47 protein-coding genes (2 of these 47 running past the window's edge) are annotated in these 57,671 nt (G+C 54.5%); 29 read left to right on the top strand and 18 right to left on the bottom strand.

Annotated elements, in window-relative coordinates:
* From cmk to EPE01S_RS06900, 10 genes are all read left to right on the top strand, one after another.
* Positions 1–3: the final stretch of a (d)CMP kinase gene (gene cmk / locus EPE01S_RS06945; RefSeq protein ID WP_062743873.1), read on the top strand. The gene continues 681 nt to the left of window position 1, outside the view; 3 of the gene's 684 nt are visible here — the last part of the coding sequence; its start codon lies beyond the left edge, outside the window; it ends in the stop codon at positions 1–3.
* 153 nt (positions 4–156) lie between these two features.
* Positions 157–1,833, top strand: a complete 1,677-nt coding sequence (gene rpsA / locus EPE01S_RS06940; protein ID WP_062743872.1) for a 30S ribosomal protein S1 — start codon at positions 157–159, stop codon at positions 1,831–1,833.
* A gap of 80 nt (positions 1,834–1,913) precedes the next feature.
* Complete coding sequence (gene ihfB / locus EPE01S_RS06935; protein WP_062743871.1) at positions 1,914–2,201, top strand: integration host factor subunit beta; 288 nt, start codon at positions 1,914–1,916, stop codon at positions 2,199–2,201.
* A 216-nt stretch (positions 2,202–2,417) separates the two neighbouring features.
* A complete protein-coding gene (locus EPE01S_RS06930; RefSeq protein ID WP_062743870.1) occupies positions 2,418–4,682 on the top strand; it encodes a ComEC family protein in 2,265 nt (754 codons plus the stop codon).
* A 35-nt stretch (positions 4,683–4,717) separates the two neighbouring features.
* A complete protein-coding gene (msbA, locus tag EPE01S_RS06925; protein WP_062743869.1) occupies positions 4,718–6,466 on the top strand; it encodes a lipid A ABC transporter ATP-binding protein/permease MsbA in 1,749 nt (582 codons plus the stop codon).
* A complete protein-coding gene (lpxK, locus tag EPE01S_RS06920) occupies positions 6,463–7,443 on the top strand; it encodes a tetraacyldisaccharide 4'-kinase (RefSeq protein ID WP_062743868.1) in 981 nt (326 codons plus the stop codon). Before msbA ends, lpxK begins: the two co-directional genes overlap by 4 nt.
* Before the next feature lie 61 nt (positions 7,444–7,504).
* Positions 7,505–8,713, top strand: a complete 1,209-nt coding sequence (locus EPE01S_RS06915) for a winged helix-turn-helix domain-containing protein (protein WP_062743867.1) — start codon at positions 7,505–7,507, stop codon at positions 8,711–8,713.
* Between the two features lie 96 nt (positions 8,714–8,809).
* The gene (locus tag EPE01S_RS06910) at positions 8,810–8,992 is read left to right on the top strand and encodes a Trm112 family protein (protein WP_062743866.1); all 183 of its coding nucleotides are present in this window, start codon (positions 8,810–8,812) and stop codon (positions 8,990–8,992) included.
* Positions 8,989–9,735, top strand: a complete 747-nt coding sequence (gene kdsB, locus EPE01S_RS06905; protein WP_062743865.1) for a 3-deoxy-manno-octulosonate cytidylyltransferase — start codon at positions 8,989–8,991, stop codon at positions 9,733–9,735. Before EPE01S_RS06910 ends, kdsB begins: the two co-directional genes overlap by 4 nt.
* Positions 9,736–9,853: 118 nt before the next feature.
* Entirely contained in the window at positions 9,854–10,747 is an 894-nt protein-coding gene (locus EPE01S_RS06900; RefSeq protein WP_062743864.1) for a YcbJ family phosphotransferase, read from the top strand.
* On the opposite strand, the gene elyC is transcribed toward EPE01S_RS06900, so the two are convergent.
* Positions 10,724–11,512: an envelope biogenesis factor ElyC gene (gene elyC, locus EPE01S_RS06895; protein WP_062743863.1), complete on the bottom strand. Its 789-nt coding sequence runs from the start codon at positions 11,510–11,512 to the stop codon at positions 10,724–10,726. The genes EPE01S_RS06900 and elyC overlap by 24 nt on opposite strands.
* A gap of 235 nt (positions 11,513–11,747) precedes the next feature.
* On the opposite strand from elyC, the gene cmoM reads away from it, so the two are divergent.
* From cmoM to EPE01S_RS06860, 7 genes are all read left to right on the top strand, one after another.
* The gene (cmoM, locus tag EPE01S_RS06890; protein WP_062743862.1) at positions 11,748–12,536 is read left to right on the top strand and encodes a tRNA uridine 5-oxyacetic acid(34) methyltransferase CmoM; all 789 of its coding nucleotides are present in this window, start codon (positions 11,748–11,750) and stop codon (positions 12,534–12,536) included.
* On the top strand, positions 12,529–13,851 hold the full coding sequence (gene mukF, locus EPE01S_RS06885) for a chromosome partition protein MukF (RefSeq protein WP_062743861.1): 1,323 nt from the start codon (positions 12,529–12,531) through the stop codon (positions 13,849–13,851). The genes cmoM and mukF overlap by 8 nt, the downstream gene beginning before the upstream one ends.
* Positions 13,832–14,551 carry a chromosome partition protein MukE gene (gene mukE, locus EPE01S_RS06880; RefSeq protein WP_062743860.1) on the top strand — a complete coding sequence of 240 codons (720 nt, stop codon included), beginning with the start codon at positions 13,832–13,834 and terminating at the stop codon, positions 14,549–14,551. The genes mukF and mukE overlap by 20 nt, the downstream gene beginning before the upstream one ends.
* The gene (gene mukB / locus EPE01S_RS06875; RefSeq protein ID WP_062743859.1) at positions 14,552–19,000 is read left to right on the top strand and encodes a chromosome partition protein MukB; all 4,449 of its coding nucleotides are present in this window, start codon (positions 14,552–14,554) and stop codon (positions 18,998–19,000) included.
* A gap of 172 nt (positions 19,001–19,172) precedes the next feature.
* A complete protein-coding gene (gene ldtD, locus EPE01S_RS06870) occupies positions 19,173–21,023 on the top strand; it encodes a L,D-transpeptidase (protein WP_062743858.1) in 1,851 nt (616 codons plus the stop codon).
* 188 nt (positions 21,024–21,211) lie between these two features.
* On the top strand, positions 21,212–21,760 hold the full coding sequence (gene mepK, locus EPE01S_RS06865; RefSeq protein WP_062743857.1) for a peptidoglycan L,D-endopeptidase MepK: 549 nt from the start codon (positions 21,212–21,214) through the stop codon (positions 21,758–21,760).
* Between the two features lie 41 nt (positions 21,761–21,801).
* Positions 21,802–22,431, top strand: a complete 630-nt coding sequence (locus EPE01S_RS06860) for an MBL fold metallo-hydrolase (protein WP_062743856.1) — start codon at positions 21,802–21,804, stop codon at positions 22,429–22,431.
* A gap of 51 nt (positions 22,432–22,482) precedes the next feature.
* Here the strand turns inward: EPE01S_RS06860 and EPE01S_RS06855 are convergent, their stop codons facing one another.
* The 4 genes from EPE01S_RS06855 to pncB all read right to left on the bottom strand — a co-directional run bounded on the left by EPE01S_RS06855 (position 22,483) and on the right by pncB (position 28,035).
* Positions 22,483–23,673, bottom strand: a complete 1,191-nt coding sequence (locus EPE01S_RS06855) for an amino acid aminotransferase (protein ID WP_062743855.1) — start codon at positions 23,671–23,673, stop codon at positions 22,483–22,485.
* Positions 23,674–23,861: 188 nt separating this feature from the next.
* Complete coding sequence (gene ompC, locus EPE01S_RS06850; RefSeq protein WP_062743854.1) at positions 23,862–24,962, bottom strand: porin OmpC; 1,101 nt, start codon at positions 24,960–24,962, stop codon at positions 23,862–23,864.
* Positions 24,963–25,262: 300 nt separating this feature from the next.
* A complete protein-coding gene (gene asnS / locus EPE01S_RS06845) occupies positions 25,263–26,663 on the bottom strand; it encodes an asparagine--tRNA ligase (RefSeq protein WP_062743853.1) in 1,401 nt (466 codons plus the stop codon).
* 166 nt (positions 26,664–26,829) lie between these two features.
* Positions 26,830–28,035, bottom strand: coding sequence for a nicotinate phosphoribosyltransferase (gene pncB / locus EPE01S_RS06840; protein WP_062743898.1), 1,206 nt, complete (start codon positions 28,033–28,035; stop codon positions 26,830–26,832).
* A gap of 264 nt (positions 28,036–28,299) precedes the next feature.
* On the opposite strand from pncB, the gene pepN reads away from it, so the two are divergent.
* Complete coding sequence (pepN, locus tag EPE01S_RS06835; RefSeq protein ID WP_062743852.1) at positions 28,300–30,915, top strand: aminopeptidase N; 2,616 nt, start codon at positions 28,300–28,302, stop codon at positions 30,913–30,915.
* 71 nt (positions 30,916–30,986) lie between these two features.
* Here the strand turns inward: pepN and ssuB are convergent, their stop codons facing one another.
* From ssuB to ssuE, 5 genes are read right to left on the bottom strand one after another with little or no spacing between them, the layout of a single operon-like run.
* Positions 30,987–31,775: an aliphatic sulfonates ABC transporter ATP-binding protein gene (gene ssuB / locus EPE01S_RS06830; protein WP_062743851.1), complete on the bottom strand. Its 789-nt coding sequence runs from the start codon at positions 31,773–31,775 to the stop codon at positions 30,987–30,989.
* Positions 31,772–32,563: an aliphatic sulfonate ABC transporter permease SsuC gene (gene ssuC, locus EPE01S_RS06825; protein ID WP_062743850.1), complete on the bottom strand. Its 792-nt coding sequence runs from the start codon at positions 32,561–32,563 to the stop codon at positions 31,772–31,774. The genes ssuB and ssuC overlap by 4 nt, the downstream gene beginning before the upstream one ends.
* A 9-nt stretch (positions 32,564–32,572) precedes the next feature.
* A complete protein-coding gene (gene ssuD / locus EPE01S_RS06820; RefSeq protein ID WP_062743849.1) occupies positions 32,573–33,718 on the bottom strand; it encodes an FMNH2-dependent alkanesulfonate monooxygenase in 1,146 nt (381 codons plus the stop codon).
* Between the two features lie 15 nt (positions 33,719–33,733).
* Positions 33,734–34,693 carry a sulfonate ABC transporter substrate-binding protein gene (locus EPE01S_RS06815; protein ID WP_062743848.1) on the bottom strand — a complete coding sequence of 320 codons (960 nt, stop codon included), beginning with the start codon at positions 34,691–34,693 and terminating at the stop codon, positions 33,734–33,736.
* Positions 34,694–34,707: 14 nt separating this feature from the next.
* The gene (gene ssuE / locus EPE01S_RS06810; RefSeq protein WP_062743847.1) at positions 34,708–35,259 is read right to left on the bottom strand and encodes an NADPH-dependent FMN reductase; all 552 of its coding nucleotides are present in this window, start codon (positions 35,257–35,259) and stop codon (positions 34,708–34,710) included.
* Positions 35,260–35,514: 255 nt separating this feature from the next.
* Here ssuE and pyrD point away from each other — a divergent pair, with 255 nt between their 5' ends.
* Both pyrD and EPE01S_RS06800 read left to right on the top strand, forming a co-directional pair.
* Complete coding sequence (gene pyrD / locus EPE01S_RS06805) at positions 35,515–36,525, top strand: quinone-dependent dihydroorotate dehydrogenase (protein ID WP_062743846.1); 1,011 nt, start codon at positions 35,515–35,517, stop codon at positions 36,523–36,525.
* A 183-nt stretch (positions 36,526–36,708) separates the two neighbouring features.
* Positions 36,709–37,254, top strand: coding sequence for a cell division protein ZapC (locus tag EPE01S_RS06800; protein ID WP_062743845.1), 546 nt, complete (start codon positions 36,709–36,711; stop codon positions 37,252–37,254).
* A 16-nt stretch (positions 37,255–37,270) separates the two neighbouring features.
* Here the strand turns inward: EPE01S_RS06800 and EPE01S_RS06795 are convergent, their stop codons facing one another.
* Complete coding sequence (locus EPE01S_RS06795) at positions 37,271–38,380, bottom strand: YcbX family protein (protein WP_062743844.1); 1,110 nt, start codon at positions 38,378–38,380, stop codon at positions 37,271–37,273.
* A 134-nt stretch (positions 38,381–38,514) separates the two neighbouring features.
* On the opposite strand from EPE01S_RS06795, the gene rlmKL reads away from it, so the two are divergent.
* From rlmKL to rmf, 6 genes are all read left to right on the top strand, one after another.
* On the top strand, positions 38,515–40,632 hold the full coding sequence (gene rlmKL, locus EPE01S_RS06790; RefSeq protein WP_062743897.1) for a bifunctional 23S rRNA (guanine(2069)-N(7))-methyltransferase RlmK/23S rRNA (guanine(2445)-N(2))-methyltransferase RlmL: 2,118 nt from the start codon (positions 38,515–38,517) through the stop codon (positions 40,630–40,632).
* Positions 40,633–40,638: 6 nt separating this feature from the next.
* On the top strand, positions 40,639–42,555 hold the full coding sequence (locus EPE01S_RS06785; RefSeq protein WP_062743843.1) for an ABC transporter ATP-binding protein: 1,917 nt from the start codon (positions 40,639–40,641) through the stop codon (positions 42,553–42,555).
* Positions 42,556–42,587: 32 nt separating this feature from the next.
* A complete protein-coding gene (pqiA, locus tag EPE01S_RS06780) occupies positions 42,588–43,853 on the top strand; it encodes a membrane integrity-associated transporter subunit PqiA (protein ID WP_062743842.1) in 1,266 nt (421 codons plus the stop codon).
* On the top strand, positions 43,850–45,493 hold the full coding sequence (gene pqiB / locus EPE01S_RS06775) for an intermembrane transport protein PqiB (RefSeq protein ID WP_062743841.1): 1,644 nt from the start codon (positions 43,850–43,852) through the stop codon (positions 45,491–45,493). Before pqiA ends, pqiB begins: the two co-directional genes overlap by 4 nt.
* Complete coding sequence (gene pqiC / locus EPE01S_RS06770; RefSeq protein WP_062743840.1) at positions 45,490–46,050, top strand: membrane integrity-associated transporter subunit PqiC; 561 nt, start codon at positions 45,490–45,492, stop codon at positions 46,048–46,050. Before pqiB ends, pqiC begins: the two co-directional genes overlap by 4 nt.
* A gap of 277 nt (positions 46,051–46,327) precedes the next feature.
* Positions 46,328–46,495 carry a ribosome modulation factor gene (gene rmf / locus EPE01S_RS22795; RefSeq protein WP_072277417.1) on the top strand — a complete coding sequence of 56 codons (168 nt, stop codon included), beginning with the start codon at positions 46,328–46,330 and terminating at the stop codon, positions 46,493–46,495.
* Positions 46,496–46,677: 182 nt separating this feature from the next.
* On the opposite strand, the gene fabA is transcribed toward rmf, so the two are convergent.
* Both fabA and EPE01S_RS06760 read right to left on the bottom strand, forming a co-directional pair.
* Complete coding sequence (gene fabA / locus EPE01S_RS06765; RefSeq protein WP_062743839.1) at positions 46,678–47,196, bottom strand: bifunctional 3-hydroxydecanoyl-ACP dehydratase/trans-2-decenoyl-ACP isomerase; 519 nt, start codon at positions 47,194–47,196, stop codon at positions 46,678–46,680.
* A gap of 68 nt (positions 47,197–47,264) precedes the next feature.
* On the bottom strand, positions 47,265–49,097 hold the full coding sequence (locus tag EPE01S_RS06760) for an AAA family ATPase (RefSeq protein ID WP_062743896.1): 1,833 nt from the start codon (positions 49,095–49,097) through the stop codon (positions 47,265–47,267).
* A gap of 112 nt (positions 49,098–49,209) precedes the next feature.
* Between EPE01S_RS06760 and matP the strand changes: the two genes are divergently transcribed.
* Complete coding sequence (matP, locus tag EPE01S_RS06755; protein WP_062743838.1) at positions 49,210–49,665, top strand: macrodomain Ter protein MatP; 456 nt, start codon at positions 49,210–49,212, stop codon at positions 49,663–49,665.
* 93 nt (positions 49,666–49,758) lie between these two features.
* On the opposite strand, the gene ompA is transcribed toward matP, so the two are convergent.
* The 3 genes from ompA to EPE01S_RS06740 all read right to left on the bottom strand — a co-directional run bounded on the left by ompA (position 49,759) and on the right by EPE01S_RS06740 (position 52,056).
* A complete protein-coding gene (gene ompA / locus EPE01S_RS06750; RefSeq protein WP_062743837.1) occupies positions 49,759–50,826 on the bottom strand; it encodes a porin OmpA in 1,068 nt (355 codons plus the stop codon).
* Positions 50,827–51,175: 349 nt separating this feature from the next.
* Positions 51,176–51,682: an SOS-induced cell division inhibitor SulA gene (gene sulA / locus EPE01S_RS22790; RefSeq protein ID WP_072277421.1), complete on the bottom strand. Its 507-nt coding sequence runs from the start codon at positions 51,680–51,682 to the stop codon at positions 51,176–51,178.
* A 167-nt stretch (positions 51,683–51,849) separates the two neighbouring features.
* Positions 51,850–52,056, bottom strand: a complete 207-nt coding sequence (locus EPE01S_RS06740) for a hypothetical protein (protein WP_062743835.1) — start codon at positions 52,054–52,056, stop codon at positions 51,850–51,852.
* Positions 52,057–52,720: 664 nt separating this feature from the next.
* Here EPE01S_RS06740 and EPE01S_RS06735 point away from each other — a divergent pair.
* Positions 52,721–53,350, top strand: coding sequence for a TfoX/Sxy family DNA transformation protein (locus EPE01S_RS06735; RefSeq protein WP_062743834.1), 630 nt, complete (start codon positions 52,721–52,723; stop codon positions 53,348–53,350).
* Here EPE01S_RS06735 and yccS read toward each other — a convergent pair.
* Positions 53,347–55,488, bottom strand: coding sequence for a YccS family putative transporter (gene yccS / locus EPE01S_RS06730; protein ID WP_062743833.1), 2,142 nt, complete (start codon positions 55,486–55,488; stop codon positions 53,347–53,349). The genes EPE01S_RS06735 and yccS overlap by 4 nt on opposite strands.
* A 9-nt stretch (positions 55,489–55,497) precedes the next feature.
* Entirely contained in the window at positions 55,498–55,944 is a 447-nt protein-coding gene (locus EPE01S_RS06725) for a YccF domain-containing protein (RefSeq protein ID WP_062743832.1), read from the bottom strand.
* Between the two features lie 136 nt (positions 55,945–56,080).
* On the opposite strand from EPE01S_RS06725, the gene helD reads away from it, so the two are divergent.
* Positions 56,081–57,671, top strand: the 5' portion of a protein-coding gene (gene helD, locus EPE01S_RS06720; protein ID WP_062743831.1) for a DNA helicase IV. 464 nt of this gene lie beyond the right edge of the window; only the first 1,591 of its 2,055 coding nucleotides appear in the window; it begins with the start codon at positions 56,081–56,083; its stop codon lies off the right edge, out of view.

Below are 57,671 nucleotides of genomic sequence, written 5' to 3'. Positions count from 1 at the left end.
TAAAAATAAGCTACGCTTAATGACCTCTGTATGAGCCCTTGCTCACAGAACGATTTATCTAACCCTGTGACATGGATGTCATGGGGCATGTGAAACAACCCCACCCGTCAGGATGTCAGGTGGACGTTAAATTGAAGAATCCTGAAGATTATCAATATGACTGAATCTTTTGCTGAACTATTTGAAGAATCCTTAAAAACAATCGAAACCCGTCCGGGTTCCATCGTTCGTGGCGTTGTTGTCTCTATTGACAAAGACGTCGTTCTGGTTGATGCGGGTCTGAAATCTGAGTCTGCAATTCCTGCAGAGCAGTTCAAGAACGCAGCCGGCGAACTGGAAATTCAGGTTGGCGACGAAGTAGACGTTGCTCTGGATGCAGTAGAAGACGGCTTCGGTGAAACCCTGCTGTCTCGTGAAAAAGCTAAACGTCACGAAGCATGGATCACGCTGGAGAAAGCCTACGAAGAAGCTGAAACTGTTACCGGTGTTATCAACGGTAAAGTGAAAGGCGGCTTCACCGTAGAGCTGAACGGAATTCGTGCATTCCTGCCAGGTTCTCTGGTAGATGTACGTCCAGTGCGCGATACGCTGCACCTGGAAGGTAAAGAGCTTGAGTTCAAAGTCATCAAGCTGGATCAGAAACGTAACAACGTGGTGGTTTCACGTCGTGCGGTAATCGAATCCGAAAACAGCGCAGAGCGCGATCAGCTGCTGGAAAACCTGCAGGAAGGCATGGAAGTTAAAGGTATCGTTAAGAACCTTACTGACTACGGTGCATTCGTTGATCTGGGCGGCGTTGACGGCCTGCTGCACATCACAGATATGGCATGGAAGCGCGTTAAGCATCCAAGCGAAATCGTGAATGTTGGCGATGAAATCACTGTTAAAGTGCTGAAATTCGACCGCGAGCGTACCCGTGTTTCTCTGGGTCTGAAGCAGCTGGGCGAAGATCCATGGGTTGCTATCGCGAAACGTTACCCAGAAGGCACCAAGCTGACTGGTCGTGTAACCAACCTGACCGACTACGGCTGCTTCGTTGAAATCGAAGAAGGCGTTGAAGGCCTGGTACACGTTTCTGAAATGGACTGGACCAACAAAAACATTCACCCATCTAAAGTTGTTAACGTGGGTGATGTTGTTGAAGTTATGGTTCTGGACATCGACGAAGAACGTCGTCGTATCTCCCTGGGTCTGAAGCAGTGCAAAAACAACCCATGGCAGCAGTTCGCAGAAACCCACAACAAGGGCGACCGTGTTGAAGGTAAAATCAAGTCTATCACTGACTTCGGTATCTTCATCGGCCTGGACGGCGGCATCGACGGCCTGGTTCACCTGTCTGACATCTCCTGGAACGCGACCGGAGAAGAAGCAGTTCGTGAATACAAGAAAGGCGACGAAATCGCTGCTGTGGTTCTGCAGGTTGACGCAGAGCGCGAGCGCATCTCCCTGGGCGTTAAGCAGCTGGCAGAAGATCCGTTCAACAACTACATCTCTCTGAACAAGAAAGGTGCCATTGTTAACGGTAAAGTGACTGCAGTTGACGCTAAAGGTGCTACAGTTGAATTGGCAGACGGCGTTGAAGGCTACCTGCGTGCTTCTGAAGCATCGCTGGACCGCGTAGAAGACGCTACTCTGGTTCTGAACGTTGGCGACGATGTTGAAGCTAAGTTCACCGGTGTAGACCGTAAAAACCGCGTTGTGAGCCTGTCTGTTCGTGCGAAAGACCAGGCTGACGAGAAAGAAGCTATCAACACGGTTAATACGACTAAACCGGAAGAAGGCAACTTCTCTAGCGCAATGGCTGAAGCTTTCAAAGCAGCTAAAGGCGAGTAATCGCTCTCAGGGCAGCGTAAGCTGCCCTGTACCGTCGTTACTGTCAGAACTTTTCCTAACAGGGATAAACCGGAGGTTACATGACCAAGTCAGAACTGATTGAAAGACTTGCCGGCCAGCACTCTCATATTCCGGCGAAAGTCGTTGAGGATGCGGTAAAAGAGATGCTCGAACATATGGCAACGACGTTGTCAGACGGCGAGCGTATCGAAATCCGGGGATTTGGCAGCTTCTCTTTGCATTATCGTGCACCTCGTACCGGGCGTAACCCGAAAACGGGCGACAAGGTTGAGTTGGAAGGTAAATACGTTCCACACTTCAAGCCAGGTAAAGAACTGCGCGATCGCGCCAATATTTACGGCGGTTAATACCTCAGGGTATGGCGATGAATCGATAAAGCGACACTCCGGTGTCGTTTTTTTTTGTCTGAAAAAAGTCGTCCTGATGGGGGATGTCACGCAAAATAATGCTGGCAGGTTGCAACGCCAGCAATAGTTTGTGTGGCATTATCCCAATCCTTTCCGCGCCACCTGAACCCTGATCCTGATTGCTGCACACTGGCGGTATCAGAACAGGGAGGTGCGATGTTTTTGACGGTCAACAGGCTGGCATGGAGTGTAATAGCGGCAACGCTGCCGCTCAGCTTTTTGCCCCGGCTGCCAGGCGCTGTATGCAGCGTTCTTGTGCTGTGCTTCGCTCTGTTACTGGCTCTGTCGGGCCGGCGTGTTGCCAGGCATATCGCGCTGATTTTGGTGTTTTTTATCGCCGCCGCCAGCGCCGGGCGTACTATGCTGACGCAGACTGAACAGCTTACACAGGCGAGGGTTAAGACAGATATAAGAGTGGAGGCCGTCCAACCTGACGGCAAAACAATCAGAGCACGCCTGCTGCGTTTTCAGGGCCGGATCCTGTTTCCACCTCTCTACGCCAGTTTAAGGGTTCAGCCGCAGGCGACCGCTTTTTGTGCCGGACAACGCTGGCAGATGCAACTAGCGCTGCGTCCGGTTCACGCGCAACTTAATGAAGGGGGATTTGATCGTCAGCGTTATGCCCTGGCGAACCATACCCCTCTGACCGGAAGGGTGGTGTCAGCCGTGGTCACGGATGCCACCTGTAGCCTGCGTGACAAAGTAACGGGGGCCATGAAAAAAAACACGGCGAATTTAAGCCGGCAGGCGTTAATTTCTGCGCTGGCTTTCGGCGACAGATCGCAGGTCGATCGCGAAACAAATCAGCTGCTGCGCGAAACTGGTACAGCGCACCTGGTGGCAATCTCCGGCATGCATATCGCTCTCGCTGCCAGTTTCGGCTGGCTGCTGGCACGCATGATACAGTTTACTTTCCCGGCCTGGTGTATTGGCTATCGTCTGCCAATGTACAGCGGATTGCTGGTAGCGCTGTTGTATTGCTGGCTTTCTGGAGGAAACCCGCCTGCGCTTCGGGCTATTTTAGCCTTACTGGTCTGGAGCGTGCTTCGCCTGCGTGGAATGAACTGTCAGGGGGGGCAGGTATGGGCGGTGTGTATCGGTATCATTCTCTTTTTTGATCCACTGAGCGTGCTCTCCGACAGTCTGTGGCTTTCAGCACTGGCAGTGGCTGGCCTGTTGCTCTGGTATCATTTTTTTCCTCTTCCTTCCCGTTTTTCGCGGCGTAAACGCTGGCTGCTGCTGCGGCTGTTGCATCTTCAGGCAGGGATGTTGTTACTGCTGATGCCGCTTCAGACGGTGCTGTTTCATGGTATCAGCGTAAGTGCTCTGGTGGCTAACCTGTGGGCTGTACCGCTGATTTCCTGCATTACTGTTCCTCTGATCCTGGTGGCAACGTTAGTGAATCCAGTGCCTGTGATTAACCTGGTATTGTGGGAGTGGGTGGACCGTTCCCTCGCGCTGGTGTTTATCCCTCTCCAGCATCTCCCGCGTGGCTGGTTCCCACTTGACCGGACGATGGCTGCAGTCAGCCTGTTATGCTGGCTGGTGCTGTTAACCCTCCGTTTCGGCTGGTGGCGAACTTCGCCCGTCACTCTGTTGAGCGCTGTTCTGGTGCTGTGCAGCTGGCGCGATGTGGCCTCTCTGCCGCGCTGGCGTGTTGACATGCTGGACGTCGGACACGGGCTGGCCGTCGTGATCTCCCGCCACGGTGAAGCCATGCTGTACGACACCGGAAATCGCTGGCCTGGAGGCGATTTTGCCCGCAGTCAGATCCTGCCCTGGCTTGCCTGGCAGGGGTTAAACGTAACCGGTATTATTCTCAGCCACGGTCATCTTGACCATATCGGCGGTCTTCAAAGTGTACAGGCAGCGTTTCCCGCAGCCACAGTGAGAAGCGCTCTTGCACGTTCCGGCCACTTACCCTGCCGTAAAGGCGTGAACTGGCGCTGGCAGGACCTCCAGTTTCAGGTGCTCTGGCCACCACAGGGAGAAGTGCGGGAAGGAAATAATCAGTCCTGTGTGGTAGCCGTTACCGATGGAAAATGGCGTGTGCTGCTTACCGGTGATATTGAGGCACCGGCAGAGTTAAGGCTGGTCGCTGAACAACGTGCCACCCTGCGGGCTGATTTACTCCAGGTGCCGCATCACGGAAGCAGAACCTCCTCATCACCGCCCTTCCTGCGTGCCGTTTCTGCATCAGCAGCAATCGCCTCTGCAGCGCGTTACAGTGCCTGGCGTTTGCCCGCCAGGCAAATTATTCAACGCTATGCTGAATATAATGTGGAATGGCGTGATACAGCGCTTTCCGGCCAGTTGAGTGCTCATTTTTTTCGTGATAACTGGCAATTAAAAGGGTTAAGAGAACAAATAATGAACCGTTGGTATCATCAGTGGTTTGGCGTAGTCAGGTATTCCAGGTAGAATAAGCGGCTATTTCATTCAACGCTGGTTAAATAATGCATCTGGATAAAGATCTCTCCACCTGGCAGACATTCCGTCGACTCTGGCCCATGATTGTGCCATACAAGGCGGGATTGATTGTGGCAGCCATCGCATTGGTTCTGAATGCGGCAGGCGATACACTCATGCTGTCACTGCTGAAGCCTTTACTCGATGATGGTTTTGGCAAAGCGAATAATGCAGTTCTCCTGTGGATGCCACTGGCGGTTATGGGGCTGATGCTGGTTCGCGGCGTGACCAGCTATGTGTCCAGTTACTGTATCTCATGGGTGTCTGGTAATGTGGTGATGGGTATGCGCCGTCGCCTGTTCAGCCACATGATGGGCATGCCGGTCGCCTTTTTTGACCAGCAATCGACCGGTACGCTGCTGTCGCGCATTACTTATGATTCTGAGCAGGTGGCCTCCTCTTCCTCCGGTGCGCTGGTGACCGTAGTGCGTGAAGGTGCCTCTATTATTGGCCTGTTCATCCTGATGTTTTACTACAGCTGGCAGCTGTCGCTTATCCTGATTGTCCTGGCACCCGTTGTGTCATTCGCCATTCGTACTGTTTCTAAGCGCTTTCGTAATATCAGCAAAAATATGCAGAACACGATGGGGCAGGTGACAACCAGCGCCGAACAGATGCTGAAAGGGCATAAAGAAGTGTTGATCTTTGGTGGGCAGGAGATCGAGAGCAAACGCTTTAACGTGGTCAGTAATCGCATGCGCCAGCAGGGCATGAAACTGGTTTCAGCGTCATCCATCTCCGATCCGATTATTCAGCTCATCGCCTCACTGGCGCTGGCTTTTGTTCTGTACGCCGCCAGCTTCCCTAGCGTGATGGAAACCCTGACCGCAGGGACCATCACCGTGGTCTTCTCCTCGATGATTGCCCTGATGCGTCCGCTGAAGTCACTCACCAATGTCAATGCTCAGTTCCAGCGTGGCATGGCGGCCTGTCAGACGCTGTTCTCCATCCTCGACAGTGAGCAGGAAGAGGATACCGGTAAGCGCACGGTCGAGCGTGCCAAAGGTGATATCGAATTCCGTAACGTGACTTTCACTTACCCTGGACGCGAAATCCCTGCACTGAAGAACATTAATCTGGCCATTCCTGCGGGTAAAACTGTGGCGCTGGTTGGGCGATCGGGGTCGGGTAAATCAACCCTGGCGAGTTTACTGACGCGTTTTTACGACATTCAGCAGGGAAACATCCTGATGGATGGTCACGACCTGCGCGAATATACGCTGGCGTCTCTGCGTAGTCAGGTGGCGCTGGTATCGCAGAATGTGCACCTGTTTAACGATACTATCGCCAACAACATTGCTTATGCCCGCCATGAACAATACAGCCGGGAAGAAGTGGAAAAAGCCGCAACAATGGCTCATGCCATGGACTTTATTAATAAGATGGAAAATGGCCTGGATACCATGATCGGTGAAAATGGTGTGCTGCTCTCTGGGGGGCAGCGTCAGCGTATCGCTATCGCCCGCGCCCTGCTACGTGACAGCCCCATTCTGATCCTGGATGAAGCGACTTCCGCACTGGATACCGAATCTGAGCGTGCCATTCAGTCTGCGCTGGATGAGCTGCAAAAGAACCGCACCTCCCTGGTGATCGCGCACCGTCTTTCCACCATTGAAAAGGCTGATGAGATTGTGGTGGTTGAAGATGGCCAGATCGTTGAGCGCGGCAGTCATGAAATGCTACTGGCCGAGCGTGGCGTCTATGCGCAACTGCATAAGATGCAATTTGGCCAATGATTGAACGCATCTGGAGCGGTCGCTCGGCGCTGTATCTCCTGTTACTGCCTTTCAGTCTGCTCTATGGGCTGGTCAGTAACCTGCTGCGTCTGAGCTACCGTTGCGGCTGGCGCAAGGTGTGGCGTGCACCGGTTCCTGTGGTGATTGTGGGTAATCTCACCGCCGGAGGGAATGGTAAAACACCGGTGGTAATCTGGCTGGTGCAGGCACTGCAGCAGCGTGGATTTCGCGTGGGTGTGGTGTCGCGGGGCTACGGGGGTAAAGCCGAACGCTATCCGCTGGTGCTGGGCCCAGACGTTACCACCCGCGAAGCGGGTGACGAGCCGGTACTGATTTATCAGCGCACCGGCGCGGCAGTCGCCGTGGCGCCGCAACGACGCCAGGCTGTTGAAGCGCTGGTTAACAGCGAAGATATTGATGTCATCATTACTGATGATGGTCTGCAGCATTATGCACTGGATCGTGATATTGAAATTGTCGTCGTGGACGGTGAACGACGTTTTGGCAATGGCTGGTGGCTGCCTGCGGGCCCGATGCGGGAGCGTGCTACCCGTCTGAAAAATGTCAGCGCCGTGATCGCTAATGGTGGCACGGCGCAGCAGGGAGAGCTGGCGATGCGTCTGGCGCCGGGTCTGGCAGTGAACCTGCTTTCCGGTGAGCGACGTGAAGTGGGTGAGCTGAACAATGTTGTTGCCATGGCGGGCATCGGTCATCCGCCGCGGTTTTTCAATACGCTGCGTCAGCAGGGTGTGAGAATCGAGAAAGAGGTGGTTTTTGCTGACCATCAGAATTACACCGCGGACACGCTGAATGCCCTGATATTGCCGGGTCAGACCCTGGTGATGACCGAAAAAGATGCGGTAAAAGTCAGGGCATTTGCCTGTGCTGACTGGTGGTATTTACCGGTTGATGCGGTGCTTCCCTCTGAACAGTCCAGCGTGTTGCTTAACAAAATCAGTGCATTAATTCCCCGATAATTTCTGCCTGCCTGTCTGACAGACGCTACACTTGAGCCATCTGATTTTTAGGGATGGCCATATGACGGCGGAAAAACTTTCTCTTGTTCAGGCCCGTCAGCTACAGCTGGCGGCGCAGGGACTGCTGCGCCCACCTAAACGTAAAGCCTGCTTTGACGACCTGCTGGCTGCCGTGCGACGAATGGCGTTGTTGCAGATCGATACCATCCACGTAGTGGCACGCAGCCCTTACCTGGTGCTGTTCAGCCGGCTGGGTGAGTACCCCCCGATCTGGCTTGATCAGGCCCTGGCGGAAAAAAAACTGTTTGAGTACTGGGCGCACGAAGCCTGCTTTATTCCGGTTGCCGATTACGGGTTGCTGCGTCATCGCATGCTTAACCCGTCTGCGCTGGGCTGGAAGTTCAGTCAGGCATGGCGGGATCAGCATCAGCAGGAGATCGGCGATTTGCTGGCCCATATCAGCGAAAACGGCCCTGTCCGTTCTGCTGACTTTACCGCCCCCCCAGGCCAGAAGCCCGGCTGGTGGGCATGGAAGCCGCATAAGCGGCACCTGGAAAATTTATTTACGGCCGGTGAACTGATGATCAGTGAACGGCGCAATTTCCAGCGCGTTTACGACCTGCGCGAGCGGATATTGCCCGACTGGGATGATCAACAACATGCTCTGAAGGAAGAGGACGCCGTCCAGCGTATGTTGGACAATAGTGCGGCCAGCCTGGGCATTTTCCGCCTCTCCTGGCTGGCAGATTATTACCGTCTGAAACGCGCGCCCGTGGCGGTTGCTCTTGCACGCTGGCGCGAAGAGGGCACGGTCCGTGAAGTGCAGGTCGAAAGCCTGGGCACGCTGTATCTCCATCACTCCCTGTTCGGGCAACTTGCCAGGCCGCAGGCCGCCACGCATACGGCGATCCTGTCGCCCTTTGATCCACTGGTCTGGGATCGCAAGCGCGCACGGGAGCTGTTTGGTTTTGACTATCGCCTGGAGTGTTATACGCCAGAGGCAAAGCGGCAGTACGGCTATTTTGTCCTGCCCCTTTTGCATCGCGGTGCGCTGAAAGGCCGGCTGGATGCGCGCATGTTGCGTAAAGAGAAAACCTTACAGGTCAATGCGATCTGGCTGGAGGCGAACACGCGCGTCAGCCAGCAGATGGTCGGCGACATTAAGCTGGCTCTGACACGTTTTGCCCGCTGGCAGGGCGCAGAAATGATCGAGGTCAATAAACTCCCCGCCGCCATGGCGGCCTGCTGGCCAGCGCGTTGGGAAATATAGCCGCCAGGGCATTTTTTCGCGGTGTGCAGGTAACCGCGCCCGTACAGCTATGATATTCTTAACCCATTGCAAAACTGGGTTCATCGCGGAGGAACCATGGATCATCGTTTACTTGAAATCGTTGCCTGCCCGGTATGTCACGGCAAACTGTATTACAACAAAGATCAGCAGGAGTTAATCTGCAAACCGGATGGGCTGGCTTACCCGGTTCGTGACGGCATTCCCGTCCTGCTGGAGGTGGAAGCCCGTGCCTTAACCCTCGAAGAGAGCCATCCATGAGTTTTGTCGCCATCATTCCGGCGCGTTTTGCTTCTACCCGTTTGCCGGGTAAGCCGCTGGTCGACATTCACGGCAAGCCCATGGTGGTCCATGTCATGGAGCGGGCGCTGGAGTCAGGTGCCGATCGCGTGATTGTGGCGACTGACCATCCTGACGTAGCGCGCGCCGTTGAAGCGGCCGGTGGCGAAGTCTGTATGACTCGTCCTGACCATCAGTCTGGCACCGAGCGTCTGGCGGAGGTGATTGATCATTATCAGTTCCCTGATGACACCGTAATTGTGAATGTCCAGGGCGATGAGCCGATGATCCCCCCGGTGATTATTCGCCAGGTGGCAGATAATCTGGCCCAAAGCAGCGCCGGTATGGCAACGCTGGCCGTGCCGGTGGATTCAGCGGAAGAGGCGTTTAATCCGAATGCTGTGAAGGTGGTGCGCGATGCTAATGGCTATGCACTCTACTTCTCGCGCGCGACCATCCCCTGGGATCGTGAGCGGTTTGCGGCTTCCCGCGACACCATCGGGGACCATTTCCTGCGTCATATTGGTATTTACGGCTATCGTGCCGGATTTATTCGCCGCTATGTTGGCTGGGAAGCCAGCCCGCTGGAACAGATCGAGCTGCTTGAGCAACTACGCGTGCTGTGGTACGGCGAAAAAATCCACGTCGATGTGGCAAAGGCTATTCCCAGCGTAGGTGTTGATACGCCAGAAGACTTACTGCGCGTACGCGAAGCCATGCAGTAACCCACGATGGGGTGCTTTCCTCCGACCCCGTCATTTCTGCTGCAGCCGTGTCCGGCACGAAGCAAAAAATTTCCGCGTTCAGCGCCCTTATAAGACCTTTTGCCTGAAAGGAGGGCAGATGGAACACCTGCGATCTGAACTGGCACTGGTTCTTGGCGAACCGGTCAGTCGGGTGGAATGTATCAGTCAGCAGCCTTTCGCCAGTCTCTATACCCTGTACGATGACCAGGGCTATTCTCTGCCGCTGGTCGCGAAATACTTCAGTATGAAGGGCATTGCTGCTCAGGAAGCGCACAAGCTGTCGATGCTGATGCGTGAAGGCAAAGTGCGTGTTCCTGCCGTGTATGGTCTGGTTATCAGCCAGCAACCTCCGCTGCATGAGGTCTTACTGATTGAACGTACGGGCGGGGTATCCATCGAAGCGCCCACGCGCACGCCTGAGCGCTGGCAACAGCTTCAGGAGCAGATTGTCGAGGGAATGCTTGGCTGGCACCGGATTGACAGCCATGGGCTGGTAGGCACGGTTGACAGCACGCAACAGAATCACTGGCCGGCCTGGTACGCCCAGCGGGTCGAGGTCCTCTGGGCCACGCTCGGCTACCTGCGCCCGGCACAGTTGAGCATGGATGCCCGGCAGCTGCTTTTTCGCAGCCGTCAAAGCCTGTCCAGGCTGTTCAACGGGTTTGACGATCCCTGTGTTTTAGTCCACGGAAACATGGCACCCACCAGCATCATGAAAGAGGCCTGGGCAGATCAACTGCTGGCGGTGATCAATCCCGGCACCGTACTCTGGGCACCGCGTGAATTCGATCTCTATCCCCTTTGCGCAACTGGCGTCGGTGATGACATCCTCAGTTGCTACCTGCAGCGCGCACCCGTCGCAGAGGGGTTTGTCGCACGCCGCTGGCTGTATATTGTCTGGGAAGAGATTGCCAGACTGATCCACACCGCACAGTTTGATGCTCAGCGGTTCAGTCTGGCCAGTCGATCACTGCTGCCCTGGCTCGACTGACTCCTTCGCTGCCGGATGCAGCCACTGCCAGACAAGGCCCAGGCTCTCGTAAACAGCACGTTCGCTATGCCCCAGCCAGAAGGATGACGGCAGGGCCCGCTCCCAGAAATTCAGAGGAGAAGCGATCGCCAGCTGATTGGCCGGAGCAGGCCAGGGGTTAAGCCCCTGACGCTGGAAGAAAACCATGGCGCGTGGCAAATGGTTGGCTGAGGTGACCAGTGCCAGCGGCCGCTGGCCCACTATTTTTGCTACTTCTTCTGCTTCCTGGCCTGTATCCCGGGGTTGATCCAGAGTGATAATATCCTCTGGCGGCACACCGAGAGACTGGGCCACGCGTGATGCCACACTGGCTGAACTCACCGGATTCCCCTGAGCATGGCCACCCGTCACAATCAGTTTCGACCCCGGGTTAGCCCGCCAGATGCGGATACCCTCAGCCAGACGGGGCAGGCTGTTATTAAGCAGGTTAGAACTGGGCGCCCACTGTGGGTTCCAGGTGTAGCCACCGCCGAGAACCACGATATACTCTACCGGGTGCTGATTCTGCCAGGTCGGGTAGCGATTTTCCAGCGGTGCCAGCAGACGGTCGGCGACAGGCTGCAGGCTGATGAGAAGGAGCAGAGCCCAGGCAAGGGAAACCAGGGTTTTGCCACTTTTCTGCCATCGGCTAAACCAGAGCAGCATAATGCCAACTGCCATGATCAGCAGCAGCATCGGCAGCGGTAGCAGCAGGCCACCAACGACTTTTTTTAGGGCGAAAAACATGAAAACAGGTTCCTTTTGTCCGAAAAAACATCACCCAAGCACTAAGCGGTGACCGAAAGCTTCATTATTTGCCAGTGTATGCCAAAATACCCCGCCACTTTCAAGCCGCAGCCGTTGCAGCTCATTTACTACGTCCGCTGGCGGGGAATAATAGGGATCTACCTGTCCGTTTTAGTCCGGCGCGGAATAACCGGGTGACTCCCGTACCATCACGCCCTTAACCCGGAGCCGCTGTATGCAGGATCGCAACTTTGATGATATCGCAGAAAAATTTTCGCAGAACATTTACGGTACCACTAAAGGGCGTATTCGTCAGGCGATCCTCTGGCAGGATCTTGACGCGCTGTTAGCCTCGTTTCCCGAGGGCGCGCTGTCGGTACTGGATGCGGGCGGAGGAGAAGGTCAGACCGGCTGCGGGGTCGCCGCGCGGGGCCATCAGGTTCTGCTTTGTGATGTTTCACAAGAGATGTTATCGCGCGCTCGCCGCCTGGCCGATGAAAAAGGTGTGAGCGGTAACATGCAATTCGCACAATTTAGCGCCCAGCAGGTCGGTCAACATTTAGATAAACCGGTTGATCTGGTATTGTTTCACGCTGTGCTGGAGTGGGTGGCAGAACCGCAGGAAGTGCTGGCCGCGCTGTATGATGCGCTTAAGCCAGGCGGGGTGCTGTCGCTGATGTTTTACAATCTGAATGGCCTGCTGATGCAGACGATGGTGCTGGGTAATTTTGGTTACCTGCAGTCGGGTTTGGCCAAGCGTAAAAAGAAGACGCTGTCTCCCGACTATCCCCGTGACCCCCAGCAGGTCTACGGCTGGCTTCAGGATTGTGGTTTTACTATTGAGAGCAAAACCGGTATTCGGGTTTTTCATGATTATCTGCGCGATAAAACCAGGCAGATTGAACGGTTTGATGAGGTTCTGGCCCTGGAAAAGCAATACTGCCGCCAGGAGCCTTTTTTAAGTTTAGGGCGTTATATCCACGTTACAGCGCGGAAACCCATAAGGCAGAAGAACTATGAGTGAATTTTCCCAGACTGTACCGGAACTGGTGGCCTGGGCGCGAAAAAATGATTTTTCCGTCTCGTTGCCAACCGAACGTCTGGCTTTTTTGCTGGCAATTGCCACCCTCAACGGGGAGCGCATGGATGGCGAAATGAGTGAAGGCGAACTGATTGATGCCTTCCGCCATGTCAGCGAAGGCTTTGAGCAGACCAGTGAAACGGTAGTTGTACGTGCCAATAATGCCATCAATGATATGGTGCGTCAGCGTTTGCTTAATCGCTTTACCAGCGAACACGCCGAAGGCAATGCCATCTACCGCCTCACCCCGCTGGGTATCGGCATCACAGACTACTACATTCGTCAGCGTGAATTTTCCACGCTGCGCCTTTCGCTGCAGCTGTCGATCGTGGCCGGTGAGTTGAAGCGGGCGGCAGATGCCGCCGATGAAAATGGCGATGAATATCACTGGCACCGCAACGTGTTTGCGCCGCTGAAATACTCCGTCGCGGAAATTTTCGACAGTATTGATATCACTCAGCGCATCATGGATGAGCAGCAGCAGGCGGTAAAAGACGATATTGCCCAGTTGCTCAACAAAGACTGGCGGGCGGCTATCTCCAGCTGTGAACTGCTGTTAAATGAAACGTCCGGCACGCTGCGCGAGCTACAGGACACCCTGGAAGCCGCGGGCGATAAGCTGCAGGCCAACCTGTTGCGCATTCAGGATGCGACGATGAACAGCCCCGATTTGGGCTTTGTCGACAAACTGGTGTTTGACCTGCAGAACAAGCTGGATCGCATTATCAGTTGGGGCCAGCAGGCGATTGACCTGTGGATTGGTTACGACCGCCATGTGCATAAATTTATCCGTACGGCGATAGATATGGATAAAAACCGTGTCTTCGCCCAGCGGTTGCGGCAGTCGGTACAGAATTACTTCGATCAGCCCTGGGCCCTCACCTATGCCAATGCTGACCGTTTGTACGACATGCGTGATGAAGAACTGACCCTGCGCAGCGAAGAGGTGACGGGTGAACTGCCTTCAGAACTGGAATACGAAGAGTTTAACGCGATTCGTGAACAGCTGGCGGCGATGATTGAAGAGGCGCTGGCCAGCTACAAGACCCAGCAGAAACCGCTGGATCTGGGCGAAGTCATACGCGATTACCTGACACAATACCCGCGAGTTCGTCACTTTGACGTGGCGCGTATTGTCGTCGATCAGGCTGTACGCTTAGGCGTGGCCGAAGCAGACTTCTCTGGCCTGGCTGCAAAATGGCAGGCTATTAATGATTACGGAGCCAAGGTGCAGGCACATGTCATCGACAAATATTGAACAAGTGATGCCGGTTAAGCTGGCGATGGCTCTGGCAAATCCGATCTTTCCGGCGCTGGACAGCCAGTTACGCGCAGGGCGGCATATTGGTATCGACGAGCTAGATCAGCACGCCTTTCTGATGGATTATCAGGAATTTCTCGAAGAATTTTACACCCGTTATAACGTTGAACTGATCCGTGCGCCAGAAGGCTTCTTTTATCTGCGGCCACGCTCCACCACGCTGATCCCGCGCTCGGTGCTGTCTGAACTGGATATGATGGTCGGTAAGATACTGTGTTACCTCTATCTCAGTCCGGAGCGTCTGGCCAATGAGGGGATTTTCACCCAGCAGGAACTGCACGATGAACTGATGTCGCTGGCTGATGAAAGTAAGCTGCTGAAGCTGGTCAACCAGCGTTCGACCGGTTCTGACCTGGATCGCCAGAAACTCCAGGAGAAGATGCGCGCGTCGTTAAATCGCCTGCGCCGGCTGGGGATGGTTTGGTTTATGGGCAATGACAGCAGCAAATTCCGCATTACCGAATCGGTCTTCCGCTTTGGTGCCGATGTGCGCAGCGGTGACGATCCGCGCGATGCGCAGCTGCGCATGATCCGGGATGGCGAAGCGATGCAGCTTGACGGTGGGCTGGCCCTGAATGATGAAAGCGATGAGAGTGACGCGGACAACAATGCGCCGGACCGTGCGGAGGAAGAATAAATGATTGAACGTGGGAAGTTTCGCTCGCTGACGCTGATTAACTGGAATGGCTTCTTTGCCCGCACCTTTGACCTTGATGAGCTGGTGACTACGCTGTCAGGCGGTAACGGTGCCGGTAAATCCACCACCATGGCGGCTTTTGTTACTGCGTTGATCCCCGATCTGACGCTGCTGCATTTCCGTAATACCACCGAGGCCGGGGCCACCTCCGGTTCGCGGGATAAAGGTCTGCACGGTAAACTGCGGCCGGGCGTCTGCTACGCGGTGCTTGATGTGGTTAACTCACTGCACCAGCGCGTGCTGGTCGGGGTACGTTTGCAGCAGGTTGCCGGTCGCGACCGTAAAGTGGATATCAAACCGTTCAGTATCCACGGCCTGCCAACGTCGATTAACCCTACCGAAATTCTCACGGAGACGGTCAACGCGCGTCAGGCGCGCGTGGTGCCCATCAGTGAGCTGAAAGACCGCTTTGAAGCGATGGAAAGCGTACAGTTCAAACAGTACAACTCCATTACGGACTACCATTCGGTGATGTTCGACCTCGGTATCGTGGCGCGTCGTCTGCGTTCCGCGGCTGACCGTAGTAAATATTACCGTCTGATTGAGGCCTCGCTGTATGGCGGGATCTCCAGCGCCATTACACGCTCCCTGCGCGACTACCTGCTGCCGGAAAACAGCGGCGTGCGGAAGGCGTTTCAGGATATGGAAGCCGCCCTGCGTGAAAACCGCATGACGCTGGAAGCGATACGGGTGACGCAGTCCGATCGCGACCTGTTTAAACACCTGATTTCTGAAGCCACCAGCTACGTGGCGGCAGACTACATGCGTCACGCTAACGAGCGACGCATTCATCTTGATGCGGCCATGCAGGTGCGTAACGATCTGTTTACCAGCCGGAAGCAGCTTGCTGCCGAGCAGTATCGACATATCGAGATGGCGCGTGAGCTGGGTGAACATAACGCCGCTGAGAGCGATCTGGAAACAGATTATCAGGGGGCCAGCGACCATCTGAATCTGGTACAGACGGCTCTGCGTCAGCAGGAAAAAATTGATCGCTACGACGCCGACCTGGAAGAACTGACCTTCCGCCTGGAAGAGCAGAATGAAGTGGTCGCCGAAGCGCGTGAGGTGCATGAGGAAAACGAAGCGCGCAGCGAAAATGCTGAACTGGAAGTGGATGAGCTGAAAAATCAGCTGGCCGACTACCAGCAGGCGCTGGATGTCCAGCAGACGCGGGCGATTCAGTATCAACAGGCGTTGACCGCTTTGCAGCGTGCTCAGGAAATCTGTCAGCTGCGCGACCTCACTATTGAAAACGCCGACGAGTGGCAGGAAACGTTCCAGGCTAAAGAGCAGGAAGCCACCGACAGGTTGCTGATGCTGGAGCAAAAAATGAGCGTGGCGCAGGCCGCGCACAGCCAGTTCGAACAGGCGTTTGAACTGGTCAATAAAATCGCCGGTCCGGTCAGTCGCAGCGAAGCCTGGCAGGTGGGCCGCGATTTGTTACGTGACGCCAGCAATCAGCGTTACCACGCTGAACAGCTCCAGCCGTTGCGTAGCCGCCTGAATGAACTGACGCAACGCCTGCGTGAACAACAGGATGCTGAGCGACTGCTCAATGACTTCTGCAAGCGACACGGCCAGCAGGTCGATGCCGGTGAGCTGGAGTCCCTGCAGGCGGAGCTGGAAGCCCAGATTGAATTGCTGAACGAAAGCGTGGCCGATGCCGGTGAGCGCCGTATGGCCCTGCGCCAGGAGCTGGAGCAGCTGCGTGAACGCATCGCGCGGCTCACCAAACAGGCACCGCAGTGGCTTGCCGCGCAGGAGATCCTGTCGCAGCTGAGCGAACAGACCGGACAGTCGCTGGAAAACAGCCAGCAGGTCACCGAGTTTATGCAGCAGCTGCTGGAGCGCGAGCGTGAAACCACCGTTGAACGTGATGAAGTTTCCGCGCGTAAGCGGGAGATTGAAAAACAGATCGAACGTCTCAGCCAGCCGGGCGGTGCCGAAGATGCACGACTGAACACGCTGGCCGAACGTTTTGGCGGCGTACTGCTGTCCGAAATCTATGACGATGTCACCATCGACGATGCCCCTTACTTCTCAGCGCTCTATGGCCCCGCCCGCCACGCGATTGTGGTGCCGGACCTGTCGCTGATCCGCGAACAGCTCGACGGGCTCGATGACTGCCCGGAAGATCTCTATCTGATTGAAGGGGACCCGCAGTCATTTGATGACAGCGTGTTTAACGTGGAGGAGCTGGAAAAAGCGGTGGTAGTGAAAGCCGGGGACCGCCAGTGGCGCTATTCCCGTTTCCCTAAAGTACCGCTGTTTGGCCGTGCAGCCCGTGAGAACCAGCTTGACCTCCTGCACGCTGAACGTGAAGCCCTGGCCGAACGTTACGCCACGCTGTCCTTTGACGTTCAGAAAACCCAGCGTCTGCATCAGTCCTTCAGCCGCTTTATTGGCAGCCATCTGGGCGTAGCGTTTGAGTCGGATCCGGAAGCGGAAATGCGTCTGCTCAATACCCGGCGTAATGAGGTTGAGCGTGCGCTGACGAACCACGAAAGCGAAAACCAGCAGCAGCGTCAGCAGTTTGAACAGGCGAAAGAGGGCGTTGCCCAGCTTAACCGCCTGTTACCGCGCGTCAGCCTGTTACTGGATGATACGTTACAGGATCGCCACGAAGAAATTCAGGAAAAGCTGGATGAAGCGCAGGAAGCCGCGCGCTTTGTGCAGCAGCACGGCGCACACCTGACCCGACTGGAGCCGATCCTTTCTGTGCTGCAGAGTGACCCGGAACAGCACGACCAGTTGAAGCTGGATTACCAGCAGGCGCAGCAGCAGCAGCGCGATGCCCGTCAGCAGGCCTTTGCCCTGACCGAGGTCGTGCAGCGTCGTGCGCACTTTGGCTATGTCGATTCAGCCGGGATGCTGAACGGCACCAGCGACCTCAATGAAAAATTGCGCCAGCGTCTGGAGCAGGCGGAAGGCGAACGTACCCGTGCAAGGGAAAAATTACGTCAGCATCAGGCTCAGTTAACCCAGTACTCACAGGTGCTGGCCTCGCTGAAAAGCGCCTACGATGCCAAACGCGATATGCTGAAAGAGTTGCAGCAGGAGATGCTGGATATCGGTGTGCAGGCGGATGCTTCTGCCGAAGAGCGGGCAAAGCAACGCCGTGATGAACTCTACAGCGCGCTGAGCAATAACCGTATGCGTCGCAATCAGCTGGAAAAACAGCTGACCTTCTGTGAAGCTGAGATGGATGCGCTGCAGAAAAAACTGCGCCGTCTGGAACGGGAGTATCAGGCTGGTCGCGAACAGGTGGTCAGTGCCAAAGCCGGCTGGGTGGCCGTCCTGCGGCTGGTGAAAGATAACGGCGTTGAGCGCCGTCTGCACCGCCGCGAACTGGCCTATCTGGGGGGCGATGAGCTGCGTTCCATGTCGGATAAGGCGCTGGGAGCACTGCGTCTGGCCGTGGCGGATAACGAACACTTGCGCGATGTGCTGCGCCTGTCTGAAGATCCGAAACGCCCTGAGCGCAAAATCCAGTTCTTTATTGCGGTCTATCAGCACCTGCGCGAGCGTATTCGCCAGGATATCATTCGCACTGACGATCCGGTTGAAGCCATCGAACAGATGGAAATTGAACTGAACCGTCTGACCGAAGAGCTGACGGCTCGTGAGCAGATGCTGGCCATCAGTTCACGCAGCGTATCGAACATTATTCGCAAAACTATTCAGCGTGAGCAGAACCGTATTCGTCAGTTGAACCAGGGATTACAGGCGGTCAGCTTCGGGCAGGTGAAGAGCGTCCGGCTCAACGTCAACGTGCGTGAAGCGCACTCCACGCTGCTGGACGTACTTTCCGAGCAGCATGAGCAGCATCAGGATCTGTTCAAGAGCAACCGTCTGACCTTCTCTGAAGCGCTGGCGAAGCTCTATCAGCGCCTGAATCCGCAGATCGATATGGGACAGCGCACGCCACAGACTATCGGGGAAGAGCTGCTCGACTACCGCAACTATCTTGAGATGGAAGTGGAAGTGAACCGCGGATCGGACGGCTGGCTTCGTGCAGAAAGCGGCGCGCTGTCGACGGGAGAGGCCATCGGTACCGGCATGTCAATTCTGGTGATGGTGGTGCAGAGCTGGGAAGAGGAATCACGGCGCCTGCGCGGTAAGGATATCTCTCCGTGCCGCCTGTTGTTCCTTGATGAGGCTGCTCGTCTGGATGCGAAATCCATTGCTACCCTGTTTGAACTGTGCGATCGCCTTGAGATGCAGCTGATTATCGCCGCACCTGAGAACATCAGCCCGGAGAAAGGCACTACTTATAAACTGGTCCGTAAAGTGTTCAATAATACCGAGCATGTTCACGTGGTCGGCCTCCGCGGCTTCACGGCGGAACCGACACTGACCGCTAAAGATGCAGAGGCTGAGGCATAGCACGCCTCATACTGTAAAAAATAATGTGACGCAGTGGTAATATTTCTGCGTCCAGATTACTCTGGATAACGGCATTTGCACGTATGAGGCAAATGCCGTTTTCTGTTTCTATACTTATAACAATGACTAATTACTGCTGGCTTCCCGTTCAGCAGACTAACAGGGAGCAAGGATGTTGCTGCAGAAATCGTTTTCCACCCGGGCTGTTGCGCTGGGTTGTACTCTGTTTTGCTGGATGGTCAGCATGTCGCCATCGCTTGCGGGGATACCGCCGGTCTCTGCGCCGGTGAGTCATCACGTTAGCGTGGTGCAAAGTGCATCGCAGATTGCCGCGCTCTATCCGCACGGAAACGCGCCGTTCTATTTGAAAAGTCTTGCTCCTCTGTATGCCAGCCGGAGTATGCAGCCGATGTGGCAGGATGGTCAGGCCGTACAGCAGTTTCAGCAGCAGTTAGCCGAAGTCGCTATCTCCGGCGTTCAGCCACAATTTATTCAGTGGGTCAAACAGCTGACCGACCCCGCTATCACCGGACTGGCTCGTGACGTGGTGTTGTCTGACGCCATGCTGGGCTATCTGCAATTTACTTCCAGTGTTCCCAGCAAAGGGGAAACCTGGCTCTACAGCAATGTGCCTTATAAAATGGAAACACCGTCAGTGGCGGTGATCAACCAGTGGCAAAATGCGCTGGCGCAGGGGAATCTGAATGGATTTGTTCTGTCGCTGGCACCTCAGCATCCACAGTATGCGCGCATGCATCAGGCCCTGAAAACCCTGCTGGCCGAAAACCGGCCGTGGCCGCAGTTGACCGATAAACAAACCCTGCGTCCCGGCCAGGTCAGCAACGATGTGCCCGCGCTGCGTGACATCCTGCAGCGTACCGGGATGATGTCCCCGGCCAGCGAGCCATCGACACCGGCGGAAGAAGTGGTGGGGCCGGTTGACGCCCCGCTGGTGCATGATGATGACAATGCCCAGCCTGATGCGACAGCGCGCCCCACAACGGACAGCAGCGTTGTGGTCAGTCCGTCGGCCGTACCGACTGATAACCTGCCACCGGCTACCCCGCAAAACGTGGGTAACGTTGATGGTGTCGTGATACCGGTGAACAGCGATAATATTTATACCCCGGACCTGGTCGAAGCCCTTAAACGTTTTCAGACCTGGCAGGGGCTGGAAGCAGACGGCGCCATTGGTACGCGTACGCGTGAATGGCTTAACGTCTCGCCCCAGCGCCGGGCTTCATTACTGGCGCTGAACATACAGCGGTTACGTCTGCTGCCGGATGATATGCATAACGGTATTATGGTCAATATTCCTAATTACTCTCTGGCCTACTACGTTAACGGCAATGAGATCCTTTCTTCACGGGTGATTGTTGGCCGTCCTGACCGTAAAACGCCTCTGATGCGCAGCGCCCTGAATAACGTGGTGCTTAACCCACCGTGGAATGTGCCGACAACGCTGGTGCGCAAGGACATTGTGCCAAAAGTGAAACAGGACCCGATGTACCTGTATAAACACGGTTATACGCTGCTTTCCGGCTGGACGAACGATGCGGAGGTTATTGACCCGTCAATGATCGACTGGAGCATGGTATCTGCTGCCTCGTTCCCTTATCGCATTCGTCAGGCTCCGGGGCCGACTAATTCACTTGGCCGCTACAAATTCAATATGCCAAGTTCGGATGCGATTTATCTGCACGACACGCCAAATCACGGCCTGTTCCAGAAAGATATTCGCGCATTGAGTTCAGGCTGCGTCCGGGTCAACCGCGCTTCAGATCTGGCCAGCCTGCTGTTACAGAACGTTGGCTGGGATAATTCGCGTATTTCCAGCACGCTGAAAGAGGGGGATACCCGCTTTGTCTCCATCCGCCAGCGCGTTCCGGTGAACCTCTATTATCTGACGGCCTGGGTCGCCGATGATGGCTTGCCGCAATTTCGTACAGATATTTACAATTATGACAATACCGCCCGATCCGGTGCGCCGGCGCTGTTGTCAGCTGGTCAGTTATTGCTCTAATGATTGATTAATCAGATATTCCCGCCAGGGTTGCTGGTGGGGCATAAAACCGGTGCAGAGGCGATAACATCACACTCTGCGCCGGTTTTTCTTTTCGCAGGTTGACGTAGGTTTTTTCGCCCGGTAAGGTTCCGAACGGTGCACATATTTGCACTGCTCCGAATCATTAAGCCAGGTAATACTGATCCATGCATAAAATTGACTCTCATCGCCGTAAGTGGCTGACGTTAGGTGGCGCCGCACTCGGTGTAGCACTCCTCCCGGGGCAGGCTTTCGCCTCGCTATCGACGTCCCGGCCGCGTGTATTGACGCTCAACAACCTCAATACCGGTGAAAACCTTAAAACGGAATTTTTTAACGGTAAAAGCTATGACAAGGATGAATTAGCCAGACTGAATCATTTTTTCCGTGATTACCGCGCGAATAAAAGTAAAAGTATTGATCCCCATCTCTTCGACCAGCTGTTCCGCCTGCAAACGCTGCTGGACAGTCGTAAACCAGTACAGCTTATCTCAGGCTACCGCTCCCTCGGCACCAACAATTCCCTGCGCTCTCATACCCGGGGGGTCGCCAAGCACAGCTACCACACGCTGGGCCAGGCGATGGATTTCCATATTGAAGGGATCTCGTTAAGCAATGTTCGCAAAGCCGCACTTTCGCTGCGGGCGGGTGGTGTAGGATACTATCCGAGTAGTAACTTTGTGCATATTGATACCGGGCCAGTCCGGCACTGGTAAACGACATCCCGGCACCCTGTGGTGGCCGGTAACGGAGTATCATGGATTATCATATTATCCCGGTCACCGCGTTCGCACAGAACTGCTCGGTGATCTGGTGTACGCAAACGCGTGAGGCCGCGCTGGTGGATCCCGGCGGCGATCCTGAAAATATTAAGCAGCAGGTTGCAGCGCTGGATGTGACGTTGACCCGCATCCTGCTGACGCACGGGCACCTCGATCACGTCGGGGCTGCCGCTGAACTGGCCGCACATTATGCTGTTCCGGTGATCGGGCCTCATAAGGCTGATAAATTCTGGCTGGACGGATTGCCGATGCAAAGTCAGATGTTTGGTTTTGCCGAATGTCCGCCGCTGGAACCAGACCGCTGGCTTGAGGAAGGCGAAACTGTCCGGGTAGGAGAGACGGAACTGGAGGTTCTGCTGTGTCCCGGGCATACGCCGGGACATATCGTTTTCTTTGACCGTACCGGCCGCCTGCTGGTCTCGGGTGACGTGATCTTCAGCGGCGGTGTTGGTCGTTCTGACTTCCCGCAGGGCAGTCACAGTGACCTGATCGCCTCTATTAAGACTAAGCTGCTGCCCCTGGGCGATGACGTGACCTTTATTCCGGGGCACGGTCCGAAGTCCACGCTGGGACGTGAGCGCATCAGCAATCCCTTCCTGCAATAGCGAATAAAAAAGGGTGACCACCCACCGGGTGGTCACCCTCAGCTCACCGAATCACAGTACCGCGACAATCGCCTCGCACAGCTGAGACATATTATCCGGCGTCATGCCTGCCACGTTGACACGTCCGGAATTCACCGCGTACACGCCAAATTCCTCACGCAGACGCACAACCTGATCTTTCGTCAGGCCGCTGAAGGAAAACATCCCGTTCTGATTAATGATAAAGCTGAAGTCGCCTTTTGCGCCTTTTTCCTGCAGGGTATTAACAAACAGCTGACGCATACGCTGAATGCGTTCACGCATGCTGGTCAGCTCCTGTTCCCACAGGGCACGCAGGGCGCTGTTGTCAAGGATCGTGGCCACGACGGCAGCACCGTGTGCAGGTGGGTTGGAATAGTTAGCACGGATGGTGGCCTTGACCTGGCTGAACGCCGTGTCGACCACGGTGGCATCAGCGGCAACGAGGGTAAAGGCACCGACGCGCTCGTTATACAGACCGAAGTTTTTCGAGTAAGAGCTGCAAACGATCAGTTCCTGATGGCTGGCGGCGAATGCGCGCAGGCCTTCAGCGTCTTCTTCCAGACCACGAGCGAAGCCCTGATAGGCAAAGTCAAACAGCGGCAGCCAGCCTTTAGTCAGCGACAGCTCAGCCAGCTGGGCCCACTGGGCCGCCGTTGGGTCGATGCCGGTCGGGTTGTGGCAGCAGCCGTGGAACAGCACGATATCTCCAGCCTGCGCTGCGCTCAGGCTGTTTACCAGCCCGTTAAAGTCCAGTGTGTGCTGGGCAGCATCATAGTAATCATATTCACACACTTCCAGACCGGCAGCGGCAAATACGTTTTTATGGTTTGGCCAGCTCGGATTGCTCACCCAGATACGTTTTGCGCTGGTCTGGGTGGCAATAAAGTCGGCGGCAATGCGCAGTGCACCAGTACCGCCAGGGGTTTGGGCGGTGCGCGCACGATGACCGGAAATCAGTGCGCTATCGGCACCGAACAGCAGTTCCTGGGTGCAGCGACCAAAGTCAGCAATACCATCAATGCTCAGATAGTTTTTAGTGGTTTCGTTTTCCAGCAGATACTGTTCAGCTTTTTTAACGCTGGTCAGTACCGGCGTTTTGCCGGTTTCATCTTTATACACGCCAATGCCGAGGTTGATCTTATTTGGGCGGTCATCAGCGCGGAACAGATCGGCTAAACCAAGAATAGGGTCGGCGGGTGCAGCTGCAATACGTTCAAACATAGTCGAAGTCCGTTAGCTTAAATTAAAGCGAAGTGAGGACTCAGGTTAACGCCAGTAAGGGTAAATTACCAACCGTTTGCGTCAAAAAAACAGCAGAAAGGGGGAAGGGAGGAGAGAAAAACAAAAACGGAGCCGAAGCTCCGTTGAGTGCACGGTTAATCGCGACCTGAGCCGCGATTAAAGGGCAATTAGAATTGGTACTGCAGGCCAACACCAACAACGTCGTCGGTGTTAATAGCACCAGCGCGGGTGTAGTCTGTGTCATCCAGCAGGTTGATTTTGTAGTCAACGTAGGTAGACATGTTTTTGTTGAAGTAGTAGTAAGTACCAACTTCAATGTATTTAACCAGGTCAGCGTCACCGCCAGCAAAGGTAGAACCGTTACCGGTCACACCGTTCAGGTCCTTACCTTTAGACTGCAGGTAAGCGATGGATGGACGCAGACCGAAGTCGAACTGGTACTGAGCAACAACTTCAAAGTTCTGAGTTTTGTTGGCAGTCTGATTGTTACCATAGCTGCTGGTGTTACGTGCTTCACCGTAGAACGCCGCCAGGTAAACGTTGTTTGCGTCATATTTCAGACCCAATGCGTACTGGTCAGCTTTATCGCCGTTGCCGTCAGCAACCTGGCGGTTAGTACGGTCTGAAGACGCGTAAGCACCTACAGCACTGATACCCATGCCGGTGTTATAAGCTACAGAACTGCCCCAGCCGTCGCCATTCTCGTCAATAATACGACGGTCATTGCTTTCGTTTTTGCCCTGGTACTGTACAGCGAAGCTCAGGCCATCAACCAGACCGAAGAAGTTGCTGTTACGGTAAGTAGCAACACCATTTGCACGACCAACCATGAAGTTGTCGTTGTTGGTGTACATGGTGTCATCACCGAAGATTGGCAGCTGGTCGGTGTAAGACATTGCGTCATAGATCACGCCGTAGTTACGACCGTAGTCGAATGAACCCGCGTCCCCGAATTTCAGACCAGCAAAGCCCAGACGGGTTTTAGAACCGTCGGTACCCTGAGATTCTGCAGTGTTAGCCTGTACGTTATATTCCCACTGGCCGTAACCGGTCAGCTGATCGTTGATCTGGGTTTCACCTTTGAAACCAAAACGAACATAAGTCTGGTCACCGTCTTCGTTGCTATTGTCAGAGAAGTTGTGACGCGCATCAACTTTACCGTACAGGTCCAGTTTGTTGCCATCTTTGTTATAGATTTCTGCTGCGTTAGCGGCACCAGCAGCCAACAGTGCTGGGATCACTACTGCAAGAATGTTGCGCTTCATCATTTTGTTATTACCCTCATTGGAGTTATTTGGACACCTGCCACTGCCGTCAACAATTCTTTACAGAACTCTGATGAGAGTTTGGTGTCTTCCTGTGTCTGCACGCATCTTTCCATTCGTAGCCTGGTTAATCTAGCCCGAAAATGCTACTAATCTCTTATTCTAGTAACAAGAGGAAAATATGTATTACAAAATGTAAAAATCACGGAACTTTGTGAGTCATCTCTAAATTTACAAAAATAAAAAAAGGCCAGCGAGGCTGACCTTAGTATATATATGAATTTCTTATATTTAATGCAGAAATCAGAACGTCGCGTTGCGTGGAGTGCGTGGGAAGGCGATAACATCCCTTACATTCTGTACGCCAGTGACATAGGCGATTAATCGTTCGAAACCTAAACCGAAACCTGAATGAGGCACGGTGCCGTAACGACGCAGATCGCGATACCACCAGTAATCTTCTTTATTCAGACCCATTTCGGCCAGGCGGGCATCGAGCACATCCAGACGTTCTTCACGCTGAGAACCCCCGATGATTTCACCAATGCCCGGGGCCAGCACGTCCATGGCGGCCACAGTTTTGCCATCGTCGTTCAGGCGCATGTAGAAAGCTTTAATCTCTTTCGGATAGTTTTTCACCACCACTGGCGCTTTAAAGTGTTTCTCTGCCAGGTAACGCTCGTGTTCAGAAGAGAGGTCGATGCCCCATGACACGGCGTTTTCAAAGGTCTGTCCCGAGGCCAGCAGGATCTCAACGGCTTCGGTGTAGTCCACCTGGGCAAAGTCGGTAGTGACAAAACGCTCCAGGCGTGAAATTGCGTCTTTGTCAACACGCTCGGCAAAGAAAGCCATGTCATCAGCGCGCTCTTCCAGCACAGCTTTGAAAACATATTTCAGCATGGCTTCGGCCAGCGCGGCATTGTCTTCCAGATCGGCAAAGGCAATCTCAGGCTCCAGCATCCAGAACTCTGCCAGATGGCGGCTGGTGTGGGAGTTTTCCGCACGGAAGGTCGGGCCAAACGTGTAGATCTTGGAAATGGCGCTGGCGTAGGTTTCACCGTTTAACTGGCCGGATACGGTCAGGAACGCTTCTTTACCGAAGAAGTCTTCATCATAATTGACTTTGCCTTCCGGCGTGCGCGGCAGGTTTTCTAAATCCAGCGTCGAAACGCGGAACATTTCACCGGCACCCTCCGTATCGGATGCAGTGATCAGCGGAGTGGAAACCCAGAAGAAACCCTGCTCATCAAAGAAACGGTGCAGAGCCTGCGCCAGGGTGTGACGCACACGGGCGACGGCACCAATCAGGTTAGTACGTGGGCGCAGGTGAGCGACCTCACGCAGGTATTCAATGCTGTGGCGTTTAGCCGCCATCGGATAGGTATCGGGATCGTCCACCCAGCCCACCACGTCCACGTGGGTAGCCTGAATTTCAAAGCTCTGACCTTCGCCCGGAGATTCAACGACTTTACCGGTGATGGCGACGGAACAGCCGGTGGTCAGACGTAAAACTTCATCCTGATAATTATTCAGAGAATTATTCACGACAGCCTGAACGGGATTAAAGCAGGAGCCGTCATAAACGGCGATAAAGGAAATACCGGCTTTTGAATCTCTTCGTGTACGCACCCAACCACGTACGGTGACTTCACTGTCAACCGCGACCCGGCCGTGCAGTACATCCGCTACTGGCACAACGCTCATAATAATTCTCTCGCTATTAATTAATCTGAATTGAATACCCCAAATTTAGGGTCTTGCTATGTTACTTGCCAGGCGATGATAAACAAGCGAATTCCGGCAGCAGAAGCAGATTTCTTTAGGGGGGAGGGGATCGGGGGGCCGGTATGGGAGGGCCCCCGTAACAGGACTAGCTGGCTTTCTTCACCAGCGGCAGGTCAAACGCTTTACGCAGGGCACGCACAAAGGCTTTATCCTGGCAGATAGTTTTTCCCGGGCTGTCGGACAGTTTAGCAACGGGCTTGCCGTTGCACTCCACCAGCTTAATGACAATATTAAGCGGCTTAACCTGAGGGATATCACAGGTCAGGCGTGTACCAATGCCGAAAATAACATTAATCCGCTGACCGAAGTGGCGATAAAGTCCCACCGCCTTTTCCAGATCAAGATTATCAGAAAAGACCAGCGTTTTCGTCAACGGGTCGATGCCCAGCTGATGATAATGGGCAATCGCTTTCTCACCCCACTCCAGCGGGTCGCCAGAATCATGGCGCAATCCCTGGTAGGCGCTGGCAAATTCCAGACCGAAATCACGCAGGAAGGCATCCATAGTGATGCAGTCTGTCAGGGCAATACCTAACTGATCGGGATACTCCTCCAGCCAGGATTGCAGCGCAGCACGCTGACTGTTGGCCAGCACCGGACTGATTTGCTGGTGCGCCTGGAACCATTCATGCGCCTGGGTACCCACTGGCATAATCTGCTGCTGGCGCGCCATTTCATAGTTACTGGACCCAACCAGCCAGGGAAATTCCTGCTTCAGCGTACTGACTATCGCCAGGTGAACATCATGCGAGAAGCGGCGACGGGTGCCGAAATCCATCAGGCGAAAGCGCGACATATCCAGATCGGCGGTGAGCTCGTTAAACTGCGCCAGCTTGAGTTTCAGCTGACTGACCGCCATCTCTGGCGTGACCTGCGGTGAACGATGGCGGTGAACCACCTCACTGATCAACGCCAGGAGCGGCACTTCCCACATGATCACTTCACGCCACGGTCCGCTGATGCGGATATCCAGTTTTCCCTGGTGATTGCGCACGCGAACCTGCGCGGGATCGTATCGGAAGGTCCGCAGCCAGTTGAGATAATCCGGGGTGAAAAACGGCAGCCCGGCAAGATAGGTGAACTCATCTTCCGTTAGCACCAGCGCGGCCATCATATCGATTTGCTGTTGAATTTCATCGACATAAATACCCAGCATGTCATCACCCCGGCAGCGAAACTCGGCGGCCACAGTGACATCGTAATAACGATGGAACACCGCCTGCTGCATATGAAGCTTATAGGCATCGGTATCGAGAAGCGTAGTCAAAATCGGGGAAGCGTGTCGTGTCATGGTGCGTTTCAGCATCCTCTGGCGAAGAGCGTTATCCCTGGTTCAAATGAAGAAAAAGTCGCAGGAGTATAACCCGAATACGTATTTATTGAACCCGATCACAGCACAATTCGGTCGGCGTGGTCGAGGGCAATCTGTGCGTTTGTTAATGAAATGTACCAATTCCCCGCAAAGGTACGGTTAAAGGGTGATTCCACGTGGCAACCTGGTGATAACAGGAATAGACTTGAAAAGGTTAACTAATTATCGACGTGAGAAAGACTTATGACGCAACTGCCACAAGCCAAGAATCGCCATGACTATCGTGCGCCAGATTACACCATTACCGATATCGACCTGACGTTTAATCTTGATGCCAGTACCACCCAGGTGACCGCCATCAGCCAGATTAAACGTCTGGGGGACCGTGATGCCGAACTGCGCCTGGACGGAGAAGACCTGACGCTGATCTCGCTGCACGTTAACGACCAGCCGTGGCAGCATTACCGGCAGGAAGAGGGCGCGCTGATACTTCAGCAGTTGCCAGAGGTCTTCACATTAAAAATCGTCAATGATATCCATCCGGATAAAAACACTGCGCTGGAAGGGTTGTACAAATCCGGTGAAGCACTCTGTACCCAGTGTGAAGCTGAAGGTTTCCGCCATATTACCTGGTACCTTGATCGCCCTGACGTGCTGGCACGTTTTACCACAACGATTATTGCTGAACAGGCACTCTATCCGTACCTGCTCTCTAACGGTAACCGCGTGGATGGCGGGCAGATGGAAGATGGCCGTCACTGGATGAAGTGGCACGATCCCTTCCCAAAACCCTGCTATCTGTTTGCCGTTGTCGCCGGCGATTTCGATGTGCTGCGCGACAGCTTCAAAACCCGTTCGGGTCGTGACGTTGCCCTGGAAATCTTTGTCGATCGTGGCAACCTTGATCGTGCTGACTGGGCGATGACCTCGCTGAAAAACAGCATGAAATGGGATGAGGAGCGTTTTGGCCTGGAGTATGACCTCGACATCTTTATGATCGTCGCCGTCGACTTCTTCAATATGGGCGCAATGGAAAATAAAGGGCTGAACGTCTTTAACTCCAAATATGTGCTGGCCAAAGCGGAAACGGCCACGGATAAAGACTACCTCGGCATCGAGGCGGTCATTGGTCACGAATACTTCCATAACTGGACCGGTAACCGTGTCACCTGTCGCGACTGGTTCCAGCTCAGCCTGAAAGAGGGGCTGACGGTCTTCCGCGATCAGGAGTTCAGCTCTGACCTGGGCTCGCGCGCGGTTAACCGCATCGATAACGTGCGTGTCATGCGCGGCTCCCAGTTTGCTGAAGATGCCAGCCCAATGGCGCATCCGATCCGTCCTGAGCAGGTGATCGAGATGAACAATTTCTACACCCTGACGGTGTACGAAAAGGGTTCAGAAGTGATCCGCATGTTGCATACCCTGCTGGGCGAAGCGAACTTCCAGAAAGGGATGCAGCTCTATTTCGAGCGTCACGACGGTAGCGCCGCGACCTGTGATGATTTTGTCCAGGCGATGGAAGATGCCTCAAACGTTGACCTGTCACAGTTCCGTCGCTGGTACAGCCAGTCGGGTACGCCCGTGCTGTCAGTCCGTGACGACTACAACCCGGAGCTGGAGCAGTACACGCTGCACGTCACACAGTTGACTCCGCCGACGGCCGACCAGAAAGAGAAGCTGCCGCTGCATATTCCGCTGGATATCGAGCTGTATGACGGTGAAGGCAAGGTTATTCCACTACAGCATAACGGCCACCCGGTCCATCACGTGCTGAACGTGACCGAATCATTCCAGACATTTGTCTTTGATAAGGTGTATTTCCAGCCAGTACCTTCTCTGCTGCGCGAGTTTTCTGCGCCAGTGAAGCTGGACTACAACTGGAGTGATGCCCAGTTAACCTTCCTGATGCGCCACGCACGTAATGATTTTTCGCGCTGGGATGCAGCGCAGAGTCTGATGGCGAACCACATCAAGATTAACGTTGCCCGCCAGCAGCAGGGGCAACCGCTATCCCTGCCGTTGCACGTTGCAGATGCGTTCCGTGCGGTGCTTTTATCCGAGTCCACCGATCCCGCACTGATGGCCTTGATCCTGTCACTGCCCGGTGAGAATGAGATTGCTGAGCTGTTTGACATCATCGACCCACAGGCCAATGCGGTGGTGCGTGAAGCACTGGTCCGTACGCTGGCGACCGAGCTGGAAGATGAGCTGCTGGCGGTGTATTACGCCAGTCAGACGCCGGAATATCGCATTGAACACGCGGATATCGGTAAACGCTCGCTGAAAAACGTCTGCCTGAGCTACCTGGCCTTTGCCGACGCGGCTCAGGCCGACAGGCTGGTCAGCGCACAGTATCACCACGCCAATAATATGACGGACACCGTGGCGGCGCTGTCGGCTGCCATCGCGGCACAGCTGCCGTGCCGTGCCGCGCTGTTAGCCGATTTTGATGAGCGCTGGCATCAGGATGGCCTGGTGATGGACAAGTGGTTTGCTCTGCAGGCGACCAGTCCGGCGGCCGATGTACTGTCCCAGGTACGCGCCTTGCTTAACCATCGCTCCTTTACCCTGAGCAATCCGAACCGTATTCGCTCACTGGTCGGGGCATTTGCTTCAGCTAACCCGGCGGCTTTCCATGCGGCGGACGGCAGTGGCTATCAGTTCCTGGTGGAGATCCTCAGCGATCTCAACACCCGCAACCCACAGGTAGCGGCGCGCATGATCGAGCCATTAATTCGCCTCAAACGCTATGATGCAGGACGTCAGGCGCTGATGCGTAACGCGCTGGAACAGCTGCAGGCGCTGGATAAACTGTCTGGCGATCTGTTTGAAAAAATTAGCAAGGCACTGAATGCCTGACCCTGACGGGCGGACAATAAGATAAAAAAATGGGCGATAATCTCGCCCATTTTTCTTGATGTCGGTCCCCGTCAGCCATGCGCATACTGTCGTTCTTTTTGCACCGGCAGGCGTTTCATCACGCGATCCAGCACTTCCGCTTCCAGTTCAGCCAGCCTGACCGATCCTTTACGCCGTGGTCGTGGCAGATCAACGCAGAGATCCAGGCCGATATTCCCTTCCTCAATCAACAGTACCCGATCGGCCATCGCCACTGCTTCACTGACATCATGCGTCACCAGCAGTACGGTAAAATGATGCGCCTGCCAGAGGGATTCAATCAGATCCTGCATTTCGATGCGGGTTAAGGCATCCAGTGCGCCAAGCGGCTCATCCAGCAGCAGCAGGCCAGGACGGTGGATCAGTGCACGAGCCAGCGCCACCCGCTGTTTCTGGCCGCCTGACAGCGCAGCGGGCCACTCCCCGGCGCGGTCGGCCAGGCCAACGGCCTTCAGCGCGTCCAGCGCCCGATCTTTCCATGCTTTGCCTTTCAGGCCCAGCCCGACGTTATCGATGACGCTTTTCCACGGCAGCAGGCGATCGTCCTGGAACATCAGCCGGATATCCTCCCGCGCCTCGCTCAGGGGGGCACTACCGGCCCGAAGCTCGCCGCTGCTGGCTTTCTCCAGTCCGGCCAGCAGGCGCAGCAGGGTGCTTTTGCCACAGCCGCTGCGCCCGACCACGGCGACAAACTGTCCGGAGGGAATATGCAGGTCAATATTATTCAGCACCGTGCGCTGGTTATACTGTTTGCTGACGCCGCTGATCGCCAGCGGCGTACCGGCATTAAGACGCGCCGGAGACGGGGTGAACTCGCTCATGCGTTTTCCTCTTTTAATTGATACGCCGGATGCCAGCGCAGCCACACGCGTTCCAGCAGCAGTGCGCTGACGTCAGCCAGTTTGCCCAGCAGGGCATAGAGAATAATCGCCACCACCACCACATCCGTTTGCAGAAACTCACGGGCATTCATCGCCAGGTAACCAATGCCGGAGTTGGCCGAAATGGTTTCAGCAACGATCAGCGTCAGCCACATCAGACCGAGCGCAAAGCGCACGCCGACCATAATGGAGGGCAGGGCACCGGGCAGCACCACCTGAATAAACAGGCTCCAGCCTGACAGGCCATAGCTGCGCGCCATTTCCACCAGCCCGCGATCGATATTACGGATACCGTGATAGGTATTGAGATAGATCGGAAACAGTGTCCCCAGCGCCACCAGGAAGATCTTGGCCGACTCGTCAATGCCAAACCACAGGATCACCAGCGGGATCAGGGCCAGATGGGGCACGTTACGGAGCATCTGTACCGAGGTATCCAGCAGGCGTTCGCCCAGCGTTGACATTCCGGTAATTAACCCGAGTAACAGGCCAATTGAACCGCCTATGCTGAACCCCACTGCCGCGCGCCAACTGCTGATGGCGAGGTGTTGCCACAGTTCACCGCTGGCCGACAGCCTCCAGAAGGTGATAATAACGGATTCCGGCGACGGCAGGATCCGGGTGGAAAGCCAGCCCAGCTGTGAGGCTAACTGCCAGACGACCACCAGCAGAACGGGTAACGCCCACGGCAGCAGGCCATTACCGATACGATTCAGGCTTTTACTCATGGCTCACCTCTAACTCTGCGAAACTTTTTGGGGGGCAAAATCGTGGGCGACCTGTTCACCGTGGGCCTGAACGGCCTGGGGCTGTGGTATCTCGGGGATAGCCAGATCCAGGTGCGGGAAGAGTAATTCGCCCACGCGCCAGGCTTCTTCCAGATGCGGATAGCCGGACAGAATAAAAGTCTCGATCCCCAGATCGGCATACTCCTGCATTCGCGCAGCCACCGTAGGGCCATCACCCACCAGTGCCGTACCAGCCCCCCCACGCACCAGACCGACGCCGGCCCAAAGATTCGGGCTGATCTCCAGCTGGTCGCGTTTACCGCCGTGCAGCGCGGCCATGCGCTGCTGACCCACAGAGTCTGTTTTCGCCAGCGCAGCCTGTGCTTTCGCGATGGTGGCATCGTCCAGGTGGGAAATCAGACGGTCGGCGGCCTGCCAGGCTTCTTCATTGGTTTCGCGCACGATCACATGCAGGCGAATACCAAAGCGGACTTTACGTCCCTGTGCGGCCGCTTTAGCCTGCACCTGCGCAATCTTTTCTTTCACCTGCGCTGGTGGTTCCCCCCAGGTCAGATAGACATCCACCTGCTCGGCGGCCAGGTCCTGCGCCACTTCAGACGAGCCGCCAAACCACAGCGGCGGGCGTGGCTGCTGAACGGGTTTAAACATCAGGCGTGCGCCGCGGACGTGGATGTGTTTACCTTCATAGTCCACCGTTTCGCCTTCCAGCACGCGTCGCCAGACGCGGGTAAACTCGGCAGACTCGGCGTAACGCTCGCGGTGATCCAGAAACACGCCATCCCCGGCCAGCTCTTCCGCATCGCCCCCGGTGACCAGGTTAAACAGGGCACGACCGTTAGACAGGCGGTCAAGCGTTGCCGCCTGGCGGGCGGCCTGAGTCGGTGAGATGACGCCGGGACGCAGCGCCACCAGGAAGCGCAGACGCCGGGTCACCGGGATTAACGATGCAGCCACCAGCCAGGCATCTTCACAGGAGCGACCTGTCGGGATCAGTACCCCGCCAAACCCCAGATGGTCGGCGGCCTGGGCGATTTGTTGCAGATAGGCATAATCGACCGGGCGTGCACCTTCATTAGTCCCTAAATATTTCCCATCACCGTGAGTGGGAAGAAACCAGAAAACGGAAAGACTCATTGTGTTACTCCTCATTCATTGGGGGGAGGGGCCATGCCAGATGCGGCTGGAGACATCGACTTTCACCGGCATCAGGTGGTTGCTGTAAAACAGATCGGCGGTCTGCTGCTGTGCCTGTGCTGTCTTATTGCTCACCAGGGTGATAGCGGTCGGCGGGCGATGGTCGAAATAGGTTGAGATGACCGCTTTTGGCAGCCCCATCGCCTGCGCCAGCAGGTCGACGCTCTGCTCACGCTGGCTGCGGGTCAGGGCATCGGCCTGGCTGAAGGTATCCAGCACCTGCTGCAGGAACGCGCCGTTTTTCTCGGTGAAGGGCCGGGTTGCCAGATAGAAGGAACCGGTCAGGTTGAGCGTGTCGCCATTCTTCAGCACACGAACGCCGCCCTGCTGAAGGGCCGCAGAGTAATACGGGTCCCAGATTGCCCAGGCATCAACATCGCCCTGCTGGAAGGCAGCACGGGCATCCGCTGGCGTCAGAAATGCAGGCTGAATATCGTTGAAGCTCAGACCCGCTTCTTTCAGCGCGCGTAACAGCAGGTTGTGGGAGCTGGACCCCTTCTGAAAGGCCACCTTATGACCTTTGAGATCGGCCACCGTTTTCAGCGGACTCTCTTCGCGTACCAGAATCACCTCCGCTTTTGGCTTGGGGGGTTCCGAACCGACATACAGCAGGTCAGCGCCGGCGGCCTGGGCGAAAATCGGTGGAATATCGCCGGTGCTGCCTAAATCAATACTGTTGACGTTCAACGCCTCCAGCATCTGGGGCCCGGCGGGGAACTCCACCCATTTAATCGTGGTGTGAGGAAAGCGCTTCTCCAGTAGCTGATGTGATTTGGCCAGCACCATACTGACGGAGCCTTTCTGATAGCCAATCCGTATCTGTGCGGGGGCATCAGGGGAGGCTGCCGCCATCGCCTGAACGGCCAGCAGACCTGCGATGAATAGCGTGGTGATGAAGCGGGAACACAGTGTCATCGCAATTCCTCAGTTCAGACGGCGGTGGCCAGCGGTTGATGCCGGCGCGCCAGGGCATGCCAGAAAGTATCGAGCGACTCTGCCAGCCGTTCGGCGAGTATCGGCGACAGCTCGGGCGTCCGGTCGTAGTGACTGATCTGCGTGTCGTCAGCAAACACACCGTGCAGCACTTCCTGCGCTTTCAGCGCGTTCAGTACCGGTTTAAGCGCGTAATCGACGGCCAGCAGATGAGCGACGGTGCCGCCGGTTGCCAGTGGTAACACCACTTTATGTTCCAGGGCACGCTCGGGCAGCAGATCCAGCAACGTTTTCAACGCGCCGGCAAAAGACGCTTTATATACCGGTGTGGCGACGATCAGGCCGTCAGCGGTGTCGAGATCCTCTTTTAATGCCAGCAGGGCAGGGGAGTCGAAGCGGGCGTACAGCAGATCTTCAGGATTGAAGTTATGCAGGTTCCACGGGATAACTTCGACACCTCGTTTTTCCAGCGCGTGCTGGCAGATTGTCAGCAGCGCGGTGGAGCGGGAAGGAAAACGGGGGCTTCCCGCCAGAGTAATAACGCGCATAACTTCTCCTTATAACCAAAAGTTATTAATAACCAGATTTCAAGAACAGATGACTTATCCTGACAGAGCCCGTTTGGACGCTTAAATGATTTATCCGGCATATTTTTGCCGTTTTGCACATAACGCTGGGGCTGGACCCCGACAGAGAGAAAAAAATGGACATTCGGGCGTGCTTTTGCGCCAGGTCATTTCCCTTTAACCGAGGAAACCGGGATAATACGACCCCGATTTTCCATCGGGACCTCAGGAGTGACCATGTATTACCCTTTCGTTCGTAAGGCGCTGTTTCAGCTCGATCCTGAGCGTGCGCATGACCTGACTTTGCAGCAGTTGAAGCGCCTCTCCGGCACCCCGCTGATCGGCCTGATCCGTCAGTCCCTGCCTTTTAAACCGGTAACCTGCATGGGGCTGACGTTTAAGAATCCGCTTGGTCTGGCCGCCGGCCTCGATAAAAACGGCGAGTGCATTGATGCATTCGGCGCGATGGGGTTTGGTTCCATTGAAATCGGCACGGTCACCCCGCGCCCACAGCCCGGGAATGAGAAGCCACGGATGTTCCGCATCGTGGCGGCGGAAGGCATCATCAACCGCATGGGCTTCAATAATCTTGGCGTGGATAACCTGGTGGAGAATGTCAAAAAAGCCCACTTCGACGGTATCCTGGGTATTAATATTGGCAAGAATAAAGACACCCCGGTGGAACAGGGTAAAGACGATTATTTAACCTGCATGGACAAGATTTATGCCTATGCCGGTTACATTGCCATCAATATTTCTTCGCCAAACACACCAGGACTTCGATCGTTACAGTACGGTGAAGCGCTGGATGATTTACTGTCTGCTGTCAAACAGCGGCAGAATGATCTTCAGCAGATCCATCATAAATATGTCCCTGTGGCGGTGAAGATCGCGCCCGATCTTTCGGAAGAAGAATTGATCCAGGTGGCTGACAGTTTAGTGCGCCATAATATAGACGGGGTGATTGCAACCAATACCACGCTGGATCGCGATCTGATAAAAGGATTAGCACATGCGGATGAAGCGGGGGGATTAAGCGGACGCCCTGTCCAGCTTCGCAGTACGGAAATCATCCGCCGTCTGGCTCAGGAATTACAGGGTCGCATGCCGATTATTGGCGTAGGGGGCATTGATTCACTGGTTTCCGCGCGTGAAAAAATGACGGCCGGGGCATCGCTGGTGCAAATATATTCCGGATTTATTTATAAAGGCCCACCGCTGATAAAAGAAATTGTGACTTATCTCTAGGTAAAATCTGAGTTAAATATGCCGGGGGCTTTATTTTCGCCTCCGGCTCGTTTATATTTTGTGCTGTTCATACAATATTCAAAATTTACAGAGGATGCTGAGCGCGTAGAGTTACCCTCTGATTACCGGAAAAATTAATTAATCTCCGGTTACTTGTTACTCAGTATTAATACAGGAACCATGATGAGGATAAAACCAGACGATAACTGGCGTTGGTTCTTCGACGCAGAACACGACCGGATGATGCTTGACCTGGCTGATGGTATGTTGTTCCGTTCCCGCTTTCCGCGCAAAATGTTAACGCCTGACGCCTTTGATGTTTCCGGTTTTTGTGTCGATGATGCCGCACTGTTTTTTACCTTTGACGAGCGTTGCCGTGATGCGCCTCTGAATACCGATCAGCGTGCTGAACTGGTGCTGAATGCGCTGGTGGCTACGCGCTTCCTCAAGCCTTTGATGCCCAAAAGCTGGCACTTTGACAGCTATATCCAGGGAAACTGGCGTCCGGGAGACGGTGAGCTGGTGAATGTCAAAGTGTCTGAGACCGGTGAAACGGCGACGCTGCTGGTGGTGGAGTCAGGCGACAGCGCCGCGCTGTGCCTGCTGGCCCAGCCGCAGCTGAATGTGGCGGGTCGGGGGATGGTGCTCGGCGATGCAATTAAAATTATGCATGACCGCCTGTTGCCTCAGGCCAGCGCTGACGGGATCCGTTTTGCCCGCGCGGTATAAGCTACCGCGCTCAGCATTAACGCAGCACGAGATCGCCCGCCGGAATACAGCTACAGCTCAGTAGCGTACCATCCTCACGTATTGCGCCTTTTTTCAGCGCAGTGACTTCCCCGCTGACCCGACTGACTTTGCAACTTCCACAGATGCCTGAGCGACAGGAGTAAGGGATTTTAATGCCCTGTAGTTCCAGCTGTTCCAGCAACACCTGCTGATTGTTGCCGCTAAAATGTTGCCCCTGCCAGCAAATGTCCAGAGTGCGGGCCGCCGTCTGGTTGACCTCCAGCGTCTCTGTCACCTGCCCGGCACCGTAAGCGCGTGGCGTATGGGTGGTCAGTATCTCAACTTCATCACCCGCCCGGACAATACCGCTGCTGCGCGCCACCAGGTTAAGGCCAAAGTCGATATCACCGCTGCCATCCAGTGCGCTGCGAAAGCGTTGTAAGGTATTGAGCGGTTCCCCAGCGGGATGCTTACGTCCGTGCTGGGGGCTGACCGTGGTGAAGACGCAGCGGCTACAGGGTTTGGGCACATCGAAAATAATCTCACCGATACGCAGAGATGACCAACTGTCCTCTGCCCAGGCACTGGCACCACTGACGACCAGATTAGGGCGAAACTGTTCCATACGCACGCCGGCAGGACAGCGCTGTTGCAGGTCATGCAGTGAGGCTTCATTGATCAGCAGAAAAGGATAACCATCAGCAAACCCCAGCGGCACCTGCGCGAAGTGTTTCACCCGGCGGGTCATCTCTGCTCCCACCCAGCGCAGCTGTACCTGACGCGGAAAAAAGCCACTCAGCCACTGGTTAATATTTTCCGGCGCAATTTGCGCCGTAAATTGGTTTCCCCAGACTTCGGTGGGGGCAGGGGTTTCCTGAAAATCCGCAAAGCGGACGGTTGCGCTGCTGCCGTCAGGGGCGGTGAGGTGCAGTCCATCAACGATCAGCGCCGGGGTGAACAGCACCATTTCCGGATACTGTCTGGCGGTGATAAAGGTGCCATCAGGTTCGGTCAGCATAAAGATACGGTCGAATGCCAGACCGCTGATCAGTGCCTGCGCGTGGGAAACCTGCATCCCGCGCATGGATTTCACAGGATGAACAAATAAACGAGACAGGTTAATCATGGTGATTCTCCATTGCACCGTGCCGCTCACCCGGCTCTTTACAGGGTTTTTGCAGGAATAAGCGCTAACTTTATGACATGCCGCCATGATTAGCTATAATGCGCAGCAATTTTCTGATGACGATAAGTGACGCTATGAATTCTCTGTTTGCCAGTACGGCGCGTGGGCTCGAAGAGCTGTTAAAAAGTGAACTGGAAGCCCTGGGAGCGCAAGGCTGCCAGGTGGTCCAGGGCGGCGTACATTACCAGGGTGACGATCGTCTGATGTACCAGAGTCTGATGTGGAGCCGTCTGGCTTCACGTATTCTGCTGCCGTTAACGGAATGCGGCGTCTACAGCGACCTCGACCTCTATCTTGGGGTGCAGGCGATTGACTGGCCTGCGATGTTTGGCAGTGATCAAACGTTTGTGGTGCATTTCAGCGGCCTGAATGAAGTGATCCGAAACAGCCAGTACGGCGCGCTGAAAGTGAAGGATGCTATCGTCGACAGCTTTACCCGTAAAAACCTGCCACGCCCGAATGTCGATCGTGAACAGGCCGATATCCGCGTCAATGTCTGGCTGAATAAAGATACCGCCAGCATTGCCCTGGATCTCAGCGGCGATGGCCTGCATCAGCGCGGCTATCGTCAGCAGACCGGACAGGCACCCCTCAAAGAGAATCTGGCTGCGGCTATCGTGCAGCGTTCCGGCTGGCAGGCAGGCACGCCGCTGGTCGACCCGATGTGTGGGTCCGGGACGTTACTGATTGAAGCTGCGATGATCGCCAGCGATCGTGCGCCGGGTTTGCAGCGCAAACACTGGGGCTTTACCGGCTGGAGTCGCTTTAATCAGCCGCTGTGGAGCGATATTACCCGCGAAGCGCACGAACGTGCGGCAAAGGGGGTGTCTGAAACTACCTCACGTTTCTACGGGTATGATAATGATTCACGCGTCATCGAGCGTGCACGTGCCAACGTCCGCAACGCCGGACTGACCGATCTGATTACGCTGACTGCCCAGGATGTGCTGAAGCTGACCAATCCTCTGCCGCAGGGTGAGACGGGTACCGTGCTGAGTAACCCACCCTATGGGGAACGACTGGACAGTGAACCCGCCCTGATTGCGCTGCACAGCCAGCTGGGGCGTATTATGAAAACGCACTTCGGTGGCTGGAACCTGTCACTGTTCAGTGCTTCACCCGAGTTGCTGAGCTGTCTGCAGCTGCGTGCCGATCGCCAGTTTAAAGCGAAAAACGGTCCACTCGATTGTGTACAGAAAAACTATCAGCTGGCAGAGAACCCAGGTGGGGCGGCGGCCGGCCAGCTGGCAGAGGATTACGCTAACCGCCTGCGTAAAAATTGTAAGAAGCTGGATAAGTGGGCGCGTCAGGAGGGTATCGAGTGTTACCGCGTGTATGATGCCGACCTCCCGGATTATAACGTGGCGGTAGATCGTTACGGTGACTGGGTGGTCGTACAGGAGTATGCGGCACCGAAAACCATTGAACCGGCAAAAGCCCGTCAACGCCTGTTTGATGTCATTGCCGCGACCCTGAGCGTGCTGGAACTGCCCGCCAATCGCCTGGTACTGAAGACCCGCGAAAAGCAGAAAGGGAAAAGCCAGTATCAAAAACTGGGCGAAAAGGGCGATTTCTTCGAGGTGAGCGAGTTTAACGCTAAGTTATGGGTTAATCTGACGGACTATCTTGATACCGGCCTGTTCCTCGATCACCGTGTTGCCCGTAAGATGCTCGGGCAGATGAGCCGTGGAAAAGATTTCCTGAACCTGTTTGCTTATACCGGCAGCGCCAGCGTGCATGCTGGTCTCGGTGGCGCGCGCAGTACCACCACTATTGATATGTCACGTACCTATCTGGAGTGGGCCGAGCGCAACATGCGCCTTAACGGTCTGTCCGGGCGTCAGCATCGCCTGATGCAGGCTGACTGCCTGAGCTGGTTGCGCGATGCCGATGAACAGTTTGATCTGATCTTTATCGATCCACCGACGTTCTCCAACTCCAAGCGAATGGAAGAGAGCTTCGATGTGCAGCGCGATCATCTCGATCTGATGAAAGATCTCAAGCGTATCCTGCGTCAGGGCGGCACCGTTATGTTCTCGAATAACAAACGCGGTTTCAAAATGGATCTGGCCGGACTGGCAGCGCTTGGCCTGGCTGCAACTGAAATCACCGCGAAAACCCAGTCACAGGATTTCGCCCGTAACCGTCAAATTCACAACTGCTGGCTGATTGTTCACGCCGGTAAGGAATAAGTTTTTATGTCACTAATCAGTATTCATGGCGCATGGCTCTCATTCAGCGACGCGCCGCTGTTGGATAACACTGAACTGCACATCGAAGAAAACGAGCGTGTCTGTCTGGTTGGCCGTAACGGGGCGGGTAAATCCACCCTGATGAAGATCATTAACCGTGAGCAGCCGCTCGATGACGGACGCATCATTTACGAACAGGATCTGGTGGTGGCACGCCTCCAGCAGGATCCCCCGCGTAACGTGCAGGGGTCAGTGTACGACTTCGTTGCTGAAGGTGTGGAAGAGCAGGCCGAGCACCTCAAGGCGTATCACGCGATCTCTCATAAAGTCATGGAAGATCCGAGCGACAAGAACCTCAATGAGATGGCGCGCCTGCAGGGCATTCTTGATCACCAGAACCTGTGGCAGCTGGAAAGCCGTATCCACGATGTGCTGCAGCAGATCGGTCTGGATGGGGACGCGGATCTCTCCTCATTATCCGGCGGCTGGCTGCGTAAAGCGGCCCTCGGCCGTGCGCTGGTCAGCAACCCGAAAGTACTGATGCTGGATGAGCCGACGAACCACCTGGATATCGAAACTATCGACTGGCTGGAAACGTTCCTGAAAACGTTCCAGGGCAGCATTATCTTCATCTCGCATGACCGTTCGTTTATCCGCAACATGGCAACGCGTATTGTTGACCTTGACCGCGGCAAGCTGGTGTCCTGGCCGGGCGACTACGACCTGTATCTGACCAGTAAAGAAGAAGCACTGCGCGTGGAAGAGATGCAGAATGCCGAATTCGACCGCAAGCTGGCGCAGGAAGAAGTGTGGATCCGTCAGGGGATCAAAGCCCGCCGCACGCGTAATGAAGGGCGTGTGCGCGCGCTGAAAGCGCTGCGTCGCGAACGTTCCGATCGCCGTGAAGTGATGGGCAAAGCCAATATGCAGGTCGAAGAGGCCTCCCGTTCCGGCAAGATTGTCTTTGAGCTGGAAAACGTTGACTACTCTGTGGGCGGTAAACAGCTGGTACGTAATTTCTCCCGTCAGGTCCAGCGTGGGGATAAAATTGCGCTGATTGGCTCTAACGGCTGTGGTAAAACCACCATGCTGAAGCTGATGCTGGATCAGCTGAAACCGGACAGCGGCCGCGTGCACATCGGCACTAAGCTGGAAGTGGCCTACTTCGATCAGCACCGTGCCGATTTGGATCCGGACCGCACGGTCATGGATAACCTGGCCGAAGGTAAACAGGAAGTGATGGTCAACGGTAAGCCGCGCCATGTGCTGGGCTACCTGCAGGAGTTCCTGTTCCACCCGAAACGGGCGATGACCCCGGTGCGGGCGCTGTCCGGCGGTGAACGTAACCGCCTGCTGCTGGCGCGTCTGTTCCTCAAACCAAGCAATCTGCTGATCCTCGATGAACCGACCAACGACCTCGATGTGGAAACGCTGGAGCTGCTTGAAGAGCTGGTGGACGGATATCAGGGCACGGTTCTGCTGGTGAGTCACGATCGTCAGTTCGTTGATAACACCGTGACCGAATGCTGGATCTTCGAAGGCAATGGCGATATTGGCGCATTCGTTGGCGGCTATCACGATGCCCAGCTGCAGCGCAGCGCCTTTAAGCAAAATCGTCTGGCAGCCAAGACCAGTTCGTCGACGCAGCCTCGTCAGGACAACACAAAAAGTGAAACGGCTAAAAAACCGGCTGCTAAGTTAAGCTACAATTTGCAGCGGGAGCTGGAGCAGTTGCCGAAGAAAATGGAAGAGCTGGAAGGCCGCCTGGAAGCGTATCAGGCACAGGTTGCCGATGCTAACTTCTTTAATCAGCCGCATGATGTGACTCAGCCTGTGCTGGACTCACTTGCTCAGGCTGAACAGGAGCTGGAAGTCGCTTTTGAACGTTGGGAATATCTTGAGTCGTTAAGTAACGGCGCCTGATTCAGCTGTTCTGACATTACCGAGGGTCAGGTATGTGTTCGTCGCACCATGCGCATCAATGGATGCTCTGTCCGCAGTGTGATCTGATGACCCAGTTGCCAGATATCAGCCCGGGCAGCAGAGCAAGCTGCCCACGCTGTCATACCACACTGCAGTCTAACTGGGTTGAGCCGCGCAAGCGGCCAACCGCTTATGCGCTGGCGGCGCTCTTCATGCTGCTGCTGGCAAACCTGTTTCCGTTCATCAATATGCACGTTGCCGGACTGAGCAGCGAAATTACCCTGACAAAAATACCTCAGGTGATGGTTTCCGATGACTACAGCAGCCTGGCGACCCTGTTTTTGCTGTTTGTGCAGGGGGTGCCGGCCTTATGTATGCTGATGATCCTGCTGCTGGTGAATGACATCCGGTTGCCTCTGGGGTTGAAACGTGTCATGGCCCGGGTGCTGTTCCAGCTGAAAACCTGGGGAATGGCGGAGATCTTCCTCGCAGGTGTGCTGGTGAGTTTTGTTAAACTCATGGCCTATGGCGATATTGGTATCGGCACCAGTTTTATTCCCTGGTGCCTTTTCTGTGTCTTACAGCTCAGAGCCTTCCAGTGTATTGATCGGCGTACCTTATGGCTGCGGGTTGCCCCGCTGCCCGCACTGCCCGCGGTCCCCCAGGCGGGGATGAGCGGTCTTCGCCAGGGGTTACGATCCTGTCGTTGTTGTACTGCCGTGCTGGCCAGCGATGTGCTGGAATGCCCGCGCTGCGGCGTGAATGGCCATGCGCGACGCCGGCACAGCTTACAGTGGACGATGGCCTTACTGATCACCTCGATCCTGCTGTATATCCCGGCCAACGTGATGCCAATTATGGTTACCGAGGCATTGGGGAACAAAATGAACTCCACCATCATGGCGGGGGTGATCATCCTGTGGGGTGATGGGTCCTATCCGGTAGCGCTGGTGATTTTTATCGCCAGTATTATGGTTCCCTCGCTGAAAATGCTGGCGATAGGCTGGCTTTGTTGGCACGCCAACGGCCGGGACAATAACCGGTATGACAGCGACAGAATGCACAAGATTTATGAAGTGGTTGAGTTCGTCGGGCGCTGGTCAATGATTGACGTCTTTGTTATCGCCGTCCTGTCGGCGCTGGTGCGCATGGGCCAATTAATGAGTATTTATCCTGCTAACGGCGCGGTGCTGTTTGCCCTGGTGGTTATCCTGACGATGTTTGCTGCCATGACCTTTGACCCGCGTCTTACCTGGGATCGGATACAAGAAAAGAGTACTGAGGAGCCTGAAAAGTGACGGACAATAACCACGGCGTAGCCACGGTAGATAAGATTAAACGCTGGTCGCCGGTGTGGATCATTCCCATCGTCACCGTGTTGATCGGTGCATGGATTTTGTTTTACCACTTCAGCCATCAGGGGCCGCTGGTGACGTTAATCACCACCAACGCGGAAGGGATTGTGGGCGGTAAAACCACCATCAAAAGCCGCAGCGTTGATGTTGGCGTGGTGGAGAGTGCCGTTCTGACGGACGATCTTCACCATGTGGAAATCAAAGCACGCCTTAATGCCGGTATGGATAAGCTGCTAAGTGCAGACAGCGCATTTTGGGTGGTCAAACCGGCCATTGGCCGTGAAGGTATTACCGGGTTAGGAACGCTCCTCTCAGGTGCCTATATTGAGCTGCAGCCTGGCTCTAAAGGCGAAAAAGCCGAGCAGTACCAACTGCTGGATGCGCCGCCGCTGGCACCGCCTGATGCGAAAGGTATCCGCATTACGCTTGACAGTGAAAAGGCCGGACAACTGAATGCGGGCGATCCGGTACTGTTTCGGGGGTATCGCGTCGGAACCGTTGAAACCAGCGCCTTTGACGCCGATAAACGTATGATGACGTACCAGCTGTTTATTGCTGCGCCATACGATCGCCTGATCACCAGTAACGTTCGCTTCTGGAAGGATAGCGGGATTGCTGTCGACATGTCTGCCTCCGGAATGCGTGTTGAGATGGGTTCACTGACCACGCTGTTTAGCGGGGGGGTCAGCTTTGATGTTCCGGAAGGGTGGGAGCGCGGCGATTTAGCACAAAACAAGGCGGAATACCGGCTGTTTAACGATCAGCGTAGCATTCAGGATTCCCTCTACAGCGTGCATAAAGACTTCCTGCTGTTCTTCAGTGATTCCATTCGTGGTCTGCAGAAAGGCGCGCCAGTTGAGTTCCGCGGTATTCGTCTGGGAACCGTTGCTGAAGTGCCGTTTACGACCCCAGGCATTGCACAGCGTCTGAACAATGATTACCGGATCCCGGTGCTGATACGCATTGAGCCGGATCGGTTCCAGAAACAGCTGGGAAGCGATTTTAACTTCGAGCAGCATCTGAAAGATGGCATAACTCATGGGTTACGAGCCTCACTGAAGTCCGCTAACCTGTTGACGGGCTCGCTGTATGTTGACCTTGATTTCTACAGTAACGCTAAACCAGTCAGCGGCCCGACAACCTTTGCTGACTATGAGCTGATCCCGACGATGACAGGCGGTCTGGCGCAGATTCAACAGAAACTGATGGAATCACTGGATAAGATTAACAGTCTGCCTCTGAATCCGCTGCTGAACGAAGCGACGGGGACGCTGAAAGAGAGCCAGCGCACATTGCGGGAAATGCAGAAAACGCTGGACAGTCTGAATCAGATAACCTCAAGCCAGTCGATGAAGGAGCTGCCTGCAGATATGCAAAGCACGCTGCGTGAGCTGAACCGAAGCATGAAAGGCTTCCAGCCTGGCTCCCCGGCTTACAATAAGATGGTGGGTGATATGCAGCGTCTCGATCAGGTCCTGCGTGAATTGCAGCCCGTATTGAAAACGCTTAACAGCAAGAGCAATGCGCTGGTCTTTGAAGCGAAACCCGGTCAGGACCCACAGCCGAAGAGGGCGAAACAATGATGAAATGGATACCCATTGCGCTGGCGCTGGCACTCAGTGCATGCAGCAGCAGCCCTGAAACTGTTTATTATCAGCTGCCCCCGGCAGAAAAGGCACTCGTCGCCAGCAGTAAGACGGTGAGCACGCCAGTTTGGGTGGAACGTGTCTCTGTGCCGGACTATCTGGCCGGAAATGGCGTGGTGTACCAGAGTAATGATGTCCAGTACGTCATTGCCGCCAATAACCAATGGGCAAGCCCACTGGATCAGCAGTTACAGCAGACGCTGGTGACCAATCTGAGCACCAGCCTGCCGGCGGCGCTGATCTCCTCGACGCCTCTCGGCCAGACGCACGATACGCTGAATGTCACCATAACCGGTTTCCATGGCCGCTATGATGGTCATGCCATTATCAGTGGCGAGTGGATTCTGGAACATAACGGCAAACTGCAGAAACAGCCGTTCTCGCTGTCGTTACCGCAAAGTGAAGATGGTTACGACGGGTTAGTGAGAACGCTGGCTAAAGGATGGCAACAGATTGCGGGACAGGTCGCTAATGCGATTATTCGCGAACAATAAGTAAAAATTAACTAACGCACTAAGCCTTTGATAGTTGCAGAACCTTACTTCTGCTGCATCAAAGGCTTTTTTTATATAAATCAGCAGGGTGTAATCCTTTCTTCTTCTGCTGCAGTCCAATTCCGGCCGGCCTGTGAGGCAGAATGATGACAGCCGCATTACATTTGCGCGTTGATCTTTGCTCAAAGTCGCGGTAAAACTGAAGCGTGGTTGCACGAAACGTAACCACTGTTTTCTTTCCACCAGATTCCACCAGACAAAATGAGGGAAACGCGGCATGAAGAGACAGAAACGAGATCGCCTTGATCGGGCGCAGTCACGGGGTTATCACGCAGGCATTACAGGACGATCTAAAGAGATGTGTCCGTATCAAATGCTGGATGCTCGATCTCACTGGTTGGGAGGTTGGCGACAAGCCATGGAGGACAGGTCAGTTACCGCGTAGCGGCCTGTTATTGAGAAGGAAAGACCTCCGCTGTTGCGGAGGTTTTCATTTTGACCCCTCTACGTTAAAGCCGCAGAAGCCTTTGCTACCTAACTCACCCCATTTGCTCACCGGAGTAAACTTCACGGGGATCGTTGCGTTGCTGCCTTGCAATAACACGGATAATTTGGGTCAAAATTATTTTAGAAAGCAGTGGTGTCTTTAAACAGGCCCACTTTCAGGTCGGTAGCAGTGTAAATCACGTTACCATCGACCAGTACTTCACCATCTGCCACGCCCATCACCAGTTTACGGTTAATAACGCGTTTGAAATGGATGCGGTAAGAAACTTTTTTGGCTGTTGGCAGAACCTGCCCGGTGAATTTCACTTCACCCACGCCCAGTGCGCGGCCTTTACCTTCAGCGCCTAACCAGCCGAGGTAGAAACCGACCAACTGCCACATAGCATCCAGGCCGAGGCAGCCGGGCATAACCGGGTCATTGATAAAATGACAGCCGAAGAACCACAGATCGGGATTGATATCCAGTTCCGCTTCAACGAATCCTTTCCCGTAGTTACCGCCGTCTTCGGTCATCTTAACCACGCGGTCCATCATCAACATATTGCCGGCTGGCAATGGCGGGCCTTCTGCGCCAAATAATTCACCGCGACCAGAGGCAATCAGGTCTTCTTTTGTATAGGATTCGCGTTTATCTACCATAGTCTCAATAAGCCTTATTTTAATGAAGCACGGAGTTTAGCTTACACGTGTACGCCGGACAAGTCCGATCAGCCTGGCGTAAACCAGTTTAACCAGCGCAGGGGCCACGGGCGATGACGTGCATCCGGATGGAGCATCTGAGCAATCCGCTCCTGAATCGAACGGTGCAGGCAGGCGCCGGTTTCTTTATCCCACGCCATACCGGTTAACAGAGGCAGCGCCTCGTCAACGCTCGACACGGCCCAGAGATGGAATTTTCCTTCCCGCACGGCATCCACAACGTCCTGTTGCAGGGAGAGATGGCGTACGTTCGCTGCAGGAATGATCACCCCCTGAGAACCGGTTAACGTGCGCTGCTGACAGACATTGAAGAAGCCTTCAATTTTTTCATTCAGGCCGCCGACCGGCTGCACGCGACCAAACTGATCCACAGAGCCGGTGACCGCCAGCTGCTGATTGATGGGCTGTGAGGCGAGGGCGCTGATCAGAGCACACAGTTCTGCCAGCGAGGCGCTGTCACCATCGACTTCGGAATAGGACTGCTCGAAGACCAGTGAGGCAGAAAAGGGCAGCTGCTGCTCAAGCTCCAGTTCCGCGATCAGCCAGGCCTGCATAATCATCATGCCTTTTGCATGAATATTTCCACCCAGCTCGGCTTTGCGCTCCACGTCCATAAACTCACCGTCACCCACGTGAACGACGCAGCTGATGCGGGAGGGTTCACCAAAAGCACGCGGATGGCCAGGAAACTCCATGACAGAGAGCGCGTTGATCTGGCCGATCATTTCCCCTTCGGTTTCGATCAGGATCTGATCGAGCAAAATTTCATCGCGAATACGTTCAGGCAGGAAGCCTTCGCGCCATTCGCGTGTACTGAGCGCATCCTGCAGATTTTGTGCTGAGATACGCTCGTCTTCGCTGTAGAGCGCGGCATCCTGAAGTTGCCGGCCCAGCCACTGAGGATCAAGTGGAAGGGTATCCTGATCGCCCGTATAACGGGCAGCCTCACGAATCAACACCGCCCAGAAATCGGCATCGGGAACCGGGTACCCCAGGCTGACGGCTACGTTCTGCACCCACTGTATCCAGTGAATAAACTCTTCGTCATCTACCAGCTGTATATTATCTTCAAACTCGCTGTACAGTGACAGGGCAGCCAGTTCAGGCTCCATCTCCTGAAAATCTGCCAGCACATCTCGTTCACCAATCAGCACCAGGCGAAACGCCATCGGCATAGAAGGGACAGCCAGAGGAAGGGGGCGGGCTTCATCCTGCGAATACCAGTCAAAACGCTGGTTAACCATGATCTGTTTCAGACGTAGCCAGAGTAAAGGCTGTGCCATCAAAGCACGCAGGGAAAGGATCAGCACCCCGCCGTTGGCGCGATGTACGAGCCCCGGTGACAGGGTTATCCTGGACTGGTGGAGGCGCACGCAGCCAAAAAGCTGCTCGGCTTCGATCCACTCTGCCTGATGAATGCCCCCTTCGCTGGCGAAATTATCCGCACCACTCTGTGCGGGTCGCCAGCTTATCGCGTTATCTCCGATATCATACTGACCACCGTAAAGCGTAGGGGGGCCCTCTTCCTCATCAGCGAGGGTGGAGAGAATATTTTGCAGCAGCGCTAAATATTCCGCACTTTCGGGACTTTTGACCAGCATGAGTGGGACTTTGGCCGGCGTTTGCAGTAACAGGTTCAGCCCGTTAAACAGACGTGCCTGCACGGATGCAAAGCATTCTGTTTCGGCAGCTGGTACCTGCGAGAGGAGATGCTGAAAGCGTTCTGTATCGGGCTGCAGGGCGCGCCACTCTAATCGGTTGTTGGTCAAAGTTATCGTATTTTTCTGAATGATTAAAAGCGGCATTATACAATATTTCAGCCTGTTAAGCACAGCAGACATGCACATCTACGCAGCTTGCGTTAACATTACGATCAGTGTTCCTGTTTTGTTTGCAGCCTGATGAAAAAAAGCTGTTATTCTAAACCTGTTATGTGGTCAGCATGAGATTCCGATGAAATATCAGCAGCTGGAAAATCTTGAAAGCGGATGGAAATGGAAATATCTGGTTAAAAAGCACCGGGAAGGTGAACTGATCACGCGTTACATCGAGTTAAGTGCAGCGCAGGCCGCCGTCGATGAACTGCTTGTCATGGAGAATCGGCCGGTAGAGGTACTGAAATGGATTGACCTGCACATCAATCCGGCGCTTGAAAACCGGATGAAGCAGACGATCCGTGCGCGCCGTAAACGTCATTTCAATGCCGAACATCAGCATACGCGAAAAAAGTCTATCGATTTAGAGTATCTGGTATGGCAGCGCCTGGCTGGACTGGCACAGCGTCGTAACAGTACCTTGTCCGAAACCATCGTGCAGCTTATTGAAGACGCCGAGCGTAAAGAGCAATACGCCAGCCAGATGTCATCACTTAAACAGGATCTGAAGGCTATCTTGGGTAAACCCGAATAAAGCAGATCAAGCGAAGACGATGTTTATCGTTCCTTCGTCCTCTTCAGATAATAAAAAACCCCGCCGAAGCGGGGTTTTTTTTAACGAGATAACTTAAGCCTGTGGCTGAGTTACAACGTCTTTGATGCCTTTAACTTCGATTTCTACGCGACGGTCTGGCGCCAGGCAGTCGATCAGGGCATTACGGCCTTTCACGCTGTCACAGGTGCTGCCGGTAACAGGGTTAGATTTACCCTCGCCACGTGCAGAGATCTTGTTAGAAGGGATGCCTTTAGAAACGAGGTAGTCTACAACAGACTGAGCGCGTTTTTCAGACAGTTTCTGGTTGTACTGCTCAGAACCGATACGGTCGGTGTAACCCAGCACAACTACAGAGCCATCTTTAGGATCCAGGTTGCTCAGCTGAGTGTACAGCTGATCCAGTGCCTGCTGACCTTCTGGCTTCAGCGTTGCTTTGTTGAAGTTAAACAGAACGTCAGACTTCAGGGTGAAACGCTTGGTTTCAACAACTGGAGCTGGAGCCGGAGCTGGAGCAACAACTGGTGCTACTGCATCATCCTGACCGAAACGGTAGGAAACGCCAACACTCAGCATTGAGTTATCAGGACGCGCACCAACGGTACCTGCGTCACCGATGTTGTTAACCCACTGGTAGTCCAGACGGGTTGCCCAGTTTTTGGTCACTGCGTATTCAACACCAACTGCGGCCAGTGGAGAAACACCGGTGTCGTGGTCGCTGATGCGAGTGCCGTTAGCATTTTGGGTGGAGTCTGCACGCCATACCATACCGCCCAGACGGGTGTAAACGTCCAGATCATCCATTACTGGGTAGCTTAATTTCGCTGCCAGCTGAACGCCCTGTGCTTTGAAAGCGCCGTTTACGTTGTTGCCTTTGTTAGGCATACGGCCTAACCAGTCGTAACCCAGCTCGAAGCCCAGGTACTGGTTAGCCTGGTAACCACCGAACGCACCAGCACCAAGCTGGCTTTCATGCGATGGACCATCGTTATCTTGGTAACCGTTACCGTAGTAACCTTTGTCGTGGTACTGAGACCAGCCCAGTTTAGCACCGGTATACCAGGTGTCATCTTTAGGAGCGGCCTGCGCTACGGTAGCGAAGCCAGCCAGTGCCACTGCAATTGCGATAGCTGTCTTTTTCATTTTTGCGCCTCGTTATCATCCAAATAGGCAATGAGCTTTAAGTTAGCTCTTTGGTTTAATCCTTCGCCGGGTTATGAAGCTCGATTATGACTCTTCCAAAATATGGAGGTTATTGAGCACCCTGGCGAGCTAAAGTCTACAACGTACCAGCAAACTTACAAGTATGATGTGACGATGGTCAGCAAAAAAACAGGCTTTCATACACAATTTTTAACATTTCAGGGTGAATTCTTTGCTTCAAATGGGGTCTGAGAACGCAGCTAACCCATTGTCCCGCCGCGTCATAACATAATCAGGCGCTTATCTTGCCTCTGTGCCAGAAAAAGACAGAGAAAAATCTCATTTTTACTTAATGATACAAAGTTGACTGAATTCTTAGGCCATTTAATGGTCTGGTTGAAGCAAAAATACTGCTTTCGGTACGCATAATGAGTCCCAATGCCTGGCCCGAACTGGCTGCTTCCTGCAATCTCATTCGATCATTTTCTGAGATCTCCTCTTCCAGCCATCCCAAAACCACACTGTAGTTACCCGTCTGCAACGCTTTGATCATCGCTTCTACCGTGGTAATCGCGCTGGAGTGCGATGAATGCATCACTTTATCCAATGGCAGGCCGACACGTTGCAACCAATTACGGCTCAGTTTTTGCTGTGGGGTAAGCCAAAGCTGCCAGCGAGACTGCGTTCCCAGTTGTTGCAGCAGGGGCAACAGCAGCAACTGAGTCATGTCAGGTTGATTCTCACTGTAGATCAGTTCGCTGATCAGGCCGTTAGCACAAGGGGACGCCACGGGGGCTGGCGTAGTAGCGTGCAGACTACGACGGACAGATTGAGATTTCAGAGAATGAGTACGCATAATGTCTTCGCTCACCAGTTGACTGTATGGATATACAGTATAGTCGCAGTGAGCAAAGATCAACCTTAATCTTGCGCTTTCCCCGATCCGCATAATGAACGGTCCGCTTAGCTGTTACCGCCTCATCCCGGGGATTTACTCTGCGGATCGTTTAAAGGGCTGCCTGTTCAGTGCGTCAGATGATGTCTGCGGGCGAAGGATTCTTCCCGATGCTCATCAGGGTTTTCTGCCGTATCAACAATGCCTGAGTGGGTGTGGAAATTTCTTTGATGAATGAGACTGTTATCTGCCACTGTTGCTTCCTGGCCCTGCGCAACAGAGGTTATAGCGAGAAGCAGAAAAAATAGCGCGATGATTTTTTCGTTCACTTTCATTGTTTCTCTCAGGTCTGTCAGTGCTAAGTGAAGATGACTATGCCTTCAGGTTCGTCATGATTCGTCAGGGTAAATTAAAGTCGCTGGGAGAACTGTGTGGATTAACAACCGTTGTCACGTTTTCGTATCGTCTGTTCTCGATGTGCTGGTCGCCAAAGCCGGTTGATATATATCGACAGGGTTAAAGAAATAAAATTATGTGAACGGCTAACTTTTTTATTAACCCTATGCGCGCTGACACTGTTATGTGAAGGTCGTTAGCGAAAAAACTGTTCATGTGCAGATGCAAATTGGGTGTTTATTTCATTCTCTTCGAACAGGGTTTGTGGTTTTGTTTTTTTTAACCCATTGTTTAGTATGAATAAATAACTTTAATTTTCTGTTTATTTAGTTGGTGAACTTTGCCATTTTATAATATTTATTTTTGTTGGTTGATTGAATAAATAGAGTGGCTTTAGATGGGTGAATGCAATTGGCCAGCATAATAAATGGCGTGAGGTATATCAGCCTGATAAGTGATGTTTTTCGTAATGCCTCGCAAAATTACAATGTTAACAATGAAATATTAATATATTCATTGAACCTGTAATCAGGATTACCTATTTTTGCTATGTGGTTTTCGTTAGTGAAGTGAGTTAACTCTGAAATAATAGCAGGTGAGAATATGGATAATTCAAAGCGTAAAATTGCAGAAGCAAAAGAGCGACTGGCACCTCTGGGTGAGGTTCAGTCCAGGACGCAGTTTGGTGGCTATTGTCTGGCCGTTGAGAAAACGGTGTTTGCCGTAGTCGCTGAAGGCGAGATGTACCTGCGAGCCTGTGAACAGGTGCAGCCCTATATTATTGAACGCAAAATGCAGCCATTGAGCCTGAGTAAGCGGGGCGTGCCGGTAGAATTAAACTATTATCGTGTCGACGGGGCGCTGTGGTCTGACGATGAGCAACTGCTGGCGCTATCGCATCTTTGTCTGCAAGGGGCAAGACGACAACAGCAGGAACGTCAGCGTAACCGCCGTCTGAAAGATTTACCCAATCTTGGTATACGGATGGAGATGTTACTGCGGCAGGTCGGTATCACTACCGTTGATATGCTAATCCAGAAGGGGGCAAAACGCAGCTGGCTCCTGATACGTTCCTGTAATGAAAATCTGGGGTTACCCGTTTTATTTGCCTTACAGGGGGCAATTGATGGACGCCATCACGCTGCGCTGCCCCGGGAAGTCAAAGATGAGCTGCGCGCCTGGTTTCATTACAACGTGCAGCGAGAACAAAAAAGAAGGCATGAACAGAACTAGCCGCGCAGCAGGATTTGTTTTTTGAGGCGTGTTATCTCGGGTAAAAGAGCCACCAGTAATCCTACCTGCTGTAATACCAGTGGCTCTTTTGTGTTCGTATCAGCGCGGTAGTTTTGAATACGCAAGGCCAGGCTGTCCATCATACGCCGGGCTTTTTCCTCATCGACGATATCAACATGTAGCACATCATCAACATAACAGGCCGCATCATCCAGCAGTTGCAGCATGGCATCGCTGTCCAGTTTTTCCCGATGCGCGCCAAGCGCAGAAATATAACTCAGGAAGGAGTGGTTAAGGCATAAAAGCCGAAAGGCCGCTTCTCTCAGCGTCTGGTCGGACTTGTTTTCAACCGAGAGGTTTGAAACAACCGAAGCCAGCTCTGCGTCACCGTTGTGGGCATCCCGGCGGGCAATACGATAATCCAGGCGGTTATCTTTCCCCTGGTGATATTGCACCAGAATAGCATCCAGATAACGGCAGTTTGCATTCAGCGTACGTTCCGCAACGGCAGGTAGCCGGCGAAAGCGCCAGTCCGGCCAGATAAATGCCACCGCCAGCCAGGCAATGCCACAGCCGATAAGCGTATCAACAATACGCGGCAGGGCGACTTCAAAACCTTCTCCCAGAAGGTTGAAGCAGAGCAGCACCAGTAGCGTAATAAACATTGTGGCATGGGCGTACTGCACATTACGGAACGCAAAGAAAAGGACTCCCGTGACCACAATCAATATGAGCTGACCTTCAATGGAAGGCACCAGCCACAGTAGCGGCAGGCCGAGGATAATACCCGCCAACGTACCGATAATGCGCAAGGCCAGCCTGCGGCGGGTGGCGCTGTAGTTGGGCTGGCAGACAAACAAACTGGTGAGCAGGATCCAGTAACCATGCTGCAGGCCTGTCACCTGGATAAAAGCGTAACCGGTGCACAGCAGCAACGACATTCTGACCGCATGACGAAACAGCGCTGACTCCGGGCTGAGATGACGGCTGAGGCGCAGACGGACATCACTCCAGCCCGTCAGCCCCTCACTGGACAGCGTTTGATCGTGCTGCGAGCTTCTTTCCGCCAGTGCCTGCTCTGACTCGATCGTCGCCAGTTGGGCATCAATCGCCTTCAGGTTGTTGAGCAGGTATGTCATGGCGTTGATTTCCGCGCTGTCCGGCTGCTGGCTGCTGATACGCTGCAGCGCAGTGTGCAGATTAACAAAGACCCGTTCGAAACGTGCGTCATGCTGATAGGGTTCACGCAGCAGGATCGCGCGCGAAAGGCGATTGCAGGCCTGCGCCTGCAGCGAAAGCAGACGCTGGAAACGAAACAGGATATCGCTCTCTCCCCATGCTTTACGCAGGGCATGATACTGCACATGGGAGGAACTGGCCCGTTCATGAATATCCTGGGCAACAAAATAGTAGTGCAGCGTGCGTTGTGTTCCACGCTGGCCCCGGTCACCGCGCAGACGTGACTGGATGGATGCCTTAGCCTGATTAAGCAGGGCAACCAGCTGACTGTTTGCCATGGCCACATCCACCAGCGTCTGACGGTCGTCCCCTTCAATATCCGGGTCAAACAGGCTGGCCTTGGCTTCCAGATAGCGGGCAAGCGCGGCAAAGCAGCGTGAAATATTCTCCTGCAGCGGCCGGATAGGGAACAGCAGATGACCTGACAGGGTTAGCAGGTTATACCATACGGCTCCCAGCAGCAGCAGTGCAGGCTGAAGGTACCACTGCGGAAAAAGATTGATGCCCAGCATGGTATAAATCGCTATCAGCAAAGCGCCAAAGGCGATAGTGGCATAGCGCGGGCCAAGCGATCCCAGCAGAATAAAGCCCCAGCTGGAAACCGCCAGCCCGGCGACAAACAGCCAGGGATGCGGGAACAGCAGTTCAACAGAAACGGAGGCAATACAGAAACAGACTAGGGTGATGAGCAGGTTTCGCAGCCGCCCGCTCAGACGATCATCAAGGTCAGCCAGCGCTGCGGCGACCACACCCAGCGTCAGGGGGATGGTCCAGGTGATCTGATGCAACCACCAGGGCACAGCGGTCGTCCCGGCGAGCGCGAGCGTAATGCGAATATTATAGAGCCACGCGCTGTTAAAGGCGTGCCGGCGAAGACTGCCGATGAGGATTTTGCTCATAATGTCAGTTTAACGAAAACGTGCACGCGCATTGGCTTCGCGAGCTGCCTGCGCCACTTCCACGGAAACGACCCGGCGACCGACTGGCCATAACGCAATCGCGGCAATTTTGAAATTAGCGATCCCCACCGGAATGCCGATGATGGTCAGGCATTGAGTGATCCCGGCCATGATGTGCATGACGCAAAGCCACCAGCCGAACAGCACCAGCCAGAATATATTTAATAAGGTTCCACCCGAGTTTAACAGCGCACTTTTCCCGGCAGGGTTCAGCTCATCAACATGGACGGCCTCATTACCATAGGGAAACAGCGACAGTCGGGTGATTTCCCAGCACGATCGGGTCAGGGGCAGGGTGAAAATAAAAATAATGCTCAGCAGGGTGGCGACCAGCCAGGAAAAGGTGGTCAGAAAGCCACCCAGAACAAAATTAAGGACATTTAACACAGTGCGCATAAAAGCGTTTCCCCACGGCAGATAACGGCAATTAACCGACAATTGGTTGATTGTAACGTGTTTTAGCACTGGAGCGGTACACGACAGCCAGTTAAACTGTCTGATGTTGAAAATAACCGCAGCCAGGGTCACGGTAATGGAACTGAAAGCAACATCCTTGGGTAAACATCTGGCCCAGCATCCTTACAACCGGGTGCGGTTGTTAACCGCAGGTGTCGAAGTCAGCGGCGAAAAGCATGAGTATCTGATCCCTTTCAACCAGTTGCTGGCAATCAGGTGCAAACGTGGGCTGGTCTGGGGTGAACTGGAATTCACGCTGCCGGATGAAAAAGTGGTACGCCTGCACGGCACCGAATGGAGTGAAACGCAGCGATTCTACCATTACCTCAACCAGGAATGGGCTCGCTGGAGTACGGAAATGAGCGACGTGTCTGCCAGCGTACTGGTGGCGCAGCAGCAGCAAATCCGTGAGGCAGAGCAGCAGGATAAGTGGCTGAAACGCAGCGATATCGCCGTATGGCAGCAGGCCATTCAAAAAGCTTTCGATGCCATTCCGCTCCCGGTTCAGCGGTTGAGTGAGTTCGAAAACTGCCGCGATCCCTATCTCTACTGTCAACAGTGGCTCAGCCACAGCGACGCCCGACGTGTTCAGCGTAATAATGAATGGACCCGCCGCATGCTGGAACAGCATGCTGATTTCTTTAACCAGGTTGAAACCTCGCCGTTGAATACCTCACAGGCGCGTGCCGTGGTCAACGGTGAGGATGCCGTGTTGCTTCTGGCGGGGGCGGGCAGTGGTAAAACCTCCGTGCTGGTGGCCCGGGCCGGCTGGCTGATGATGCGCAGGCAGGCCAGCGCCGGGCAGATCCTGTTACTGGCCTTTGGTCGCGAGGCCGCGGCTGAAATGAATGAACGTATTCGTGCGCGCCTGCACACGGAGGACATTCAGGCTCGCACCTTTCACTCCCTGGCATTGCACATTATTCAGCAGGGCAGTAATAAAGCGCCGACCATCAGCAAGCTGGAAACCGACCGCGACGCGCGGCAGGCTTTGCTGATTGAAGTATGGCGGCAGCAGTGTAATGAGAAAAAAGCCCACGCTAACGGTTGGCGACAGTGGCTGACCGGGGAGCTCGGGTGGGAGCCCGGAGAGGGGAGTTTCTGGCAGGATGAACGCCTCGCACGCCGACTGGCCAGCAGGCTTGAGCGCTGGCTGGGGTTGATGCGAACGCACGGCGGGGCGCAGGCCGCAATGATCGACAGTGCTCCGGAAGAGGTGCGTGAACTTTTCAGTAAGCGCGTCAAACTGATGGCGCCGCTGATGAAAGCGTGGAAAGGGGCGCTGAAAGAAGAGGGTGCCGTGGATTTCGCCGGGCTGATCCATCAGGCGGTGAATATTCTTGATAAAGGGCGGTTTATCAGCCCCTGGAAGCATATCCTGGTCGATGAGTTTCAGGACATTTCTCCGCAGCGTGCAGCCCTGCTGGCGGCGCTCCGCCGGCAGAATACCCAAACCTCGCTGTTTGCGGTGGGGGATGACTGGCAGGCTATTTATCGTTTTAGCGGGGCAGAAATGACCCTGACAACGGCTTTCCACCATCATTTTGGGGAAGGTGACCGCTGCGTACTGGACACCACCTATCGCTTTAACCAGCGTATTGGCGAAATAGCAAATACCTTTGTTCAGAGCAATCCACACCAGCTGAAAAAACCGCTCAACAGCCTCA

The sequence above is a fragment of the Erwinia persicina NBRC 102418 genome (assembly GCF_001571305.1).
GTDB classification, from domain to species: Bacteria; Pseudomonadota; Gammaproteobacteria; order Enterobacterales; family Enterobacteriaceae; genus Erwinia; species Erwinia persicina.
This window is presented reverse-complemented; position numbering and strand designations above follow the sequence as displayed.

Bases quoted from the DNA above. Each gene is read 5' to 3' on its own strand.
- EPE01S_RS06915 (WP_062743867.1), top strand. From the start codon at position 7,505: ATGACGGCGGAAAAACTTTCTCTTGTTCAGGCCCGTCAGCTACAGCTG.
- EPE01S_RS06760 (WP_062743896.1), bottom strand. From the start codon at position 49,097: ATGTCTGCTGTGCTTAACAGGCTGAAATATTGTATAATGCCGCTTTTA.
- EPE01S_RS06740 (WP_062743835.1), bottom strand. From the start codon at position 52,056: ATGAAAGTGAACGAAAAAATCATCGCGCTATTTTTTCTGCTTCTCGCT.
- msbA (WP_062743869.1), top strand. From the start codon at position 4,718: ATGCATCTGGATAAAGATCTCTCCACCTGGCAGACATTCCGTCGACTC.
- rpsA (WP_062743872.1), top strand. From the start codon at position 157: ATGACTGAATCTTTTGCTGAACTATTTGAAGAATCCTTAAAAACAATC.
- EPE01S_RS06815 (WP_062743848.1), bottom strand. From the start codon at position 34,693: ATGACACTGTGTTCCCGCTTCATCACCACGCTATTCATCGCAGGTCTG.
- sulA (WP_072277421.1), bottom strand. From the start codon at position 51,682: ATGCGTACTCATTCTCTGAAATCTCAATCTGTCCGTCGTAGTCTGCAC.
- rmf (WP_072277417.1), top strand. From the start codon at position 46,328: ATGAAGAGACAGAAACGAGATCGCCTTGATCGGGCGCAGTCACGGGGT.
- lpxK (WP_062743868.1), top strand. From the start codon at position 6,463: ATGATTGAACGCATCTGGAGCGGTCGCTCGGCGCTGTATCTCCTGTTA.
- EPE01S_RS06930 (WP_062743870.1), top strand. From the start codon at position 2,418: ATGTTTTTGACGGTCAACAGGCTGGCATGGAGTGTAATAGCGGCAACG.
- pepN (WP_062743852.1), top strand. From the start codon at position 28,300: ATGACGCAACTGCCACAAGCCAAGAATCGCCATGACTATCGTGCGCCA.
- ssuB (WP_062743851.1), bottom strand. From the start codon at position 31,775: ATGAGCGAGTTCACCCCGTCTCCGGCGCGTCTTAATGCCGGTACGCCG.
- pncB (WP_062743898.1), bottom strand. From the start codon at position 28,035: ATGACACGACACGCTTCCCCGATTTTGACTACGCTTCTCGATACCGAT.
- kdsB (WP_062743865.1), top strand. From the start codon at position 8,989: ATGAGTTTTGTCGCCATCATTCCGGCGCGTTTTGCTTCTACCCGTTTG.
- pyrD (WP_062743846.1), top strand. From the start codon at position 35,515: ATGTATTACCCTTTCGTTCGTAAGGCGCTGTTTCAGCTCGATCCTGAG.
- EPE01S_RS06910 (WP_062743866.1), top strand. From the start codon at position 8,810: ATGGATCATCGTTTACTTGAAATCGTTGCCTGCCCGGTATGTCACGGC.
- mukB (WP_062743859.1), top strand. From the start codon at position 14,552: ATGATTGAACGTGGGAAGTTTCGCTCGCTGACGCTGATTAACTGGAAT.
- cmoM (WP_062743862.1), top strand. From the start codon at position 11,748: ATGCAGGATCGCAACTTTGATGATATCGCAGAAAAATTTTCGCAGAAC.
- rlmKL (WP_062743897.1), top strand. From the start codon at position 38,515: ATGAATTCTCTGTTTGCCAGTACGGCGCGTGGGCTCGAAGAGCTGTTA.
- yccS (WP_062743833.1), bottom strand. From the start codon at position 55,488: ATGAGCAAAATCCTCATCGGCAGTCTTCGCCGGCACGCCTTTAACAGC.
- EPE01S_RS06900 (WP_062743864.1), top strand. From the start codon at position 9,854: ATGGAACACCTGCGATCTGAACTGGCACTGGTTCTTGGCGAACCGGTC.
- EPE01S_RS06800 (WP_062743845.1), top strand. From the start codon at position 36,709: ATGAGGATAAAACCAGACGATAACTGGCGTTGGTTCTTCGACGCAGAA.
- ompC (WP_062743854.1), bottom strand. From the start codon at position 24,962: ATGATGAAGCGCAACATTCTTGCAGTAGTGATCCCAGCACTGTTGGCT.
- ompA (WP_062743837.1), bottom strand. From the start codon at position 50,826: ATGAAAAAGACAGCTATCGCAATTGCAGTGGCACTGGCTGGCTTCGCT.
- EPE01S_RS06785 (WP_062743843.1), top strand. From the start codon at position 40,639: ATGTCACTAATCAGTATTCATGGCGCATGGCTCTCATTCAGCGACGCG.
- mepK (WP_062743857.1), top strand. From the start codon at position 21,212: ATGCATAAAATTGACTCTCATCGCCGTAAGTGGCTGACGTTAGGTGGC.
- EPE01S_RS06855 (WP_062743855.1), bottom strand. From the start codon at position 23,673: ATGTTTGAACGTATTGCAGCTGCACCCGCCGACCCTATTCTTGGTTTA.
- EPE01S_RS06725 (WP_062743832.1), bottom strand. From the start codon at position 55,944: ATGCGCACTGTGTTAAATGTCCTTAATTTTGTTCTGGGTGGCTTTCTG.
- EPE01S_RS06795 (WP_062743844.1), bottom strand. From the start codon at position 38,380: ATGATTAACCTGTCTCGTTTATTTGTTCATCCTGTGAAATCCATGCGC.
- ssuD (WP_062743849.1), bottom strand. From the start codon at position 33,718: ATGAGTCTTTCCGTTTTCTGGTTTCTTCCCACTCACGGTGATGGGAAA.
- ssuE (WP_062743847.1), bottom strand. From the start codon at position 35,259: ATGCGCGTTATTACTCTGGCGGGAAGCCCCCGTTTTCCTTCCCGCTCC.
- ihfB (WP_062743871.1), top strand. From the start codon at position 1,914: ATGACCAAGTCAGAACTGATTGAAAGACTTGCCGGCCAGCACTCTCAT.
- mukE (WP_062743860.1), top strand. From the start codon at position 13,832: ATGTCATCGACAAATATTGAACAAGTGATGCCGGTTAAGCTGGCGATG.
- mukF (WP_062743861.1), top strand. From the start codon at position 12,529: ATGAGTGAATTTTCCCAGACTGTACCGGAACTGGTGGCCTGGGCGCGA.
- EPE01S_RS06860 (WP_062743856.1), top strand. From the start codon at position 21,802: ATGGATTATCATATTATCCCGGTCACCGCGTTCGCACAGAACTGCTCG.
- asnS (WP_062743853.1), bottom strand. From the start codon at position 26,663: ATGAGCGTTGTGCCAGTAGCGGATGTACTGCACGGCCGGGTCGCGGTT.
- ssuC (WP_062743850.1), bottom strand. From the start codon at position 32,563: ATGAGTAAAAGCCTGAATCGTATCGGTAATGGCCTGCTGCCGTGGGCG.
- elyC (WP_062743863.1), bottom strand. From the start codon at position 11,512: ATGTTTTTCGCCCTAAAAAAAGTCGTTGGTGGCCTGCTGCTACCGCTG.
- ldtD (WP_062743858.1), top strand. From the start codon at position 19,173: ATGTTGCTGCAGAAATCGTTTTCCACCCGGGCTGTTGCGCTGGGTTGT.
- pqiC (WP_062743840.1), top strand. From the start codon at position 45,490: ATGATGAAATGGATACCCATTGCGCTGGCGCTGGCACTCAGTGCATGC.
- pqiA (WP_062743842.1), top strand. From the start codon at position 42,588: ATGTGTTCGTCGCACCATGCGCATCAATGGATGCTCTGTCCGCAGTGT.
- EPE01S_RS06735 (WP_062743834.1), top strand. From the start codon at position 52,721: ATGGATAATTCAAAGCGTAAAATTGCAGAAGCAAAAGAGCGACTGGCA.
- fabA (WP_062743839.1), bottom strand. From the start codon at position 47,196: ATGGTAGATAAACGCGAATCCTATACAAAAGAAGACCTGATTGCCTCT.
- matP (WP_062743838.1), top strand. From the start codon at position 49,210: ATGAAATATCAGCAGCTGGAAAATCTTGAAAGCGGATGGAAATGGAAA.